At 68.9% G+C, this 57671-nt stretch carries 50 protein-coding genes and 1 pseudogene (2 of these 51 running past the window's edge); 30 read left to right on the plus strand and 21 right to left on the minus strand.

Annotated features, from left to right (window positions below):
- The 7 genes from DKM19_RS04290 to DKM19_RS04320 form a co-directional block, all read right to left on the minus strand.
- Positions 1-128: the beginning of a xanthine dehydrogenase family protein subunit M gene (locus DKM19_RS04290; protein WP_110694571.1), read on the minus strand. 757 nt of this gene lie to the left of the window's left edge; only the first 128 of its 885 coding nucleotides appear in the window; the start codon lies at positions 126-128; the stop codon falls past the left edge of the window.
- The gene (locus DKM19_RS04295) at positions 125-2710 is read right to left on the minus strand and encodes a xanthine dehydrogenase family protein molybdopterin-binding subunit (protein WP_239514073.1); all 2586 of its coding nucleotides are present in this window, start codon (positions 2708-2710) and stop codon (positions 125-127) included. The genes DKM19_RS04290 and DKM19_RS04295 overlap by 4 nt, the downstream gene beginning before the upstream one ends.
- Positions 2707-3216 (minus strand): (2Fe-2S)-binding protein, encoded by a 510-nt coding sequence (locus DKM19_RS04300; RefSeq protein WP_110694572.1) that lies wholly within the window; start codon positions 3214-3216, stop codon positions 2707-2709. The genes DKM19_RS04295 and DKM19_RS04300 overlap by 4 nt, the downstream gene beginning before the upstream one ends.
- Before the next feature lie 85 nt (positions 3217-3301).
- Positions 3302-4225: a pyridoxamine 5'-phosphate oxidase family protein gene (locus tag DKM19_RS04305; protein ID WP_110694573.1), complete on the minus strand. Its 924-nt coding sequence runs from the start codon at positions 4223-4225 to the stop codon at positions 3302-3304.
- A 6-nt stretch (positions 4226-4231) separates the two neighbouring features.
- Positions 4232-4675 (minus strand): VOC family protein, encoded by a 444-nt coding sequence (locus tag DKM19_RS04310; RefSeq protein WP_110694574.1) that lies wholly within the window; start codon positions 4673-4675, stop codon positions 4232-4234.
- Positions 4676-4944: 269 nt separating this feature from the next.
- Positions 4945-5520, minus strand: coding sequence for an ABATE domain-containing protein (locus DKM19_RS04315; RefSeq protein ID WP_110694575.1), 576 nt, complete (start codon positions 5518-5520; stop codon positions 4945-4947).
- An 82-nt stretch (positions 5521-5602) separates the two neighbouring features.
- A complete protein-coding gene (locus DKM19_RS04320; RefSeq protein WP_110694576.1) occupies positions 5603-6151 on the minus strand; it encodes a PadR family transcriptional regulator in 549 nt (182 codons plus the stop codon).
- Between the two features lie 90 nt (positions 6152-6241).
- Between DKM19_RS04320 and DKM19_RS04325 the strand changes: the two genes are divergently transcribed.
- Positions 6242-6799, plus strand: coding sequence for a hypothetical protein (locus DKM19_RS04325; protein ID WP_110694577.1), 558 nt, complete (start codon positions 6242-6244; stop codon positions 6797-6799).
- 202 nt (positions 6800-7001) lie between these two features.
- Positions 7002-8309, plus strand: a complete 1308-nt coding sequence (locus DKM19_RS04330) for a carotenoid oxygenase family protein (RefSeq protein WP_110694578.1) — start codon at positions 7002-7004, stop codon at positions 8307-8309.
- Positions 8310-8432: 123 nt separating this feature from the next.
- On the opposite strand, the gene DKM19_RS04335 is transcribed toward DKM19_RS04330, so the two are convergent.
- Together DKM19_RS04335 and DKM19_RS04340 are read right to left on the minus strand one after the other, a co-directional pair.
- Entirely contained in the window at positions 8433-8639 is a 207-nt protein-coding gene (locus DKM19_RS04335) for a hypothetical protein (RefSeq protein ID WP_110694579.1), read from the minus strand.
- Positions 8629-10212: a PspC domain-containing protein gene (locus DKM19_RS04340; protein ID WP_110694580.1), complete on the minus strand. Its 1584-nt coding sequence runs from the start codon at positions 10210-10212 to the stop codon at positions 8629-8631. The genes DKM19_RS04335 and DKM19_RS04340 overlap by 11 nt, the downstream gene beginning before the upstream one ends.
- A 141-nt stretch (positions 10213-10353) precedes the next feature.
- Here DKM19_RS04340 and DKM19_RS04345 point away from each other — a divergent pair, with 141 nt between their 5' ends.
- The 6 genes from DKM19_RS04345 (at position 10354) to DKM19_RS04370 (ending at position 16084) form a co-directional block, all read left to right on the plus strand.
- Positions 10354-11571, plus strand: coding sequence for a PspC domain-containing protein (locus DKM19_RS04345; protein WP_110694581.1), 1218 nt, complete (start codon positions 10354-10356; stop codon positions 11569-11571).
- A 139-nt stretch (positions 11572-11710) separates the two neighbouring features.
- A complete protein-coding gene (locus DKM19_RS04350) occupies positions 11711-12349 on the plus strand; it encodes a response regulator transcription factor (protein WP_110694582.1) in 639 nt (212 codons plus the stop codon).
- 94 nt (positions 12350-12443) lie between these two features.
- Positions 12444-13892: a glutamate-cysteine ligase family protein gene (locus DKM19_RS04355; RefSeq protein ID WP_239514578.1), complete on the plus strand. Its 1449-nt coding sequence runs from the start codon at positions 12444-12446 to the stop codon at positions 13890-13892.
- A gap of 210 nt (positions 13893-14102) precedes the next feature.
- A complete protein-coding gene (locus tag DKM19_RS04360) occupies positions 14103-14789 on the plus strand; it encodes a neutral zinc metallopeptidase (RefSeq protein WP_110694584.1) in 687 nt (228 codons plus the stop codon).
- 101 nt (positions 14790-14890) lie between these two features.
- Positions 14891-15154: a WhiB family transcriptional regulator gene (locus DKM19_RS04365; protein ID WP_204358651.1), complete on the plus strand. Its 264-nt coding sequence runs from the start codon at positions 14891-14893 to the stop codon at positions 15152-15154.
- 180 nt (positions 15155-15334) lie between these two features.
- Entirely contained in the window at positions 15335-16084 is a 750-nt protein-coding gene (locus DKM19_RS04370) for a CPBP family intramembrane glutamic endopeptidase (protein WP_110694585.1), read from the plus strand.
- Here DKM19_RS04370 and DKM19_RS04375 read toward each other — a convergent pair.
- Both DKM19_RS04375 and DKM19_RS04380 read right to left on the minus strand, forming a co-directional pair.
- On the minus strand, positions 16071-16808 hold the full coding sequence (locus DKM19_RS04375) for an ABC transporter permease (protein ID WP_110694586.1): 738 nt from the start codon (positions 16806-16808) through the stop codon (positions 16071-16073). The genes DKM19_RS04370 and DKM19_RS04375 overlap by 14 nt on opposite strands.
- A gap of 40 nt (positions 16809-16848) precedes the next feature.
- Complete coding sequence (locus DKM19_RS04380; protein WP_110694587.1) at positions 16849-17568, minus strand: PIG-L deacetylase family protein; 720 nt, start codon at positions 17566-17568, stop codon at positions 16849-16851.
- A 151-nt stretch (positions 17569-17719) separates the two neighbouring features.
- On the opposite strand from DKM19_RS04380, the gene pcrA reads away from it, so the two are divergent.
- Entirely contained in the window at positions 17720-19972 is a 2253-nt protein-coding gene (gene pcrA, locus DKM19_RS04385; protein ID WP_369990883.1) for a DNA helicase PcrA, read from the plus strand.
- A 224-nt stretch (positions 19973-20196) separates the two neighbouring features.
- Here the strand turns inward: pcrA and DKM19_RS04390 are convergent, their stop codons facing one another.
- On the minus strand, positions 20197-21096 hold the full coding sequence (locus tag DKM19_RS04390; RefSeq protein ID WP_110694589.1) for a hypothetical protein: 900 nt from the start codon (positions 21094-21096) through the stop codon (positions 20197-20199).
- Positions 21097-21268: 172 nt separating this feature from the next.
- On the minus strand, positions 21269-22144 hold the full coding sequence (locus tag DKM19_RS04395; RefSeq protein WP_162641292.1) for a hypothetical protein: 876 nt from the start codon (positions 22142-22144) through the stop codon (positions 21269-21271).
- A 549-nt stretch (positions 22145-22693) separates the two neighbouring features.
- Here DKM19_RS04395 and DKM19_RS04400 point away from each other — a divergent pair.
- From DKM19_RS04400 to DKM19_RS04415, 4 genes are all read left to right on the plus strand, one after another.
- Positions 22694-23101 (plus strand): cobalamin B12-binding domain-containing protein, encoded by a 408-nt coding sequence (locus DKM19_RS04400; protein ID WP_089209372.1) that lies wholly within the window; start codon positions 22694-22696, stop codon positions 23099-23101.
- A gap of 201 nt (positions 23102-23302) precedes the next feature.
- On the plus strand, positions 23303-24484 hold the full coding sequence (gene sucC, locus DKM19_RS04405) for an ADP-forming succinate--CoA ligase subunit beta (protein ID WP_089209373.1): 1182 nt from the start codon (positions 23303-23305) through the stop codon (positions 24482-24484).
- The gene (gene sucD, locus DKM19_RS04410) at positions 24484-25359 is read left to right on the plus strand and encodes a succinate--CoA ligase subunit alpha (protein ID WP_110694591.1); all 876 of its coding nucleotides are present in this window, start codon (positions 24484-24486) and stop codon (positions 25357-25359) included. Before sucC ends, sucD begins: the two co-directional genes overlap by 1 nt.
- A gap of 224 nt (positions 25360-25583) precedes the next feature.
- A complete protein-coding gene (locus DKM19_RS04415) occupies positions 25584-27248 on the plus strand; it encodes a DUF6350 family protein (RefSeq protein WP_110694592.1) in 1665 nt (554 codons plus the stop codon).
- A gap of 156 nt (positions 27249-27404) precedes the next feature.
- On the opposite strand, the gene dnaE is transcribed toward DKM19_RS04415, so the two are convergent.
- Positions 27405-30926 carry a DNA polymerase III subunit alpha gene (gene dnaE / locus DKM19_RS04420; RefSeq protein ID WP_110694593.1) on the minus strand — a complete coding sequence of 1174 codons (3522 nt, stop codon included), beginning with the start codon at positions 30924-30926 and terminating at the stop codon, positions 27405-27407.
- Positions 30927-31180: 254 nt separating this feature from the next.
- Positions 31181-31591 (minus strand): hypothetical protein, encoded by a 411-nt coding sequence (locus DKM19_RS04425; RefSeq protein ID WP_110694594.1) that lies wholly within the window; start codon positions 31589-31591, stop codon positions 31181-31183.
- A 79-nt stretch (positions 31592-31670) separates the two neighbouring features.
- Between DKM19_RS04425 and purN the strand changes: the two genes are divergently transcribed.
- The 4 genes from purN (at position 31671) to DKM19_RS04440 (ending at position 35150) form a co-directional block, all read left to right on the plus strand.
- Complete coding sequence (gene purN, locus DKM19_RS04430) at positions 31671-32288, plus strand: phosphoribosylglycinamide formyltransferase (protein WP_110694595.1); 618 nt, start codon at positions 31671-31673, stop codon at positions 32286-32288.
- 109 nt (positions 32289-32397) lie between these two features.
- Positions 32398-33942 carry a bifunctional phosphoribosylaminoimidazolecarboxamide formyltransferase/IMP cyclohydrolase gene (purH, locus tag DKM19_RS04435; protein WP_204358652.1) on the plus strand — a complete coding sequence of 515 codons (1545 nt, stop codon included), beginning with the start codon at positions 32398-32400 and terminating at the stop codon, positions 33940-33942.
- A gap of 152 nt (positions 33943-34094) precedes the next feature.
- A complete protein-coding gene (locus DKM19_RS50490) occupies positions 34095-34268 on the plus strand; it encodes a hypothetical protein (RefSeq protein WP_179282366.1) in 174 nt (57 codons plus the stop codon).
- A gap of 21 nt (positions 34269-34289) precedes the next feature.
- On the plus strand, positions 34290-35150 hold the full coding sequence (locus tag DKM19_RS04440; RefSeq protein ID WP_110694596.1) for a bifunctional methylenetetrahydrofolate dehydrogenase/methenyltetrahydrofolate cyclohydrolase: 861 nt from the start codon (positions 34290-34292) through the stop codon (positions 35148-35150).
- On the opposite strand, the gene DKM19_RS04445 is transcribed toward DKM19_RS04440, so the two are convergent.
- A complete protein-coding gene (locus DKM19_RS04445; RefSeq protein WP_110694597.1) occupies positions 35147-35815 on the minus strand; it encodes an FHA domain-containing protein in 669 nt (222 codons plus the stop codon). The two genes, DKM19_RS04440 and DKM19_RS04445, sit on opposite strands and share 4 nt — an antisense overlap.
- A 181-nt stretch (positions 35816-35996) precedes the next feature.
- On the opposite strand from DKM19_RS04445, the gene DKM19_RS04450 reads away from it, so the two are divergent.
- The 3 genes from DKM19_RS04450 (at position 35997) to DKM19_RS04460 (ending at position 38763) form a co-directional block, all read left to right on the plus strand.
- Positions 35997-37118 carry a citrate/2-methylcitrate synthase gene (locus tag DKM19_RS04450; protein WP_110694598.1) on the plus strand — a complete coding sequence of 374 codons (1122 nt, stop codon included), beginning with the start codon at positions 35997-35999 and terminating at the stop codon, positions 37116-37118.
- A 28-nt stretch (positions 37119-37146) separates the two neighbouring features.
- Positions 37147-37443 (plus strand): DUF3017 domain-containing protein, encoded by a 297-nt coding sequence (locus DKM19_RS04455; RefSeq protein WP_162641294.1) that lies wholly within the window; start codon positions 37147-37149, stop codon positions 37441-37443.
- Positions 37444-37548: 105 nt separating this feature from the next.
- On the plus strand, positions 37549-38763 hold the full coding sequence (locus DKM19_RS04460; RefSeq protein ID WP_110694600.1) for an NADP-dependent isocitrate dehydrogenase: 1215 nt from the start codon (positions 37549-37551) through the stop codon (positions 38761-38763).
- A gap of 278 nt (positions 38764-39041) precedes the next feature.
- Here DKM19_RS04460 and DKM19_RS04465 read toward each other — a convergent pair whose 3' ends face one another.
- On the minus strand, positions 39042-40616 hold the full coding sequence (locus DKM19_RS04465) for a hypothetical protein (RefSeq protein ID WP_110694601.1): 1575 nt from the start codon (positions 40614-40616) through the stop codon (positions 39042-39044).
- Between the two features lie 250 nt (positions 40617-40866).
- Between DKM19_RS04465 and DKM19_RS04470 the strand changes: the two genes are divergently transcribed.
- Positions 40867-43206, plus strand: coding sequence for a bifunctional serine/threonine-protein kinase/glutamate ABC transporter substrate-binding protein (locus DKM19_RS04470; protein ID WP_162641295.1), 2340 nt, complete (start codon positions 40867-40869; stop codon positions 43204-43206).
- A gap of 174 nt (positions 43207-43380) precedes the next feature.
- Here DKM19_RS04470 and DKM19_RS04475 read toward each other — a convergent pair whose 3' ends face one another.
- Positions 43381-43947 carry a PadR family transcriptional regulator gene (locus DKM19_RS04475; protein WP_110694603.1) on the minus strand — a complete coding sequence of 189 codons (567 nt, stop codon included), beginning with the start codon at positions 43945-43947 and terminating at the stop codon, positions 43381-43383.
- A gap of 82 nt (positions 43948-44029) precedes the next feature.
- Here DKM19_RS04475 and DKM19_RS04480 point away from each other — a divergent pair, with 82 nt between their 5' ends.
- From DKM19_RS04480 to DKM19_RS51505, 3 genes and pseudogenes are all read left to right on the plus strand, one after another.
- On the plus strand, positions 44030-45469 hold the full coding sequence (locus DKM19_RS04480) for an MDR family MFS transporter (protein WP_239514075.1): 1440 nt from the start codon (positions 44030-44032) through the stop codon (positions 45467-45469).
- Between the two features lie 41 nt (positions 45470-45510).
- Positions 45511-46488, plus strand: coding sequence for a malate dehydrogenase (locus DKM19_RS04485; RefSeq protein WP_089211501.1), 978 nt, complete (start codon positions 45511-45513; stop codon positions 46486-46488).
- 337 nt (positions 46489-46825) lie between these two features.
- A pseudogene (locus DKM19_RS51505) lies at positions 46826-47266 on the plus strand (hypothetical protein); the annotation flags it as partial.
- A 578-nt stretch (positions 47267-47844) separates the two neighbouring features.
- Here the strand turns inward: DKM19_RS51505 and galE are convergent.
- The gene (gene galE, locus DKM19_RS04490) at positions 47845-48804 is read right to left on the minus strand and encodes a UDP-glucose 4-epimerase GalE (RefSeq protein ID WP_110694605.1); all 960 of its coding nucleotides are present in this window, start codon (positions 48802-48804) and stop codon (positions 47845-47847) included.
- Positions 48805-48928: 124 nt separating this feature from the next.
- On the opposite strand from galE, the gene DKM19_RS04495 reads away from it, so the two are divergent.
- The 3 genes from DKM19_RS04495 to DKM19_RS04505 all read left to right on the plus strand — a co-directional run bounded on the left by DKM19_RS04495 (position 48929) and on the right by DKM19_RS04505 (position 52437).
- On the plus strand, positions 48929-50254 hold the full coding sequence (locus tag DKM19_RS04495) for a hemolysin family protein (RefSeq protein ID WP_110694606.1): 1326 nt from the start codon (positions 48929-48931) through the stop codon (positions 50252-50254).
- Positions 50255-50364: 110 nt separating this feature from the next.
- Positions 50365-51375 carry a tryptophan--tRNA ligase gene (gene trpS, locus DKM19_RS04500; RefSeq protein ID WP_110694607.1) on the plus strand — a complete coding sequence of 337 codons (1011 nt, stop codon included), beginning with the start codon at positions 50365-50367 and terminating at the stop codon, positions 51373-51375.
- A gap of 129 nt (positions 51376-51504) precedes the next feature.
- Positions 51505-52437: a YihY/virulence factor BrkB family protein gene (locus DKM19_RS04505; protein ID WP_110694608.1), complete on the plus strand. Its 933-nt coding sequence runs from the start codon at positions 51505-51507 to the stop codon at positions 52435-52437.
- Positions 52438-52532: 95 nt separating this feature from the next.
- Here the strand turns inward: DKM19_RS04505 and DKM19_RS04510 are convergent, their stop codons facing one another.
- Complete coding sequence (locus DKM19_RS04510; protein ID WP_239514076.1) at positions 52533-53657, minus strand: D-alanyl-D-alanine carboxypeptidase family protein; 1125 nt, start codon at positions 53655-53657, stop codon at positions 52533-52535.
- A gap of 93 nt (positions 53658-53750) precedes the next feature.
- On the opposite strand from DKM19_RS04510, the gene DKM19_RS04515 reads away from it, so the two are divergent.
- Entirely contained in the window at positions 53751-53969 is a 219-nt protein-coding gene (locus DKM19_RS04515; protein ID WP_089211508.1) for an SCO4848 family membrane protein, read from the plus strand.
- Here DKM19_RS04515 and DKM19_RS04520 read toward each other — a convergent pair.
- Complete coding sequence (locus tag DKM19_RS04520; RefSeq protein ID WP_239514077.1) at positions 53928-55304, minus strand: peptide ligase PGM1-related protein; 1377 nt, start codon at positions 55302-55304, stop codon at positions 53928-53930. The two genes, DKM19_RS04515 and DKM19_RS04520, sit on opposite strands and share 42 nt — an antisense overlap.
- 542 nt (positions 55305-55846) lie before the next feature.
- On the opposite strand from DKM19_RS04520, the gene DKM19_RS04525 reads away from it, so the two are divergent.
- Both DKM19_RS04525 and DKM19_RS04530 read left to right on the plus strand, forming a co-directional pair.
- The gene (locus DKM19_RS04525; RefSeq protein WP_110694611.1) at positions 55847-57091 is read left to right on the plus strand and encodes a M20 family metallopeptidase; all 1245 of its coding nucleotides are present in this window, start codon (positions 55847-55849) and stop codon (positions 57089-57091) included.
- A 266-nt stretch (positions 57092-57357) separates the two neighbouring features.
- Positions 57358-57671, plus strand: partial view of a BMP family protein gene (locus tag DKM19_RS04530; RefSeq protein WP_162641296.1) — the beginning only. The gene runs 775 nt beyond the window's last position; only the first 314 of its 1089 coding nucleotides appear in the window; the start codon lies at positions 57358-57360; the stop codon falls past the right edge of the window.

Genomic DNA, 57671 nt, shown 5'->3' on the forward strand with positions numbered 1-57671 from the left:
AGCGGCAGCAGGGACTGACCGCCGGCCAGCACCTTGACGTCGTCGCCGGAGGACGCGGCCTCACCCAGCACCTGGCAGGCCTCGTCCAGGGACGCGGGCCGGACGTAGTCGAACGGTGCGGGAATCATCGGTCTCCTCCCTCGGCTTCGGTTCCCCCGGCAGCCGTCGGCCCCACCCGGTCGGTGCGCTTCTCGGCTGTCCCCGGTTCTCCGCGATCGACGTCTCCGGCAAGTCCCGGTCCCACCCAGGCGGTGTTGCCCTCGGTGTTTCCGCCGGTGTCGCCGGCCAACCCCGGTCCCGCCCAGGCCGTCTCGCCCGCCGCGACGACGGTTCGCCAGACCCGCTCCGGCGTGCAGGGCATTCGCACGTCGTGCACGCCGTATGGGCGCAGCGCGTCGACGATCGCGTTGACGACGGCCGGAGTCGAGGCGATCGTCCCCGCCTCGCCGACACCCTTGACGCCCAGCGGGTTGCTGGTCGCCGGGGTCTCGGTCCGGTCGGTGGTGAAGTCGGGCAGGTCGGACGCCGACGGGATCAGGTAGTCGGCCATCGTCGTGGTGAGCATGTTGCCCTCGGAGTCGTAGACCGCCTCCTCGAACAGTGCCTGGGCGATGCCCTGCGCGATGCCGCCGTGCACCTGGCCCTCGACGATCAGCGGGTTCACCACGGAACCCACGTCGTCCACGGCCACGTAGGAGCGGATCTTCGTCGCGCCCGTCTCGGTGTCGACCTCGATCGCGCACAGGTGGGTGCCGTGCGGGAAGGAGAAGTTGTCCGGGTCGAAGGTCGCGTCGGCGTCCAGGCCCGGTTCGAAGCGGTCGGGAAGATCGTGCGCGGCGAAGGTGGCCAGCGCGAGCTCCTGGATGGTCTTGCCCGAGTCGGTGCCGCGGACCTTGAACGTGCCGGCGGCGAACTCGATGTCGTCGGCCGAGGCCTCAAGCATGTGCGCGGCGAGCTCCCGGGCCTTGTCCTTCACCTTCTCGCAGGCCTGGAGTACGGCGATGCCGCCCACGACCAGCGATCGGGATCCGTAGGTGTCCATGCCCTTGTGCGAGATGGACGTGTCGCCGTGCAGCACGGAGACGTCGTCGAACGGAACGCCCAGGGCGTCGGCCACGATCTGGCTCCAGGCCGTCTCGTGTCCCTGGCCGTGCGGGCTCGTCCCGGTGACCACCTCGACCTTGCCCGTGGGGAGCATCCGGACCGAGGAGTGCTCCCAGCCGCCCGCGCCGTAGCTCAGGCTGCCGAGCACGCGCGAAGGGGCCAGACCGCACATCTCGGTGAACGTCGAGACGCCGATGCCGAGCTGTACGGGATCACGCCGATCGCGCCGGTCGGCCTGCTCGGCCCGGAGCTTGTCGTAGCCGAACAGCGCCAGCGCCCTGTCCGTGGCGGCCTCGTAGTTGCCGGAGTCGTAGGTCAGCCCGCAGATCGTGGTGTACGGGAACTCCTCGTGGGTGATCCAGTTGCGGCGCCGTAGCTCGATCGGGTCGATGCCCAGCTCGTGCGCGAGCTCGTCCACCGCCCGCTCGATCGCGAACGTGGCCTCGGGGCGCCCGGCGCCCCGGTAGGCGTCGGTCGGCATTTTGGTGGTGAAGACGCCGGTGCAGGTGAAGTCGTAGGCGTCCATCTTGTAGATGCCGTTGTACATGAACGCGCCGAGGATCGGGATGCCCGGCGTGACCAGCATCAGGTACGCGCCCATGTCGGCGAGGAGGTCCACCCGGACGCCCCTGATGAGCCCGTCCCGCCCGGCCGCGATGGAGATCCGCTGGAGCTGGTCGCGGCCGTGGTGCACGGTCAGGTTGCCCTCGGTCCGGGACTCGGTCCACTTGACCGGCTTGCCCAGCCTCCGCGTGATGAGCAGGCCGAGCACCTCCTCCGCGGTGACTTGGAGTTTGGAGCCGAAACCGCCGCCCACGTCGGGGGCGATCACGCGCAGCTTGTGCTCGGGGATGCCGGTGGTCAGCGCGAGCATGACGCGCAGCACGTGCGGGATCTGGGTCGAGGAGTAGAGGGTGAAGGTCTCGCCGTCGGTGGTGGCCACGACCGCGCGGGGCTCCATCGCGGTCGGGATGAGCCGTTGCTGAACGTAGGTGCGGTCGATCACCACGGGGGCGTCGCGGAACGCCGCGTCGATGTCGCCTCCGGCGAACTTCCAGGTGAACGCCTTGTTACCGGTCTCATGGACCTTCGGGCTGCCCTCGGCGAGCGCCTCGGTCATGTCGATCACCGCGTCCAGCGGCTCGTAGTCGACCTCGATCGCCTCCAGCGCGTCGGCGGCCTTGTAGCGGTCGGTGGCGACCACGCAGGCCACCGCCTCGCCGACGTAGCGGACCTCCTCGACGGCCATGGGCGGGTGGTCCGGGATGACGATGTCCTCGGTGACCGGCCAGGCGCAGGGGAGGCTGCCCTGCTCGTCGGCGAAGTCCTGTCCGCTGTAGACGGCGACCACGCCGGGCCGGGTGCGTGCGGCGGAGGTGTCGACCCGGGTGATCCGGGCGTGGGCCATCGGGCTGCGCAGGAAGGCCACGTACAGCATGCCCGGGAGCTGGATGTTGTCGGTCCAGGTGGTCCGGCCGGTGACCAGCCGGGCGTCCTCCTTGCGACGGCGGGCCTTGCCGACCTCGTGCGCGCCGGTGGGCCGGCTGAGCTGGTCGCTCTCGGCGATCTGCTCGGCGATCAGACCGGCGTCGAGTTGCTCGCTCATGGCGTCCGCACCTCCTGCTCGGTCTGCTCGGGCATGCTCCGCTGAGACATCTCCCGGGCGCCGCGCCGTACCGCCCGGACGATGTTGCAGTAGCCCGTGCAGCGGCACAGGTTGCCCTCAAGCCCTTCGCGGACGGTCTCCTCCGACGGGTCGGGGTCGTCCCTGAGCAGGTCGATCGCGGCCATGATCATGCCGGGGGTGCAGTAGCCGCACTGCAGGGCGTGTTCCTCGTGGAAGGCCTTCTGCATGGGATGCCACTCGTTCCCGTGCGCCAGGCCCTCGATCGTGACGACGTCGTTCCCGTCGGCCTGTACGGCGAGCACGGAGCAGCTCTTCACGCTCATGCCGTCGAGCATCACGGTGCAGGCGCCGCAGTTGCCGGTGTCGCAGCCGATGGGTGTGCCGGTCTTGCCGAGCCGATCTCGCAACAGGTGAACGAGGAGAAGACGCGGCTCAACGTCCTCCTGGTATGTGATTCCGTCGACAGTGACGGTGATTCGGGGCATACATCCTCCAGGTGCACCCAGAAGAGATGGAGATGTGAAAGCCGACAATTGTGAACCTACGCCCCTTTAATTCATGGTCAACCCCCTACTTCGTACCCCCCGTCACTCTTTGTTCACCGTTGGGTGCGGGCGGATTGAAGCGGGAGTAGTCCTCGAACCTCCAGCGGAGCGGGCTGGATCCCCGGACATGGACGGCCAGATCCATCTCGAACTCGACCATCCGCTGCGCGCCGGGGACCTCGCCCGGATCCCAGTCGACGCGTGCGCGCCCGGTCAGGTGCAGCGCGTCGCCGCTGTCCCAGTCGAGGAAGAGCAGACCGCAGCTCTCGTCCAGCTCCAGATTCCCCAGCGTCATGTACATCGAGTTGCCCACGTAGTCCGGCCAGACCAGCCGGCGCTCGCCGACGACCCGGACGAACCCCGGGTTGCCGCCCCGATGCGACAGGTCGGCGCCGAGGCCGGGGGCCCGGGTGGCGACGAAAAACGTGTCGGCGCTCTCGATCCACGCCCGGTGCTCGCCGGTGAACGTCCTCGCCGAGGAGGAGCCTCCGGCGACGGGCTGTCCCGCCGACTCCTCGGTGATGTCCCGTGCCTGGATGTATTTGGGGCAGTTCGCATACGTCTGCTCCGTGTGGACGACCAGCAGGCCGTCCTTCCGCACGGCCTGGCCGTTGACCCGCATCCTGCGCCTGGTCCGCGGTTCGATCGCGAGCATCCCGATCTCGGCCTCGGCTCCCTCGGCCAGCCCCGCCAGCGGATCATGCTCGCCCGGCAGTGCGTCGATCACGATCGTCCGCTCGTCCACGGCCCTGGTGAATCCCTCGGCCCCCGTCAACGCGGTCGCCCAGAGCCGCTCGTCCCGCCCCGACGCCCCGATCACGAGCATCCGCTGCCGCTCGAGAAACTCGGCCGCCGCCGGGGGGATCTCCGGGTGCGTCCTGGCCGAGCCCCACTCCCCGGCTCGGACCCCCGCCCGTCGCTGTACCGCCAGCTCTCCCACGTGTTTCATGGTCGTTTAGAAGAAGCCGCAGGTGGGGGCGTCGGCGGTCGGCGCGGGAGAGGCGTCCGCACCGGTCGGCGAGGAGATCTCCAGGCGGATCCCGTCCGGGTCCTCGAAGAAGATGCCGCCCGAGGAGGAGCCCTCGCGGTGCGCGACCACGCCGTCGTGGTGAAGCGTGGCTCCGAGCTCCCGGATCACGGTCTCCGCCCTGCGGACCGCCTCGATGTCCGCCACCTGGAAGGACAGGTGATGAAGTCCGGGGGTTCCGGTGGCGAAGCGGCCCTCGCTCTGCTGCCAGAGGGTCAGCAGGAGCTTGCCGTCGAGGCCGAGGAAGGCGTAGCGCCGGTCCGCCTCGCCGGACTCGCCGAAGACCTCGAAGCCGAAGACCTTCAGGTAGAAGTCCTTGGACGCGTCGAGGTCGGAGACGTTGAGGCCGATGTGGCCCGTCTGGAAGGTCATCGGGCTTCCTCTCATCGCGACTTCTAACGGTCTGTTCCGTTAGAATGAATGAGGCAAATATAACGGAATAATCTTATTTTTACCGTTATAGATATGTGAGATGGGTCACCATCGCCGCGATGTCTCGATGATCCCGCCGGGACGATCCCCGGCCTCGGCGGCGGGTCCCGGCGAACGGGGCGGGGAGCCCGCGGGGCGGTGGAGAACCCTGGGGAGAGGTCGGTCGTCCCGATCCGCAGGGGGAAAACCCAGGGGGGCCGGCGTGAAGGTCAGTCGTCCCGGTGCTGGCGATAGTGACGGGCGGCGCGGGCCCGGTTGCCGCAGGCCACCGAGCACCACTCCTGGCGGGCGTGCTCCTTGACGAAATAGAGCACGCAGCGCGGAGCCGGACAGGCGCGCAGGTGCTCGCGGTGCGCCCCGGCCAGCAGCTCGACGGCCGACGCCGCGAGGACGGCGCGGAGGCGTGGAGACTCCGCCGTCCGGCCCGCGAGGACGTTTGTCGCCGTCGGATCCTCCCCGTCGGGCCATTCCAGTCGCGGGGCCATCGGCACGGCCAGCGTCGTGGCGTTGACCAGGGCGATCGACTCGGCGAAGCCCGGCAGCCGGTCGGCGTCGACGCTGCTCGCCGGGCCCGGCGCGACGGCCCTGGCGAACAGGGACCGTACGGCCTGCCGCAGCTCGACCACCTCGCACCGCAACTTCTCCGAGGCGATGAACGACTGGTCGAGCCCCAGCTCGGCGGCGTGTCCCCGGCCCCACTCGGTCATGCCCGCGACGTCCGAGAGCGTGTCCGTCAACCCCGCCCGTGTCGCGCGGAGCGTACTGACGAACTCCAGAGCCAACATCCCTGCAGTCTAACGCCTGATGCGCCATTTAGCCGTGAGATTTCCTGGCGTGACGGCCACACCCCGGCGCGCCCCTCATCGCTTACCGCGCCGTCGGTGGTGCGTCCGTGCCGGAGCTTCGCTCGATCTCACCTTCGGCCCATTCGGCCCATTCGCGTTGCATGGCGCTGAAGCGCAGGCCCCACTCCAGGGAGAGCAGGCCGAAGACCGACAGGTCGTCCTCGCCCTCGGCGACGAATTCGGTCAGCGCCTCCCATTTCTCGTGCTCCTCCGCCGAGATCTCGGCCTGCCGCCTCAGGTAGGCGCGTGCCTGCTCGGAGTCGACCTGGCCGAGGAAGAAGACGCGCAGCAGCATGTCGCTGCGCACGATCTTGCGGGGCTCGACCGCCGTCAGCCAGTGGTGGAGCTCGGCGAGCCCCGCGTCGGAGATGGCGTACTCCTTGCGGCCCCGCGGTCCCTCCGCGGCGACCGTCACCAGCTCCGCGTCCGCGAGGCGGCCCAGCTCCGCGTAGAGCTGGCTCTGTGTGGCGGGCCACACGTTGGCCAGGGAGATTTCGAAGATCTTGAGGAGGTCGTAGCCGCTGGCGGGATTCCTGGCGAGCAGACCAAGCAGCGCGTGTCGGAGGCTCATGGGAGCGATCTTACATTCCTGTGTTGACATGTCACCTCAGGAGCTTCTACGTTCGACCTGTCACAATAGGAACGTCGAAAAGAGCCTCCCATGCTTCGCAGCCTGCTCGGTTTCCTTCCGTGGATCGTCTACGCCGTCATCGCCACCAGCGACAACTGGCGCTACGGCGCGGTGGCCGGGCTCGTGATCGCCCTCGCGGTCATCGTCGTCGACCGCCGGGCGGGCAAGGACTGGGACCAGATGGTGATCGAGTCCAGCGCGGCGGTGTTCTTCACCGTGATCACCCTGATCTCCTTCGTCTCCCCGGACTCCCCCCTCATGCCGTACGGCCCGGCCCTGGTCAACGTCTGGCTCGGCATCACGAGCTGGGGCTCCCTGGCCATTCGCAAGCCGTTCACCCTGGGCATCGCCCGGAGCATGACCCCGCCGGAGGTGTGGCGGACGCCGCAGTTCTACCGCGTCAACGCGATCATCACCTCGGTGTGGGGCGTCTCCTTCATCGTCGCCGCCGTCTCACTGGCCGCCCTGCTCTACGTCGCGCCGCACGCGACCGCCGCCGTCCTCGTGATCAAGATCGTCACCTTCGTGGCGCCCGCCGTCTTCACCGCCCGCTACCCGAAAATCGTCGAGGCCCGCTACGCCGCCTGACCCCCGCCCCCGGCCTCCCCGGAGGCCCGTGACGTGGCCTGGGTCTCCGTCTCGCCGGTTTCCCCGAAGGCCCACCGTCTGGTCCCCGTACCCCGGCTTCCCCGGAGGCCCGTGACGCCGGCCTGGATCCCCGTCCCGCCGGCCTCTCCGAAGGTCCCGGCGCACCGCTTTCCCCGTCCCCCCGGCTTACCTGGAGCTCACCATGGATGTGTTCACCCCCTCCTACCTGGCAGACAACCTCGCCCCCGTCCCCGACGAGATCGGCGTCGCCGATCTGCCGGTCATCGGCGTCCTCCCCGAGGAGCTCACCGGCCGCTACTTCCGCAACGGGCCCAACCCGCTGCCCGGACAGGACCCGGGTCACTGGTTCACCGGGCACGGCATGATCCACGGCCTGCGGCTCCGGGACGGCCACGCCGAGTGGTACCGCAACCGGTGGGTCCGCACCCGCGAGTTCACCGAGGACGCCCCCTTCCTCGGCCCGGACGGCATCGACCTGACCGCCGTCCCCGCCAACACCAGCGTCGTCCGGCACGCCGGCAGGATTCTCGCGCTCGTCGAGAGCGGCCTGCCGTACGAGATGACGCCGGAACTGGACACGGTCGGGCCGTGGGACTTCGGCGGGCGGCTGACCACCTCCATGACCGCGCACCCGAAGCAGGACCCGGTCACCGGTGAGCTTCACTTCTTCGGGTACGGCTTCTTCGCCCCCTACCTGACCTACCACCGGCTGTCCGCCACGGGCGAGCTGGTGGAGAGCCGGGTCGTGGACGTTCCCGGGCCGACGATGATCCACGACTTCGCGATCACGGAGAACTACGTCGTGTGGCTGGACCTGCCCGTCGTCTTCGACATGGACCTGCTCGGGCGGGGCATGCCGTACCGGTGGGACGACTCCTACGGCGCGCGGCTCGGCGTGATGGACCGTGGCGGCCGGGTGACCTGGTTCGAGGTGGACCCGTGTTACGTGTTCCACGTGGGCAACGCCCGCGAGGACGCCTCGGGGCGGGTGGTGCTCGACGCGGTCCGCTACTCCCCGGCCGCCTTCGTGAAGACCTGGAGCCGGATCGGCGGCAGCGCCAATCCCGTCGCCGACGCGGACGGCGCGATGCTGCACCGATGGGTGCTCGACCCGGCGAGCGGCGCGGTCGGGGAGGAACAGCTCGACGACCGCGTCGTCGAGTTCCCCACCTTCAACGAGGACCGGCTCGGCCGGACCAGCCGGTTCCTTTACACGGTGTCGCGGGACGCGGTGGTGAAGTACGACACCGTGACCGGCGTCGGCCGTGCCAGGGATCTCGGCGCGCGGCCGGGTGAAGCGGTCTTCGTACCCGCCTCCGGCGCCCGGTCCGAGGACGACGGCTGGCTGCTGTCGATCGTCACCGATCACGCGGGAGAGGGTTCGGAGCTGCTCGTGCTGGACGCCGCCGACCTGGACCACGTCGCGTCGGTACGGCTCCCGCGCCGCGTCCCGGAGGGCTTCCACGGCTCCTGGATCGCCGATCACTGAGCCACGCCGACCCCGGTTCGAGGTCGGCGCCCTCACCGGGCCGGCGGCACCCGTCCCGGAACGACCCGGCCGAGCGGTACGCGTCTCCCCGACGGCCCCGCCGAGGTTCGAAAGACGTCCCGCCTAGCGCCGGATCACGCGGGCGAGGATGGCGACCAGACCGGCGAAGCCCAGGCCGCACAGGATGATCGGGAGCATGATCAGCGAGTCGACGGTCGGCTGGTTGATGAAGATGATCCCGGCCGCGATGAACAGCATGCCGCTGAGCAGGGCCATCCAGTCCGTGCGGTGCAGGCGGCCACGGCCGGGCCGGTCGATGTCAGGCCGCACGGCGCACCTCCACGTCTCCGATGCCCGCCTTGACGTTCAGGATGATGGTCGCCACGTCGCCCTTCGGGGTCACCTCGGGTTCGAGGATCTTGTTGTGCTGGATGTCGGCCCCTCCCTCCACCGCATGGTCGATTTTGACATCGCCCAGTTTGGTGTATCCGTTGACCTCGACCCTGGCCGTCGGCGGAACGATCACACTGATCTCGCCGACCGACACCGAGGCGTCGAAGACGGTCCGCGAACCCGGTGGGAGGACCAGTTCGCTCAGATCCAGGGTGCCGTCGCCGACGCCCACCGAGTAGCTTCTGACGACCTCGGAGAGCGTGGTCGGTTCCCAGTTGTAGCTGCCGAACTTCTTCGGCATCTCGGTGAACGTGGATCCCGCGACCAGGGCGATCGAGATGATGGTGCCGACGGCGACCAGGCCGGCACCCCGGCCGAACCAGGTGGCTACCAGAAGGCCGCCACCGACGACGATGAGCATCGCGCCACCGGCGACCGTCATGTTGATCGATCCTGAGGCGGACTGGATCGCCACGATGATCCCTCCAACGATCATGGCCAGAAATATGGTGAGGCTCCCGATGAACGACCTGGGCCGTCTCGGCTGGGGCGCCGTCCGCACCGGCGCGCCGCGCCCGGACAGGTCGTAGGGGGAGTACTGCTGATGCCGCCTGCTGGGATCCAGAGGCTGGTAGGGGCCGTAGGGCGAGAACGGCTCGCCCGAGGAGTCGAACGACGGCCTGGGACGATACGGGCTCGACGGCGCGTCTCCGTACGATCCTGCGGGCCCGGGCGATGGGGCGGAGGCGCCGAGCCCCGGCTCCTCCCGCTGCTGAGCGGGGACGGAGTCCGTCTCCGCAGTCGCGTCGGCGTGAGCGGGGGCCGAACGCGTCTCCGCCGTCATCGGGGCGTCGGCGTACGCGGACGCCCGAGCATCCATGTGTGCGGACGCCCGGGGGTCGGGGTGGGCGGCCGGGTACGGCTCCGCGACGGGCGAGCCGCCGGGATCGGAATGAAGATCCTGACCGGGCCCGGACGCGAAGGCGGCGTACGGCGTCGCGGACGGGTGGGAGGCACGACGGTTGCGTAGCCGCTCGGGCAGGGACCGGGCCACCGCCAGCAGATCGACGCCGCGCGCGTGGGCGGTGAGCAGGACGATGGCGAAGATCGTGCCGACCACGACCGTGCCGGTGCCGATGCCGCCCGAGGACACGTTGATGATCAGACCGAGGGCGAACACGGCGGTCAGCAGGGCGAGCACGGTCTCGCTGTCGAAGTCGCGCCGGGTCCACTGCTCCATGTAGCCGGGGGCGCCGCTGGTCTCGCGCATCAGCAGGAACGCCGCGATGTAGAGCATGATGCCGATCCCGGAGCCGAGGACCAGCACCGCGAAACCGACGCGGAACAGTACGGGGTCGATCCCGGCGTAGCGCCCGAGCCCGGCGCAGACGCCGGTGAGCATGCGCCCCTCGTCACTGCGCCGAAGATCACGAACGTCGCTGACGGCGGAGGTGGACGGCGAGTCGGACAAGGTGCTCGCCGGGTCCTGTGCGCTCCCGGTGTCGGTCATGTCCTTATCGTGGCCTTCCCGGGTGCTGATCGCATCCGGGACACCCCTGAGTCGTCCCGGAGGGGGCAGACCTCTCTCAGGGTCGTTTCAGGGGAACGCCTGATGCACAGAGAGGCCATTACGTGTGACGATGCTGACGATATGGCTGACCGACAGACAATTCGCGACGCGGCTCCCGTGACTCCCGAGAACCCGGCCGCCTTCCCCCGCCTGATGAGGCTGGTGCAGGGCAGGCTGGTCGCCGGGGTGGCACAGGGCGCCGCCGCCCAGCTACGGCTCGACCCGGTCGTGCTGCGGCTGGCTTTCGTGCTGCTCACCGTCCTGGACGGGATCGGAGCCGTGGCTTACGCGGCCCTGTGGATGTTCACCCCGCGCGAACCGTACGAGGGCAAGGAGCCTTCCAGGGACTGGAGCCAGCTCGCCGCCTACGTCGCGATCGGGCTGGCTCTGATGTCCCTGGGCTGGCTCACCGGCGCCTCGTCGGGCGGGATCGGCGCGTGGCCGATCGCCGTCGGCGGGATCGGCTCGCTGATCCTGTGGCAGCAGGCCGACCCTGACCGGCGCCGGCGCTGGATGGACACGACGGTCGGGCAGGTGCGTCAGAACCGGGTCCGCACCTTCGCGGGGCTGGTCCTCGTCGTGGTCGGCGCGATCGGCTTCCTGGCGGCCAACGACGAGCTGGACTCGGCCCGTCCCGGCATCGTGTTCACCCTGGTGGTCGTGGGCGGCGTCGCGCTGATCGCGACCCCCTGGCTGGCCGGCCTGTGGAAGGAACTGCAGCGGGAGCGCCGCGAGCGCATCCGGCAGGAGGAGCGTGCCGAGGTGGCCGCGCACGTGCATGATTCCGTGCTGCACACGCTGACGCTCATCCAGCGCAACGCCCAGGACTCGCGTGAGGTGATGCGGCTCGCCCGCTCCCAGGAGCGTGAGCTCCGGAACTGGCTCTACCAGCCCCAGCAGGACGCGGACGCGTCGGTGGCGGCGGCCGTACGCCGGGTCGCCGCCGAGGAGGAGGACGCGCACGGGGTGCCGATCGAGGTCGTCTGCGTGGGCGACGGGCCGCTGACGCCGGAATTATCCGCAATGATGCAAGCCGCAAGGCAAGCTATGGTCAACGCCGCGAAATACTCTGGGGCGGAGGTCATCTCCGTCTATGCCGAGGCCGAACCGGATGAGGTCACCATCTTCGTCCGGGACCGAGGCGTCGGGTTCGACATGGGAGAGGTGGCCGATGATCGGATGGGCATCCGCCAGTCGATCATCGGCAGGATGGAACGACACGGCGGCAGCGCCCGTGTGCGGACCGAGCCGGGCGAGGGCACGGAAGTGATGTTGACCATGAAGCTGGAGAAGGCGTGAGCGAGCGAGCCAGGAAGCAGCCAGTCAGGGAACGGCCCGCGGGAGGACATCCGGCGGGAGAGGGGCCAGGAGGCGATCGGTCGGCGGGACACCCGGGAGCCGGCCGACACGGCGATTCGCGACCGGCGAAGGATGACTCATGAGCACCGTCAAGGTCCTGATCGTCGACGATCACCGGCTGTTCCGTTCCGGCGTACGGGCCGAACTGGGCGATTCCATCGAGGTGCTCGGGGAGGCCGAGGACGTCGACTCCGCGGTCAAGGCGATCACCGAGCTCCAGCCCGACGTGGTCCTGCTCGACGTGCACATGCCCGGCGGCGGCGGCCAGGAGGTGCTCCGCCGGGTCCTCGGCTCGGGCTCCACGGTCCGTTTCCTCGCCCTGTCGGTCTCCGACGCGGCCGAGGACGTCATCGGGGTGATCCGCGGCGGCGCCCGGGGCTACGTCACCAAGACCATCAGCGGCAGGGAGCTCACCGACGCGATCCGCCGGGTGGCCGACGGAGACGCGGTCTTCTCCCCGAGACTCGCCGGTTTCGTGCTGGACGCCTTCGCCTCCAGCGAGGCCCCGCCGATCGACCCCGAGCTCGACTCGCTGACCCAGCGCGAACGCGAGGTCCTGCGACTGATCGCCCGCGGCTACGCCTACAAGGAGATCGCCAAGGAGCTGTTCATCTCGGTGAAGACCGTGGAGACCCACGTCTCGTCCGTCCTGCGCAAGCTCCAGCTCTCCAACCGCCACGAGCTCTCCCGCTGGGCCACGGCGCGGCGTCTGGTCTGATCCCCTATCTGTCTGGTCTGATCTGCCTGATCTGATCTGTACTATCTGTGACTTGTGTGCGACTCTGCGAAGTATGGGTCGCGACGTGCCAGCCATGGTTTTCAGCCGCGAGGACCGGAGACGCCACCGGGACAAGCTTCGCCGATCTCTTGACGTCCTGGCGCAGATGTTGCGTGAGTCCAGGTTCGAGGACGACCAGCCGAAGGCAGGGCTGGAGATCGAGCTCAACCTGGTGGACGAGCGGGGCGAGCCCGCGATGAAGAACACCGAGGTGCTGGCGGCGATCGCGGAGCCCGACTGGGCGACCGAGCTCGGCCAGTTCAACGTGGAGATCAACGTCGCGCCGGAGTCCCTGGAGGGGGACGGCGCGACGCGGCTGGAGAAGCTGGTCCGGGACCGGCTCAACCACGCGGAGGAGCGGGCCCACACGGTCGGCGGGCACATGCTGATGATCGGCATCCTGCCCACGCTGCGGGAGAGCGACGTGCATGAGGGCACGCTGTCCGCCAACTCCCGCTACAAGCTGCTCAACGAGCAGATCTTCGCGGCGAGGGGCGAGGACCTGCATCTGTCGATCGAGGGCGACGAGGTCCTTGAGACCTTCGCCGACAGCATCACCCCCGAGGCGGCCTGCACGAGCGTCCAGCTCCACCTCCAGGTCAGCCCGGAGGCGTTCTCCGCCCACTGGAACGCGGCCCAGGTCCTCGCGGGGCCCCAGGTGGCGGTGGCGGCCAACTCGCCGTTCCTGTTCGGCAGGAAGCTCTGGCAGGAGACCAGGATTCCGCTGTTCGAGCAGGCCACGGACACCCGGCCCGTGGAGCTGAAGACCCAGGGCGTACGGCCCAGGGTGTGGTTCGGTGAGCGGTGGATCACCTCGGTCTTCGACCTGTTCGAGGAGAACTCCCGTTACTTTCCCGCGCTGCTGCCCCTGTGCGACGACGTCGACCCCCAGGAGCAGCTGGCTCGCGGCGTGACCCCCGAGCTCGGCGAGCTGACCCTGCACAACGGCACCGTCTACCGGTGGAACCGGCCGGTCTACGCGGTGGTGAACGGGATTCCGCACCTGAGGGTGGAGAACCGGGTGCTGCCCGCCGGACCCTCGGTGGTGGACGTCATCGCCAACGTCGCGTTCTACTACGGCCTCATGCGCGTGCTTCCCCATGCCGAACGCCCGGTGTGGACGCGCATGTCGTTCGTCGCGGCCGAGGAGAACCTGCACTCGGCCGCCCGGCACGGGCTGGACGCCCGGCTCTACTGGCCGGGGCTCGGCGTGGTGCCCGCCTCCGAGCTGATCCTGCGCCGCCTGCTGCCGCTCGCCCACGAGGGGCTCGACCTGTGGGGGATGGACCCCGGGGTGAGGGACCGGCTGCTGGGAATCATCGAGCGGCGGTGCGTGACGGGCACGACCGGGGCGAGCTGGCAGACCGACGCCGTGAACGCGATGGACGACCTCGACAGGCATGAGGCGTTGCGCCGGATGACCCTGCGCTACATCGAGCACATGCACACCAACCAGCCCGTCCACACCTGGCCGTCGTTCTGACCCTCCCGCCGGCGGGAGGCGACGTGCCCGGAAGCCGCGGTACGCGGGAGGCGACGCAACCGGGAGCCGTGGCGCGAGGGGGTCCTGTGCCAGGGGTGACGCGACCCGGGGGCTCTGCGCCAGGGGTGACGGGACCGGGAGCCGAGGTGTGGGGAGACCGGGTACGGGACCGCACTCGCGCGAGAGCCTCCGACTTGTCACGATGGGGGCATGAGAGCCATTTCGCTTTTCCTCGCGCTGCTCATGGTCACGGTCGTGGCCTGCGGGAGTGAGCAGACGAACACGGACTCCGGCGTGGGCCCGGGCGCGGACTCGAGCACGGGAGCCGCCACACCCAGCGCGCGCGGGCAGACGTTTGAATCGGATGTCGAACTGGCCAGGGAGACCACCGAGGCGTACTGGAAGCAGACCTTCGCCGCCAGCGGGCTGACCTACCGCCCGGTCGAGGCCTTCATCGCCTACCAGGGACAGAACGGCCCGGCCTGCGGCGGCCAGCCGTCGGTCCCGAACAACGCCTTCTACTGCCCGGCCGGGCATTTCATCGCCTACGACGAGAGCTGGATGCGCAAACTCAACGAGCAGATGGGCGACGGCTCGATATACGTGATCATCCCGCACGAGTTCGGGCACGCCGTACAGGCGCAGCTGAACACCACCTCCCAGCTCAACGTGGAGCTGGAGCTCCAGGCCGACTGCTACGCGGGCGGAACCCTCGGGGCGCTCGTCAAGAACGGGACGCTGGACGCGGAGGACGGCGACGAGGACGAGCTGCTGATCAACCTCGCCGCGGCGGGAGATCCCACCGACGACTGGCTGCGCCCCGACGCCCACGGTACGGCGGAGCAGCGCCAGTCGGTGTTCGTCAAGGGCTACAACGAGGGCACGGCTGTCTGCTGAGATACACCCTGGCGACTACTCGGCAATCCGCCGGAAGGTTGATGTCACGCAGGTGCGATCCACCTAGGCTGAGGGCCGGTGACCCACCAGGGGGTGATGTCATGCGGATGATGATCCGCGAAATCGGCTGGGCCACGCGGGGTGCGTGCCGCGAGAGTGATCCCGAACTGTTCTTCCCGCTGACGCCGTCGGACGAGCACGAGACCCGGGCGAAGGCGGTCTGCGAGGGATGTCCGGTGCTCAAGGAGTGCAGGGCCTACGCGATCCGGGAGGGGGAGCCCGAGGGAATCTGGGGCGGCCTCACCGTGAAAGAACGGCGCAGCCTGCGGTTCCCGTCCGGATGGCGGCAGTCCGCCGCGGGGTGAACGCTTTCCGTCCGGATGGCGGTGGCCCGCTGAGGGACGAACGGCTCCCGTCCGGATGGCGGTAGCCCGGCCGCGGGGTGAACGGTCCCCGTCTGGGTAATGGCAGCCCGCTGGGCAGTGGCAGTCCGCCGCGGGGTGAACGTCGCTCGCGTAATCTCGAACCGAACCGGAGGGGGCGGGATGCGCGAATTCAGGCCGCGGGGCGCCGCGTCCGCCGGCGTGCTGGCCGGCGCGGTGGCCGTGCTGGCGGCGGCCAACGTGCTCAACAACCGGGTGGCGCCGCGTCTGGCGCCGCTGACCTCGGTCGCGGCCACCGGCGCGCTGCTCGCCCTGGCGCGCGGCTCCGGGCTCTCCTGGTCCGATCTGGGGTTCCACAGACGCGCGCGGGGCCTGCGGATCGGCGGCGTGCTCGCCTCCGCCGTCGCCGTGGTCTACGGTGCCGGGATCGCCGTCCCCGCCACCCGCAGGTTTTTCCGCGACGAGCGCGCGCTGTCCCTGTCCCGCGCCCGTGCGCTTGAGGAGGCCCTGCTCCAGGTGCCGTTCGGCACGGTCCTGCTGGAGGAGGTCGGCTTCCGCGGAGTGCTCCACGGCCTTCTCACCCGCTCCCACGGAGCCGGTACGGCCACCGCCGTCTCCTCGGCCCTGTTCGGCCTCTGGCACGTGCTCCCCGCGATCGACATGATGGCCGCCAACCCCGCGCTGAGCCGCCTGGCCGCGGGGGAGGCCCCCGCGGGGGAGACCTCGCGGGTGGTGATCGGGTCCGTGGTCGCGACGGGGTTCGCCGGGGTTTTCTTCTGCGAGCTGCGCCGGAGGGGAGGCCTGGCCGCGCCTTCGCTCTTCCACCTCTCGACCAACTCGCTGGGCTACCTGTTCGCCCGCCTCGTCCCACCGGAATCCGGTGGCGAGAAAGATCGTCTCACCAGGTCCTGAACCGGCCGCGCGCCGCCAGTTCGATCGTGACGACCACGGCCACGGCCTCCGCCGCCAGCAGCGCGACCAGCACGATGAGCTGCACCACCCCGGCCTGGAGCGGATCGGCGCCGCCGAGCAGCATCCCCACGAACGCCCCCGGCAGCGTGACCAGGCCCACGGCTCCCGTCTGGTCCAGCGCGGGCACCAGCGCCTGGGCCGCCGCCGGCCGGCAGATCTCCAGTGCCGCGTCCCGCTCGGACAACCCCAGCGCGAGCGCCGCCTCGACCTCGCCGCGCCGCTGGGTCAGCTCGTCCAGCGCCCGCCGTCCCGCGAGCGCCGTGACCGTCAGGCACCCACCGAGCAGGATGCCCGCGATCGGGATCACCGTGATGCCCTCCAGCGGGACGGTGCCGGTGCCGAAGAGCAGGGCGAGGACCGGCAGGGTCCCCGCGGCGATGGGCGCCGCGGCCCATCGGACGGCCGCCCCCGTGGTGATCCTGCGTCCCGCGGTCAGGCTCGCCACGCCGTACATGATCAGTACGAAGACCGTCACCGCGAGCGGTCGCTCGACGGCCCACACGATGATCAGCGACACCACGCCGAGCTGGACGACGGCGCGCAGGCATGACGTGAGCACGGCGCGCGCGTGCCCGAGGCGGCCGAAGTAGGCGACGGCGGCACCCGCGAGGGCCAGAAGGAGGACGACGGCGACGGTGACGGCCGACAGGTGGACGGTGTTCACTCAGATCACGGCTTCCCTACCCGGTTCTCCTCCGGAGAACTCAGGCGGTGGAGACTCGCTGGAAGCCCTCGACGTAGCGGCCCTCGCCGAAGCCCGCCTCACGGGCGGTCTGGGAGAACCGGGTCCGTACGAAGTCCTCGAAGCCCTCCACGTGGCCGGTCTGGCTCACATGGGCGCGCAGCGCGGCGAGCTTGCGGTCGAAGGTCTCGGTGATGTCGATGTAGTGGTCGGGGGTCGTGCCGCCGCTGAGCCAGACCTCGCGGACCGTCCACGCCTCCAGTCCCTCTTCGAGAAGGAGCGAGGGGAAGGTGTAGGGGTTGCGCGCGTCGGGGTAGACGGCGTCGAGGGTGGAGCCGCCGACCGCCCGGTGGTCGGGGTGGCTGGGGGCGATGAACCTGTAGTTGCGCTCCGGGGTATGAGTGATCACCAGGTCCGGCCTGACCTGGCGGATGACCCGGCAGATGTCGCGCCGCAGGTCCAGGCTCTGCACCACGGTCCCGTCATGGTGGCCGAGAAAGCGCAGGTCGGTCACTCCGACGGCCTTGGCGGCGTCGGTCTGCTCGGTACGGCGGAGCTGGGCCATGCCGCCGTTGTCCAGCTCGCGGTCGAAGCCGCCGGCGTCACCGTCGGTGGCGACGCAGTAGGTCACCTCGACGCCGCGGTCGGTGAACCGCGCGATCGATCCTGCGGCGGCGAAGTCGACGTCGTCCGGATGGGCGGTCACTACGAGGACCCGGTTGATCTCGTTCTCAGACAGCATGAGAAGCCCTTCTCCTTTTTCTGTTTTCCGCAGATCGTTTCTGTTTTCTGCAGATCGCTCGATCTTCGCAACCGCCGACGACTCTGTCCGCATTCCTTTCCATCCTTGGACTCGGTTGTCGGTGAGCCGCTCTAACCTAGATGACGTGTCGATCCCAGCCGTTTCCCTGACCCACTCGTTGCTCGACGGGCTCAACCCCCAGCAGCGTGAGGCCGTCGTGCACCACGGCAGCCCGCTGCTCATCGTTGCGGGCGCCGGTTCGGGAAAGACCCGGGTGCTGACCCATCGCATCGCCTACCTGCTGGCCGAGCGGGGCGTGCAGCCGCAGGAGATCCTGGCGATCACCTTCACCAACAAGGCCGCGCGGGAGATGAAGGACCGGGTCGACAAGCTCGTCGGCCCGCGCTCCGCGGCGATGTGGGTGATGACCTTCCACAGCGCCTGCGTGCGCATCCTGCGCCGTGAGGCCAAGCGTCTGGGCTTTCCCACGAGTTTCTCCATCTACGACCAGGCCGACTCCCAGCGGCTGATGGCGATGGTCTGCCGCGAGATGGACCTCGACCCCAAGCGCTACCCGCCGCGGTCCTTCTCGGCCCAGGTCAGCAACTTCAAGAACGAGCTGATCGACTACGAGACGGCGTCCGAGCGGGCCTCCACCCACCTGGAGCGCAAGCTCGCCGAGGCCTACCGCAGCTACCAGCAGAAGCTGACCGAGGCCGGGGCGATGGACTTCGACGACCTCATCATGCTGACGGTCACGCTGTTCCAGATCTTCCCCGACGTGGCCGAGCACTACCAGCGCCGCTGGCGCCACATCATGGTGGACGAATACCAGGACACCAACCACGCCCAATACACCTTGATCCGCGAGATCGCCGGCCGTCCCGAGGTCCGCACCGTGGACGGCGATCTGGTCAGGGAGGGCGGGGTCACCCCGGCCGAGCTGTGCGTGGTGGGTGACGCCGACCAGTCGATCTACGCCTTCCGCGGCGCCACGATCCGCAACATCCTGGAGTTCGAGCGCGACTACCCGGAGGCCAGGACGATCCTGCTGGAGCAGAACTACCGCTCCACCCAGACGATCCTGTCCGCGGCCAACGCGGTGATCTCTCGCAACGAGAGCCGCAAGCCCAAGAACCTCTGGTCCGACCAGGGCGCCGGGCCGAAGATCGTCGGGTATGTCGCCGACAACGAGCACGACGAGGCCATGTTCGTCGCGCAGGAGGTCGACAAGCTCACCGACGACGAGGGCATCGTGCCCGGCCACGTGGCCGTGTTCTACCGGACCAACGCCGCCTCCCGGGTGTTCGAGGAGACCTTCATCCGGACCGGCCTGCCGTACAAGGTGGTCGGCGGGGTGCGCTTCTACGAGCGCAAGGAGGTCCGTGACCTGCTGGCGTATCTGCGCATGCTGGCCAACCCGAACGACGTGGTGTCGCTGCGCCGCATCCTCAACGTGCCCAAGCGCGGCATCGGGGATCGGGCGGAGGCGATGGTGGAGGCGTTCGCGACCAGGGAGCGGATCCCGTTCTGGGAGGGGCTCCGCCGGGCCGACGAGGCGCCGGGCATGGCCACCCGGTCGCTCAACGCCATCAAGGAGTTCGTCGCGCTGATGGACGACCTGATGGTCAAGGCGGAGGACATGCCGCCGTCGCAGCTCGCCCAGGAGGTGCTGGCCGGCACCGGTTACCGGCTGGAGCTCACCGCCTCGGACGACCCGCAGGACGAGAGCCGCCTGGAGAACCTGGACGAGATGATCTCGGTGGCCTCGGAGTTCGAGGAGGCCAATCCCGAGGGCACGCTCGTGGAGTTCCTGGAGCAGGTCTCGCTGGTGGCCGACGCCGACCAGATCCCGCCCGCCGACGGAGGACAGGGCGTGGTCACGCTGATGACCCTGCACACGGCCAAGGGCCTGGAGTTTCCGGTCGTGTTCCTCACCGGCCTGGAGGACGGGGTCTTCCCGCACATGCGCTCGTTCGGCGAGCCCAAGGAGCTGGAGGAGGAGCGACGGCTGGCCTACGTCGGCATCACCCGGGCCGAGAAGCGCCTCTACCTCTCCAGGGCCGCCGTCCGCAGCTCGTGGGGATCGCCCGCGTTCAACCCGGCCTCCCGGTTCGTCGCCGAGATCCCGGCCGAGCTGGTCGACTGGCGCAGCGACCCCCAGAAGAGCGCCTGGAGCGCCGCCACCTCCCGCCGCGACTCCCGCCCCGCTCCCGCCAAGAAGTCCGGTGGCAAGCCGATCCCCAACCTGGCCCCGGGCGACCGGGTCACCCACGACTCGTTCGGCCTGGGCACGGTCGTGTCCGTGGACGGCATCGCGGAGAAGACCAAGGTCAAGGTGGACTTCGGCTCCAGCGGGGAGAAGACCCTGCTGCTGAACTACGCGAAGCTGGACAAGCTCTGAGGTTCGCGAGGACGGGCTCTGAAGTCCGTGAAGCCGGACGAGCCCCGAGGTTCGCGAAGCTGGACGGGCTCCGAAGTCCGTGAAGCCGGGCGAGCTCTGAAGTCCGTGAAGCCGGGCGAGCCCCGAGGCCCGTGAGAGCGGGCGAGTCCTGAGGGGCGCGAATTCGGAAGGGCTCTGAGGGCGTGGGCGGCCCTCAGAGCCGGTTCAGCGCTCGAAAAGCCGGATCACTGGGTCAGAAGCTGGGTGATGGGGTCCTCGCTCTGGTCCGCGCCGACGCTGAGCTCGTCGAAGTCGGCCACTGTGTCGGCGGGCGGAGCCTTGATGTCGGACTTCACGCCCCAGCCGGTGTAGCGGGTGTCGTTGACGTAGGTCAGCTCGGTGCTGTTGAGGCCCCGGGTGGACTCCGTGTAGGACGACACGATCCGGCGGACCAGCTGGTCGGAGCCGAGATAGATCTTCCACGTCACCGGGAGCGTGGCGGACCTGCCGGAGGGCTTCTTGCGCAGCATCGTGCGGACCGACGGGGAGATCCTGTAGAGCTCGGCCAGCGTGATCGTGCCCGAGTGGACCGTGGTCCGGGTGCCGTCCCACGTCCCGCCGGGCCGCTTGGCCGCAGTGCGGGTCAGGGTGCTCTTCAGCGTGGCGGGCTCGACGACGTTGATCATCTGCTGGTAGGGGCTGACCAGGGCGACCGCGTCGTTCTTGGTGCGCAGCCACTTCTTGCCCTCGGGCATGGAGTCGTCGAAGATTCCGCCGGAGGTGTAGGAGGAGCCCTTCACCGAGAGCGTCCGCGACGGGACGAACAGGCCCTGGAGGTTGCCGGCGCCCGTCGGCAGGCCGAACGTGGTGGTCAGGTCGGAGGCGACCATGCCGGACCTGCCGAACTCCAGCACACCACTGCGCCGCGTGAAGATCGTTCGATTCTTCCCGCCCTCACCGATGATCTTCGTGTTCTCGGCGAGCTTCACGCCGTGACGGACTCTGAACTGGCCCTTCAAAGCGGACGCCGGATCGGCGGGCGCGGTCTGGACGGTCTGGGTGCTCTGGGCGTTCGCCGGGGTCGCGGTCGCAAGCGCGGGAACGATCAGCGCCGCCGCGGTGGCGCCGGTCAGAGTGGCGATCATTCGCCTCATCTGGGGGGTCCTCCCGTATGGGTCCTCGCCTTCCTCGCGTCATCGCGGAGAAGTGAAGGAGATTCTCGCCTACATCGGCGACTCGGCGGATCAAGAGTTGATGAACGCGACGCGCCCGGCAGGCGATGCCTGCCGGGCGCGGGTCGTTCGGTAGGGCTCGCGATCAGTTGCGAACGGTGTTGAGGATGGTGAAGGGGGGTTCGATCTTCCCGTCGAACTCCAGCTCGCTCAGCTTGGCGACCTGGTCGGCGGGCGGGGTCGCCACCGTGACCTTGGAGCCCCAGCCGGTGTAGCTGGTGTCGACCGTGACCGGGTTCTTCGAGCCCGCGGGGTATGAGACCGTGAGCCGCTTGGCGAGCTTGTCGGCGCCGAGGTACAGCTTCCAGCTCATCGAGATCTTGGCGGTCGTGCGGGCCAGCGGGCCCCCGAGCGACGCCCGGAACCACGGCGAGACCTTGTGGAGCTCACCGAAGGTGATCTTTCCGGCGTAGGTGCCGGCCTGCTTCACCGTGGCGTGGCCGAGGAGCGCCTTGAGGGTCGAGGATTCGGCGACGTTGACAAGCTGGCTCAGGCTGCCCGTGGCGCCGAGCGTGGTGTCGAATCGGAGCCATGTCTTGCCCACGGGCAGAAACTCGCCGAACACGCCGCCGGAGACGTAGGTCGCGTTCTTGACGCGGACGACCCGCTCGGGATTGGTCATGCCGGTGAGCATCTTGGTCAGCTGATCGTCCTCGCTGGTCGTCGTCTCTCCGTTCAGTCCCAGATCGCTCGCCTTGACGCGCAACTGGGTCGTGTGATCCGACGCGCGGATTCCCGAGGCGCCGAACTGGAACACGCCGGTGCGCTTGGCGATAACGGCGTTTCCGGCGATGCCCCGCACTTTGGTCGTGTCGACGGTCTTCACACCGAGACCGGTTTTGAACTGACTCCTGAGCGCGGAGATCGGATCGGAGGCCTGCGCGGTCGCGGTCGATGCCAGTGCCGGAACGCTCAGCACGGTCATTGCGGCGCACGCCAGACCAGCGATGTGTCGCTTCAAAGGAAATTCCTCCTGATGGTTCCCTCCGCCCCGTCGGGGAGGGACCAGAGCATTCTTGCATGACAAGATCAGGGGATAATCCCGTATTCGGTGATTTATCCTGAATTACTTGTGCATATTTGGTGCAGACGCCTTCGTCGTTCGTCTGTTTCGCCGCAGGGCCTACTGGAGATGCCGAATTCTGTCTCCCCTTCATCACGGACCGTCATATTTCATTGGCGGTTCGCCGTATCAGAATGGTGTGACATTTTTCTATCGTTTCTGCGGTCATTCGCCCTCGGAGTGGCGGCGGAGCCATTGCCGGAAAAGGCGGTGAAAGCCTGTCTGCTGATCGGGTTCTCTCCGGGGCACGGGCCCGTGGACCCACGGCGTAGGGCTTCTTCGACGGCCGGCGGGACGGCGGACTCGGGGAAGCCGGCGAGGCGTCCTTCCGGGGGATGATCGCCGTTGAGGCGTGATTTGCGATGGTCGACGAGAACGGGAGAGGCTGGGCCGGTTACGCTGCGGACAGCTCCTACGTTGCGGGGGAGCGCGGACAAGGAGGTCTGCATGGATGTCGAGCCGAGGATTCGCGTCGTCATCGCCAAGCCCGGACTGGACGGGCACGATCGAGGCGTGAAGATCGTGGCACGGGCGCTGCGGGACGCCGGGATGGAGGTCGTCTACACGGGCCTGCACCAGACACCCGAGCAGATCGTGCGCACGGCCATCCAGGAGGACGCCGCGGCGATCGGGCTGTCCATCCTGTCCGGCGCGCACATGACGCTCTTCGCCAAGGTGATCGAGCTGCTGAAGGAGAACGACGCGATCGACATCGTGGTGTTCGGCGGCGGGATCATTCCCGAGGCGGACATGCCCGCTCTCCAGGAGATGGGCGTCGCACGGATCTTCACACCGGGTGCGACCACGCAGGAGATCGTCGAGTGGGCGCGGAGTGCGATTCCCACCCGCGTCTAGGATTCCGACCCGCGTCCGGGCCGTGTCCGCGAGGGGGCGATCTCCCCAAAAATCTCGGGATGCGATCTGGGACCCGGTTGCCTGGCCATGCCGTTTGGCGGGCTAGGCTTCATTGGCGCGAAAATACCGGGCTCCCCCTCAGATCATGGAGCCGGCCCGCCGACATCTATACACCAGCCGGACAAGCAAGGACGGACCCTCGTGGACCTGTTCGAACATCAGGCGAAGGAGCTCTTCGCGGAGTACGGCATCCCGGTGCCGCGCGGCATTGTCGCGCACACCGTGGAGGAGGCACGGGCGGCAGCCGAGCAGCTGACCGGCCGTGTCGTCGTCAAGGCCCAGGTCAAGACCGGTGGACGCGGTAAGGCCGGTGGCGTGAAGGTCGCCGCCGACGCCGCCGACGCCGAGCAGAAGGCCACCCAGATCCTCGGCATGGACATCAAGGGCCACACGGTCCACAAGGTCCTGGTCGAGGAAGCCAGCGCGATCGCGGAGGAGTACTACTTCTCCTTCCTGCTCGACCGCGCCAACCGTACGTTCCTCGCCATCTGCTCCGCCGCGGGCGGCATGGAGATCGAAGAGGTCGCGCACAGCGCCCCCGAAAAGGTCGCGAAGGTTCCGATCTCCCCGCTGGACGGGGTGAACCGCGCCAGGGCGCGCGAGATCGCCCAGGCCGGTGGCCTGCCGGAGGTCGCGCTCGACGGCGCCGCCGAGCTCATCGAGAAGCTCTGGTGCGCCTTCGTCGACGAGGACGCCTCCCTGGTCGAGGTCAACCCGATGATCCTGTCCGCCGACGGCCAGGTCAAGGCCCTCGACGGCAAGGTCACCCTCGACGACAACGCGACCTTCCGCCAGAAGGACCACGCGGCCTTCGAGGACAAGAACGCGGAGGACCCGCTGGAGGCCGCGGCCAAGGCGAAGGACCTCAACTACGTCAAGCTCGACGGCTCCGTCGGCATCATCGGCAACGGCGCGGGTCTGGTCATGTCGACCCTCGACGTCGTCGCCTACGCCGGCGAGGCCTTCGCGGGCCGGCCCAAGCCGGCCAACTTCCTCGACATCGGCGGCGGCGCCTCGGCCGAGGTCATGGCGGCGGGCCTGGAGATCATCATCTCCGACCCGTCCGTGAAGTCGATCTTCGTGAACGTCTTCGGCGGCATCACCGCCTGTGACGCGGTCGCCAACGGAATCGTCTCCGCCTTCGAGCTGCTGGATTCCCGCGGCGAGACCGTGCGTCTCCCGCTGGTCGTCCGGCTGGACGGCAACAACGCCGAACTCGGACGGCAGATTCTCGCCGACGCCAAGCTTTCCGGTGTCGAACTGGTGGACACCATGGACGATGCGGCCAAGCGCGCCGCCGAGCTCGCTGCGGTAGGTGCGTAATGGCTATCTGGTTGACCGAGAAAAGTAAGATCATCGTCCAGGGCATGACCGGCGGTGAGGGCACCAAGCACACCCGTCGCATGCTCGCCTCCGGCGCCCGCGTCGTCGGTGGTGTCAACGCCCGCAAGGCCGGCACCACCCATGAGGGTCTGCCCGTCTTCGGCACCGTCGCCGAGGCCGTCGAGCAGACCGGCGCCGACGTGTCGGTCGTCTTCGTGCCCCCGGCGTTCACCAAGGTTGCGGTCCTCGAGGCGATCGACGCCGAGATCCCGCTCTGCGTGGTCATCACCGAGGGTGTCCCGATCCACGACACCACCGAGTTCTGGGCCCACGCGATCGCCAAGGGCAACAAGACCCGCATCATCGGGCCGAACTGCCCCGGCATCGCCTCTCCCGGCGCCTCCAACGCGGGCATCATCCCGGCCGACATCACCAGCGCCGGCCGGATCGGCCTGGTGTCGAAGTCGGGCACGCTGACCTACCAGCTCATGTACGAGCTGCGCGACATCGGGTTCTCCACCGCGGTCGGCATCGGCGGCGACCCGGTCATCGGCACCACCCACATCGATGCCCTGCAGGCCTTCCAGGACGACCCGGGCACCGACGCGATCGTGATGATCGGGGAGATCGGCGGAGACGCCGAGGAGCGTGCCGCCGCCTACATCGAGCAGCACGTGACCAAGCCGGTCGTCGCCTACGTCGCGGGCTTCACCGCCCCCGAGGGCAAGACCATGGGTCACGCGGGTGCGATCGTGTCCGGCTCGGCCGGCACCGCGCAGGGCAAGAAGGAGGCTCTGGAGAAGGTCGGCGTCCGCGTCGGCAAGACCCCGAGCGAGACCGCCCGCCTCATGCGCGAGGTCATGCAGGCTCGCTAGTCCGGCCGGAGGTCGCGCAGGCCCGCCGGCCCGGTGAGGCCACGCGGGCCCGCCGGCCCTGTCAGCGGGCTTACGGGCGTCGGCTCGGCCGAGGCCCCAGGACCGCTGTTTCGACCGTCAGAAAGGCGTCCGGCACCCCGCCGGACGCCTTTCCTGCCGTATGGCGCGACACGCGGGAGCGAAGGAGTCTCTTCCGCCCCAAGATCCTGAGACCATCGACTATTGTGACGGCCCTTTTCGATCAGCTCCGGACGGCCCCCCGCAACGTCCTCAGCCGACTCCCCCTGCCTGGCGTCACGGGTGACGACGACGATGTCCGTCGGCCGCTTCCCGTCTCCGGGATGCTCGCCGCCGCCTGGACGCTCGGCGTGGGCCTGGCGGTGCTCACCACACTCACCCTGGTCGGCTGGGTGGCCTCTCCCCGGGGCGCTCTCGGTACCGGCCTGCCGGGAGTGTTCCGCACCGCGGCGCAGCTCTGGCTGGCCGCTCACCACGCGGGGTTCGCCATACCCGGCGGATCGGTCGGCCTGCTCCCGCTCGGGCTGATGGTGCTCCCGGCGTTCCTGCTCTACCGCGCGGGCATCTGGATGGCCCGCGACGCGGACCTGCGACTCCGCCTGCCCGCCCGCCTGCCCAAGAACACCCCCAAGGACGTGGCCAACGCCCGTCGCAAGGCCCAGCTGGTGCTGGTCGCCCAGGCCGGCATCTCGCTGGCGGCGCCGTACGCGCTGCTGGCCGGAATGATCGCGCTGGTCACCCGCAACGAGATCACCCAGCCCTTCCTCGCCGAAACGCTGATCAGCCACCTCGTGCTGGCCTTCCTCGCGGGCTCCCTGGCCACCGCCAGGACGATCGGACCGTGGCGCCTGATGCTGCGCCTGCTGCCCGAGCGGCTGCGTTCGGTCGTGGTCGGCTCGTCCGCGGCTCTGGCGATCATGCTCGTGGCGGGCGCCGTCATGGTGCTCGGCGCCCTCGTGGTGAACTTCGGTCAGGTCCGGGAGCTGTCCGGCATCCTGTCGCCCGGTTTTGTCGGCGGCCTGCTGCTCCTGCTGGTCCAGGGTCTCTACCTGCTCAACGCGGTCATCTGGGCGATGGCCTACATCGTCGGCCCCGGCTTCGCCGTCGGCACCGGCACGCTGGTCGCGCCGACGGGGGTGCAGCTCGGCACGGTGCCGAGCCTGCCGATCCTGGGTGCGCTGCCGGAGGCGGGCCCGACCCCGGCCTGGGTGATGGTGGTGATCGCGGTGCCGTTCATCGCCGGGGCCGTGGCGGGCATCCTGGTCGTCCGGATCTCACCCTCGCCCTCGTACGAGGGCGCGCCGCTGTGGGGGTTCGTCTGCGGACTGGTGACGGGCGCGGCGGCCGGGCTGCTGGCCGCGCTGTCCGGGGGTTCGCTCGGCGGCGCGCGGCTCGCCTCGCTGGGCCCGGAGGCCTGGCAGGTCATGCTCTCGGTGACGCTGGAGGTGGGTGTCGCCGCGGGGATCGCCGCGGGGCTGGCCAACTGGTGGCTGATCTTCCGGGGGCACAACGCGGCCGTCACCAAGGCCGCCGCGAAGGTCGGCACGGCCACCGCGCCGGTCCGTAAGGCGAGCGTCAAGCTCGCCAGGGCCGCCGGGTCGGTGGCCAGCAAGGTCGGGTTCGCCGAGTCGGAGGAGGCCCGCAGCACGCTCCCCGGCCACTGGCTGGACGCCACGGAGTGCGACACCCAGCCGATTCCGGTCATCAGGGACGACTGGGAGGACGAGCACGCCTCGGCGGCGGTGGAGAGCCCGCCGAAGGCACACCGTCCGGAGCCCCCGCGCCCGCCCCGGCGTGACATCGTCGACGAGTCCGACGACAAGGGCGGCCACGTCATCTACGTGGACCCCTACGCCTGGGACCGCGACTGAGAACCGCGCGGGTGAGCACGACAGGCACGTCATCCGCGGCGCCAGACGATCAGGATGATCCGCGACGATCCCTGTGACCTGCGGCCATGCGCTCGCGGCCCGCTGAACGGGGCCCTACGCGAGCTCTTGTGCGCGGCCGCTCCGTGTCCGGGCTCCTCAGGCTCCGAGGCAGGCGGGTCCCAGCAGTCGCTTGAGGTCGCCCACCAGAGACGGGGACGGCGACACGCGGAGGCGGTCGTCGAGGCGCATGACGGTGGTCTTGCCGCCGTTGTGGAGCTGCAGGTGCACCTCGGTGGTGCCGGGGTGGGCGGCGAGCACTTCCTTGAGGCGGCCGATGAGCGGGGGAGTGGCGAGGGTCAGGGCGAGGCTGACCGCCAGGGCGCCCCCGGCCTCGCGGCTCAGGTCGGGCGCGGTCACCTCCATGGCGATGATCTTCCCGACGTCTTCGCGCTTGTCCAGGCGGCCCTTGACGAAGACGATGGCGTCCTCGGCGAGCACGGTCGAGCAGAGCTGGTACGCCGAGGGGAAGATCATCACTTCGATGGCGCCCTCCAGGTCCTCCAGCATCGTCAGGACCCAGGTGTCACCCTTCTTGGTGACCTTGCGCTGGACGCCGCTCAGGATGCCGCCGACGGTGACGATCTGGCCGTCGGGACGGTTCTCCTCCTGGAGCGCGGCGACCGAGCAGTCGGCGCCGGAGGCGAGGAGGTGCTCCACGCCGAAGAGCGGGTGGTCGGAGACGTAGAGGCCGAGCATCTCGCGCTCGAACTGGAGCAGGGTGCTCTTGTCCCATTCCCCGACGGGGATCTGCACGTCGAAGGTCTGGTCCTCGGCCCCCTCCACGGCGCCGAACAGGGAGTCCTGGCCCTGGGCCTCGTTCTTCTTGATCCCGATGATGTTGTCGACGGCCTGCTCGTGAACCATCATCAGGCCCTTGCGCACGTGCCCGAACGAGTCGAAGGCCCCCGCCTTGATCAGCGACTCGATGACCCGCTTGTTGCAGACGACCATGGGGACCTTGTTCAGGAAGTCCTTGAAGTCGGTGAAGCGGGTCTTCTCCCTGCGCGCGGAGATGATGCCGTCGACCACGTTGCCGCCGACGTTGCGGATGGCCGACAGGCCGAAACGGACATCGGTGCCGCGCGCGGTGAAGTCGAAGTCGGAGTCGTTGACGTCCGGTGGAAGCACCTTGATGCCCATGCGCCGGCACTCGTTCAGATAGAGCGCCGACTTGTCCTTGTCGTCCTTGACCGAGGTCAGCAGGGCGGCCATGTACTCGGCGGGGTAGTTGGCCTTGAGGTAGGCGGTCCAGTAGCAGATGAGGCCGTAGGCGGCGGTGTGCGCCTTGTTGAAGGCGTAGTCGGAGAAGGGCAGGAGGATGTCCCAGAGGGACTTGACGGCGGCGGCCGAGTAGCCGTTGTCCTTCATGCCCTGCTCGAAGAACTCGTACTGCTTGTCCAGCTCCGACTTCTTCTTCTTGCCCATCGCGCGGCGCAGCAGGTCCGCTTTGCCGAGGGAGAACCCGGCGACCTTCTGCGCGATGGCCATGACCTGCTCCTGATAGACGATCAGGCCGTGGGTCGTGTCGAGGATCTCCTTGAGCGGTTCCTCCAGCTCGGGATGGATCGGGGTGATCTCCTGCTGGCCGTTCTTCCGCATCGCGTAGTTGGTGTGGGAGTTGGCGCCCATCGGACCCGGCCGGTAGAGCGCGAGCGCCGCCGAGATGTCCTCGAAGTTGTCGGGGCGCATCAGGCGCAGCAGCGACCGCATGCCGCCGCCGTCGACCTGGAAGACGCCCAGGGTGTCGCCGCGGGCCAGCAGCTCGTAGGCCGAGGCGTCGTCCAGCGGCAGGTCGAGCAGCTCGATGTCGCGGCCGGTGTTCACCTTGACGGCCTTCAGGCAGTCATCGATGATCGTGAGGTTGCGCAGCCCCAGGAAGTCCATCTTGAGCAGGCCGAGGGTCTCGCAGGTCGGATAGTCGAACTGCGTGATGATCACACCGTCGGAGTCGCGGCGCATGATCGGGACGTAGTCGGTCAGCACCTCCGAGGACATGATGACGCCGGCGGCGTGCACGCCGGTCTGCCGGATCAGGCCCTCCAGGCCCCTGCCGAGGTCCATCGCCGACTTGACGTCGGCATCCTCCTCGTACAGCTTGCGCAGCTCACCGGCCTCGTTGAAGCGCGGGTGGTCTCTGTCGAAGATGCCCGACAGCGGGATGTCCTTGCCCATCACCGCGGGCGGGAACGCCTTGGAGACCCTGTCGCCCAGCGCGTACGGATGGCCGAGGACGCGAGCCGCGTCCTTGATGGCCGCCTTCGCCTTGATGGTGCCGAAGGTCGCGATCATGGCGACCTTCTCCACGCCGTACTTCTCCGTCACGTAACGGATCACGTCACCGCGCCGGCGTTCGTCGAAGTCGATGTCGACGTCGGGCATGGAGACACGGTCGGGGTTGAGGAACCGCTCGAAGATCAGGCCGTGCGGCAGCGGGTCGAGGTCGGTGATGCCCAGCGCGTACGCCACCAGCGAGCCGGCCGCCGAGCCACGGCCGGGGCCGACCCGGATGCCGTTGGTCTTCGCCCACATGATGAAGTCGGCGACCACGAGGAAGTAGGAGGGGAACCCCATCTGCAGGATGACGTTCATCTCGAACTCGGCCTGCGCGCGGTGCTCGGAGTCGACGCCGTCGGGAAAGCGGCGCTCCATGCCCCGCCAGACCTCCTGGCGGAACCAGCTCTCCTCGCTCTCCCCGTCGGGGATGGGGAAGGTCGGCATCAGGTTCTTGAAGCCGAACATGCCGGTCGGATCGACCTTCTCGGCGACCAGCAGCGTGTTGCGGCAGCCCTCGGCCCACAGGTCCGAGGAGTCCACCGCGCGCATCTCGTCGGCGTCCTTGATGTAGTAGCCGCTGCCGTCGAAGCGGAACCGGTCGGGGTCGGCGAGCTGCTTGCCGGTCTGGATGCACAGGAGCGCGTCGTGGGAGGTAGCGTCCGACTCGTAGGTGTAGTGGGAGTCGTTGGTGACCAGTGGCGGGATGTCCAGCTCGCGGGAGATGCGGGTCAGGCCGTCGCGGACCCGGCGTTCGATGTCGAGCCCGTGGTCCATGATCTCGAGGTAGTAGTTGTCCTTGCCGAAGAGATCCTGGAACTTCGCCGCCGCCGCGACCGCCTCGTCGTACTGTCCCAGGCGCAGGCGGGTCTGGACCTCGCCCGACGGGCAGCCGGTCGTGGCCATCAGGCCCTCGGAGTGCTCGGCGAGGATCTCGGCGTCCATCCGGGCCCACTTGCGGACGAAGCCCTCGGTGTAGGCGCGCGAGGAGAGCTTCATCAGGTTGCTCAGACCCCTGGCGTTCTTCGCCCAGATCGTCATGTGGGTGTAATAGCCACCCGCGGAGACGTCGTCGCGCTTCTGGTGCGGCTCACCCCAGAGCACCGGCTTCTTCTGGTTTCTGGAGGACGGGGCGACATAGGCCTCGATACCGATGATCGGCTTGATTCCGGCGCCGGTGGCCTGCCTGTAGAAGTCGTAGGCCCCGTGCATGTTGCCGTGGTCGGTGATCGCGATGGCGGGCATGCCCAGATCGCCGACCTGTTTGAACATCTGCTTCAAACGGGCGGCTCCGTCAAGCATGGAGTACTCGGTATGAACGTGCAGATGCACAAACGAGTCGGACACCCAGACCGTCCTTGGTTGTCACAGGCATACAACGAAGTAGCTTCAGCCTATGGCGAACGCGGCTATGACCGTGCCCTGACCTCATATCCGATATTCGGCGGGGGCGATTCCCAGGGGTGTTCAAAGGGTTCGGCCGGCGCGCCCGGTGCCGTTCCGCGGGCGCCCGGCGTCAAAGCGAAACGGTGTTTCGCGGGCGCTCGCAAAACATTCCGCGGGCGCCCGGTGTCAGGACGAAACCCGGCTCGCGGAGGGACTCAGGGAGGGAAGGGGAACTGGATCTCGCCGGGCTGCAGGAAGCCCAGCCTCTTCTCCATCGCCCGTTCGAGCTGGTCCACGCACTCGTTCTGTGAGGTGACGGTGCCCGCGCCCCTGCGGCACTCGGTGTAGGAGGACAGCTCCTTGCTGAAGTAGAACTGCAGGATCGTCACCGACAGGCAGATCAGCAGTGCGATCGCCGACAGGATGATGCCCGAGACCGCGATGCCCACGGGCTTGGTCACCGAACGCAGCGCCTTGATCGCCCGGATCGAGGCGACGAGGGCGAAGACCGACATGACGAGTCCCGCCAGGGGGAGCACCAGCGTCATCACCACCGCGGCGAACGCGAGCAGCAGCGCCCGACGCCCCGCGCCCTCCGCTGGTCGTGCCTGGACGGGTAGTGTCACGTGAGCTCCTTGCATCGCGGGTTCGGACAGGCGGATACCCTGGCAACGGCGTGAGTCCCCGTCCGAATGGAGTGCTTCGGTGTCATCTCAGGCCGTTCGGCTTGTGGTCCTCGTGTCCGGTTCTGGAACCAACCTACAGGCCTTGCTGGACGCTGTGGCGGACGAAACCTACGGCGCCCGGATCGTGGCGGTAGGCGCCGATCGTGCCGGTATCGAAGGGCTGGCCCGGGCGGAGCGCGCCGGGATACCGATCTTCGTGGAGAAACTCGCCGATCACCCCACCCGGGAAGCCTGGGATCGGGAGCTCGCCGCGCGGATCGCGGAGTACAAACCGGACCTCGTGGTCTGCGCGGGTTTCATGAAAATTCTCGGCGCGCCGACGTTGAGCACCTTCCCGGTGCTCAACACCCACCCCGCGCTGCTGCCCTCCTTCCCCGGCGCGCACGGGGTCCGCGACGCGCTCTCGTACGGCGTGCGGATCACCGGATGCACGGTGATGCTCGCCGACGCCGGGGTCGACACCGGGCCGATCATCGCCCAGGCGTCGGTGCCCGTGCTCGACGGCGACGACGAGGAGACTCTGCACCAGCGCATCAAGGGCGTCGAGCGGAGCCTGCTCGTCGAGACCGTCGGCCGGATGGCCCGCGAGGGCTGGACCGTCACCGGCAGGACCGTCCGCCTCGGACGGTCCGGCTAACCTGGGCAGTCCAGTGAGCAGGGACTCATCGAGCTCGATGAGCAGGGACGATTCAGCGAACGAGCTGGGCTGTCACCGGAAAACCGGAACCAAACAGGAGGACCACGAAGTGACCCGCATCGCCATCCGGCGCGCGTTGATCGCGGTGTATGACAAGAGCGGGCTGGAGCAGCTGGCCCGGGGGCTCGACGCCGCGAACATCGAGATCGTCTCCACCGGGGGCACCGCCGCGAAGATCGCCTCCTTCGGCGTTCCCGTCACCCCGGTCGAGTCGCTGACCGGATTCCCCGAGTGCCTCGACGGCCGCGTCAAGACCCTGCACCCGCGGGTGCACGCCGGTCTGCTGGCCGACAGCGGCAACCCGGCCCACGTCAAGCAGCTCGAAGAGCTGGACATCGAACCGTTCGAGCTGGTCGTGGTCAACCTCTACCCGTTCCAGGAGACCGTCGACTCCGGCGCCTCCGCCGACGAGTGCGTGGAGCAGATCGACATCGGCGGTCCCGCGATGATCCGTGCCGCGGCCAAGAACCACGGCACCGCCTCGATCGTGGTGGACCCGCGCTCCTACGACGACGTGCTCGCCGCCGTGGCCGAGGGCGGTTTCACCCTCGCCGAGCGCCGCCGCCTGGCCGCCGTCGCGTATGCCCACACCGCCGCCTACGACACCGCGGTGGCCTCCTGGTTCGCCGACGTCTACGCCGCCGAGGAGGGCGCGTGGCCGTCCTACATGGGCGCCGCGTGGAAGCTCAAATCACCGCTGCGCTACGGCGAGAACCCGCACCAGGGCGCGGCCCTCTACTCGGGGCAGAAGGACGGCCTGGCCAACGCCGAGCAGCTGCACGGCAAGGAGATGTCCTACAACAACTACCTCGACACCGACGCCGCCTGGCGGGCCGCCTGGGACTTCGCCGAGCCCGCCGTCGCGATCATCAAGCACCAGAACCCCTGCGGCATCGCGGTCGGCGCCGACGTGGCCGACGCGCACCGTAAGGCCCACGCGTGTGACCCGGTCTCCGCGTACGGCGGCGTGATCGCGGTCAACGGAGAGGTGACCGAGGAGCTGGCCAGGCAGATCGCCGAGGTCTTCACCGAGGTCGTGGTGGCCCCCGGCTTCACCGCCGAGGCGCTGGCGGTGCTCACGGGGAAGAAGAACATCCGGCTGCTGGTCTGCCCGAAGGGGCCGGGCAACCTGGCGGAGTCCCGCCGGATCGACGGCGGCCTGCTGGTGCAGACCACCGACCGGGTGAACGCCCCGGGCGACGACCCGTCCGCCTGGGAGCTCAAGGCGGGTTCCGCGGCCTCCGCCGAGGTCCTCGCCGACCTGGCCTTCGCCTGGAAGGCCTGCCGCTCGGTGAAGTCCAACGCGATCCTGCTCGCCGCCGGGGGCGCGAGCGTCGGCGTCGGCATGGGCCAGGTCAACCGGGTCGACTCCGCGCAGCTCGCGGTCTCCCGCGCCGGCGACCGCGCCCAGGGGGCCGCGGCGGCCTCCGACGCGTTCTTCCCGTTCGCGGACGGCCTCAAGATTCTTATCGACGCCGGAGTGAAGGCGGTCGTGGAGCCCGGCGGTTCGATCAGGGACGAGGAAGTGATCGCCGCGGCCGAGGCGGCCGGGGTCACCCTTTACTTCACGGGCACCCGCCACTTCTTCCACTGATCTCCAATTGATGTACGGCCGCCGTGACGTGTGGGGCGGCCGTACATCGGAGACAGGAAAGTGGCGTATTGGACAGAAAATTTTGGGCGAAAAAGGTTTGACCCGCGGTTAGTGTGAAGCATTCCCTTCCTTCACCGCTATGGAGATCCCTCATGCCCTTGCTCGACACCGCCCTGAACGCTTTTGTGATCATGAACGGCTTCTGGGCCAGTCCCTGGCTGTTGATCATTCTCGCGGTGGGCGGGGCCTACCTCGGCAACCGGGCGATGGACTGGATCCCCTTCACGCGCAGGATCATCGAGCGGAGAGAAGCAGACCGCGGATGATCTCATGGAAGGATTGAATCCATGAGCGCGCAGATTCTGGACGGCAAGGCGACCGCAGCGAAGATCAAGGCAGACCTCAAGACCCGAGTGGCCGCGTTGGCGGAGCGGGGCATCGTCCCCGGGCTCGGCACCGTTCTCGTCGGCGACGATCCGGGTAGCCAGATCTACGTGGCGGGAAAGCACCGTGACTGTGCCGAGGTCGGCATCGCCTCCATCCGCAGGGACCTGCCGGCGACGGCCACCCAGGCGGAGGTCGAGGCGGTCATCGACGAGCTCAACGCCTCGGACGAGTGCACCGGTTACATCGTCCAGCTCCCGCTGCCCCGGCACCTCGACACGCTGGCGCTGATCGAGCGGATGGACCCGGCGAAGGACGCCGACGGCCTGCACCCGGTCAACCTGGGACGCCTGGTCCACATGATCGACGCACCGCTGCCCTGCACGCCGCACGGCATCGTCCTGCTCCTGCAGGAGTACGGCGTGCCGATCAAGGGCGCCGAGGTCGTCGTGGTCGGCCGCGGCATCACCGTGGGCCGCTCACTCGGCCTGCTGCTGACCCGCCGTTCCGAGAACGCCACCGTCACCCTGTGCCACACCGGCACCCAGGACCTGGCGGCCCACACCCGGCGCGCGGACATCATCGTCGCGGCGGCGGGTGTTCCTCACCTGATCACCGCTGACATGGTCAAGCCCGGAGCCGCCGTGCTCGACGTCGGCGTCTCCAGGGTCGACGGCAAGATCGCCGGTGATATCGCCCCCGACGTCAGTGACGTCGCGGGTTTCCTCACACCCAATCCCGGCGGTGTGGGCCCGATGACCCGGGCCCTGCTGCTCACCAACGTGGTCGAGGCAGCCGAGAAGCAGGGCCGGAACCAGGACTAGGACGCCCGGCGGTTCGCGGTCGTCGCGGTTGTCGTCGTCGTCGCCTGCCGGGGCTCCGGGGTGCCGGCCGCACGCTGCGGCGGCACCACCGGGGTGGGCCTGACCAGTCCCAGGGCGACGACCTCGTTTGCCAGCCTGGTGCGCCGGTTGGTGCCCTCCGGGATCCGGAACTTCTGGTAGAGGCGCAGGAGGTGCTGCTTGACCGCGGCCTCCGTCACCACCAGATCGTCGGCGATCTCCCGTGCGGTGGCCGGGGCGACAAACGCCTCGTCCGACAGCGCGGGACGGCACAGTGACGTGAGCACATCCACCTCTCGTCGTGTCAGCTCCGGTGCCGCGGCGCGGCGGAGCTCGACTTCGGGGGCGAAGTCCTCACGTGGGACCCCGCCGATCCTGCCTCGCGCGGCACCGAAGGACACGACGTCACCGTCGTCGAGCACCCTCCGGGCGATCGGCCTGCCGTTCACCCGTGTGCCGTTGCGGGACAGGCCCAGATCAACGACGTACAGGTAGGGCCCGCGCCGAACGAATTCCGCGTGCAACCGGGACACACTTGGATCGGTGAGCCGGATGTCCACTCCCCGGCCACGCCCGATCGTCGTGATCTCGGGGCGCAACGGGACCACCTCGCCAGTGTCCTCGATGCGTATGAACGGCCCCTCCACGGCAGTTCCTCCCCAGGTAGCCCGCCGTAACTATTCCTACAGCTCCGGCTTACCCAAACGAGGTGATGGGGAATCGCCTTTGCCAGAAGGAGAATCCTTCGTGAAATTGGTCTGGACCTCTCGGAAAGGTTTCCCCTGCTCACAGGTAGACTTCGGACACAGATAAGCGGAGGAAACACTCATGGCGGACAAACCCAAAAAAGGTCTCGCCGATGTCGTAGCCGCGTCCACAGCGCTCAGTGACATCGACGGCCAGGCCGGTCGCCTCTTCTATCGTGGTTACGACATCCACGATCTGGCCGGACGCACCACCTTCGAAGAGACCGCACACCTGCTGCAGTGCGGCAGTCTCCCCACGGGGGAGCAACTGGCCGCCTATGGGACGGAGCTCGTCCGGGGCCGCAAACTCGGCACGCTCGCCGAGGCCAACATCCCCGAGATCGCGGAGAAGCAGGCGCCCATGGAGGCGCTGCGCACGCTGGTCTCGTTGGCCGCCGGCGACGATCCGGACAAGGATTCCAACAGTCCCGAAGCCAACCTGCGCAAGGCCGCCCGGCTGACCGCGCAGCAGCCGATCCTCGTCGCCCGCTACCACGCGGCCAGGACCGGCACCACGATCGCCGACCCCGACCCCGAACTGAGCATCGCGGCGAACTTCCTCCTCCAGATCACCGGCCGTACCCCCGGTGAGCACGAGGTCGGGATCTTCGACGCCTGCCTGGTTCTCCACGCCGACCACACGATGAACGCCTCCACGTTCGCCGCCCGGGTCTGCGCCGCGACCCTGTCCGACATGCACTCGGCCATCGTGGCGGCCATCGGCACCCTCAAGGGCCCGCTCCACGGCGGCGCGAACGAGCAGGTCATGCGCACCCTGGAGTCGCTCGACCCGAGCGCCGTCGCCCAGTCCGTGCGTGACCGGCTCGCCGCCGGCGAGAAGATCATGGGCTTCGGGCACCGGGTCTACAAGACCGAGGACCCGCGTGCCACGCACCTGCGCAAGATGTCGCAGGAACTCGCCGAGGCCTCCGGAGACGACAAGTATTATCGGATGTCCAAGGAGATGGAGGAGGTCGTCTTCGAGACGAAGGGCCTCTATCCGAACGTGGACTTCTATGCCGCGACGGTCTACCACTATCTCGGCATTCCGACCGACCTGTTCACTCCGGTCTTTTCGGTCAGTCGCATGTCAGGATGGACAGCACACGTGATCGAGCAACACGCCGACAACCGTCTCATCCGTCCGGACAGCGAGTACATCGGCGAGCGGGACCAGAAGTGGAAGCCGATTGCCGAGCGATGAGCCGGGTGCGAGAGCGGAAGATGAGCCGGTGAACGTACAAGCGGCGAGAGCAACCGAAGCCCGCTGGGGGCCGTACCCACTGGTAGTGGTGGGTGCGGTCCTCGCCGTGGTCTTCGCCGTGGTGGCCGACGAGCCTGAGTGGGGCGGATTCTCCCTCGGCGCGGTCATAACGCTGGGAGCGCTGGCACGGCTGACCGGAGGCGGGCGGCTCGCCGTACGCCGCAGGCCGACCGATGTCGCCACGCTCGCGCTCCTCGGGATCGCGCTGATGGTGGGCGCGATCCTCCTTCAATATCCATGGCTTATGCCGCGATCGATCGGATGAAAGGGCGGATTGCGAGGCAATCTTGCCCGTCCGATAACCTCAACGGCCAGTGAGCCTCAAAAAGGACGTCTGGCCGGTTGTTAGTTCAGAAGGGGAATTACACGCATGCCCAAGATCAAGGTAGAGGGCCCCGTCGTCGAGCTTGACGGCGACGAGATGACCCGGATCATCTGGCAGTTCATCAAGGACCAGCTGATCCTTCCCTACCTGGACATCGACCTGAAGTACTACGACCTCGGGATCGAGCACCGCGACGCCACCGACGACCAGGTGACGATCGACGCCGCCAATGCGATCAAGCAGTACGGCGTTGGCGTCAAGTGCGCCACGATCACCCCGGATGAGGCGCGGGTCGAGGAGTTCGGCCTCAAGAAGATGTGGAAGTCCCCGAACGGGACCATCCGCAACATCCTCGGCGGCGTCATCTTCCGTGAGCCGATCATCATGTCGAACGTGCCGAGGCTCGTCCCCGGCTGGACCAAGCCGATCATCATCGGCCGTCACGCCTTCGGCGACCAGTATCGCGCCACCGACCTGGTGGTTCCGGGCGAGGGCACGCTGACCCTCACCTACACCCCCAAGGACGGCTCGGAGCCGGTCCAGCTGGACGTCTACGACTTCCCCGGCCCCGGCATCGCGATGGCGATGTACAACCTGGACGAGTCCATCCGCGACTTCGCCCGCGCCTCCATGCGGTACGGCCTGTCCCGCGGCTACCCGGTCTACCTCTCCACGAAGAACACGATCCTGAAGGCCTACGACGGCCGTTTCAAGGACATCTTCGCCGAGATCTTCGAGACCGAGTTCAAGGCCGACTTCGAGGCCGCCGGCATCACCTACGAGCACCGTCTGATCGACGACATGGTCGCCGCGGCGCTCAAGTGGGAGGGCGGATACGTCTGGGCCGCCAAGAACTACGACGGCGACGTCCAGTCCGACACGGTCGCCCAGGGCTTCGGCTCGCTCGGCCTGATGACCTCGGTCCTGCTCACCCCCGACGGCCAGACCGTCGAGGCCGAGGCCGCCCACGGTACGGTGACCCGCCACTACCGCGAGCACCAGAAGGGCAACCCCACCTCCACGAACCCGATCGCCTCGATCTTCGCGTGGACCCGTGGCCTCCAGCACCGGGGCAAGCTCGACAACACCCCCGCGGTGGTCGACTTCGCCGAGAAGCTGGAGCAGGTCTGCATCGAGACCGTCGAGAGCGGTCAGATGACCAAGGACCTCGCGCTCCTCGTCGGCAGCGACGCCAAGTGGCTGACCACCCAGGACTTCCTGTCGGCCCTGGACGAGAACCTGAAGAAGAAGATGGCCTGACTCACCGCCGGTGAGAAGCCTGTGAAAGGGCCGCCCGATGGGCGGCCCTTTTTCGTTTCCCCGCGTACGGACGGTCCGCCTGGACAACGTGTGGACGGCCGACGTTGTCAAGGGGTTGTGTCAACCGCGGCTCTGGGCTTCCAGACCGCTCCGCCGCCGCGTCATGCCCGGCCGCGCAGTGACGGTGCCGCGGCCGTGTCGCGATCCCGTGATGTGGGTCTGCCGGGCCGGGGCCGTGTCGCGACCCCGCCGCGAGGCCCCGGCCTGCCGCGGTCGGGTCACAGGGCCGTTCCGGCGCCGAGCACGATCGGGTCGTTGTCGGGAAGGCCGGCCACGCGGTGCGTCTGCCCGGTGATCGCGTCCACCCGGAAGAAGCCGAGAAGGTCGCTGCCGGTCTTGTCCAGCATCTTGACGACCACCTCGCGGTTGTTCAGCCAGCTCACGACCTCGGCCCTGGCGGGCTCGCCCGGGGAGGGGAGCGGGAGGCGCTTGATGACCTTTCGCGACGCGGTGTTGATGATGTGGAGGCTCTGGGGCTTTCCGGGTGAGACCTTCTCGGTCCCGACCGCGGCGGAGAACCTGCCGCTGGGCGCGTCCTTCCAGACGGGATACTGCCGGCGGAGCCAGTCTGAGGTCTTCTCCGCCGCCGACACCTGCTGGGCGGGCAACGGAGTCAGGGCTCCTGTCAGGAAGTCGGTCCTCAGCTGCCGCTTGCCGAGCGTGACGGTGAAGTGGCGGCCGTCCGCGGAGACGCTCACCAGCGTGCCGTTCTCCGTGTCGGCGGGGACGAGCACCGGCGACAGGTATCGCTTCATGCCGCTTCGCAGGTCGTAGGCGACATACCGGCGCTCCGCCGCGCTGAGGTAGGCGATGCGGCGGCCGTCGAGGCTGATGGTGGGATCCAGCTGCGGGTCGTCCCCGGCGGCGCCGTTCGCGAGCTGCTGCGCGGCGTCGGGAACGTTCACGGTCGACTCGCAGCGGTCCTGGCCCTCGCACGCCTTCGCGTCGGGTGAGGAGTCGTCCGTGTCTCCGCTGGAGATCAGGTTCAGCGTCCAGCCCGCACAGGTGATCTCCACGGCCGACGCCGTGGCCGAGTCGTCGGCTGCCGGGAGGACCTCGCCGGGGCATCGCCCGGGGACCGCGTAGCGGATCACAGCGGAGGTTTTCGGGGCCCGCCACGGCTGGGGGCCGGCGGCCTCCGTCGGGGCGGGGATCACCTGCATGATCTCCGGGTCCCTCGTCGAGAGCGGGTGGTTCTGCTCGCCCAGAGCCGAGTTCCACCACACCTCCCCCGACTGGAACAGGATGAACCCCGCGATGAGGCTGATCGGGATGAGGGCGGCGGCCGTGGTGAGGAGGGCTCCCCGGTTGCGGCGACGCCTGAGCGTGCGCATGGCCCGGGCGGTGAGGTCGGGGACCGAGGCCTCGCCCGCGGCCGTGGCCAGCCTCGCGACCAGACGGCCCTCGTTGCCCTTGGTGAGCGTGGACACCGCCTCGGTGATCTCCGCTTCCACGGTCGCCAGGGGCAGGCTGAGCAGGGTGGCCATCTCACCGCGGGATCTGCCGTCGTGGAGGCAGGCGACGACGAGGACCCGTTGCCGGGGCGGGAGCCGTACCAGGGCAGTGCTGCCCGCGGAGCTCGGCCGCTGCAGGAAACGGCGGTAGAGCGCGATCTGGGCGTGCGTGGTGGGGTTCTCCCACAGCGGCGGGGGCCAGTTGAGGCCGACGGTGTGGAAGGCACGCAGGGCGAGACGGATGGCCTGCTCGTGGCTGCCGGTGAGGAGGAGGGCGAGGCCGACGAGGGAACGCTGATCGCGCTGGACGAACTCGCGATAACCGATATATCGGCGCATGAGGGTTTTTGCTCCGGCTTGCCTGAGGGGACGGTCAACGGTAGCGATCTAAGCGGCTGGAGCGCCAGATTGGGGTGATTGTCGGAAATTAGGTAGGTGAGCGTGTCTGTGTGCTTCGTAACAGGAGGGCTGGGCGATGGGGCGCGGACTATGGGAAATGTGGGGTCACGTCGGGATAACACGGTGAGTGGGCAAGCTGTGGCACCGTAAAGTTTGGCTTGTCGGACATTACGAGATCCTGGGGACGATGATGCCGGATATCGCACCGCTGGAAGCGGGGGAGCCGCGCCAGGTGGGGCCGTTCCGCGTCGTCGGGCGGATCGGCGAGGGTGGCCAAGGGGTCGTCTACCTGGGGATGAACGCGTCGGGAGAGCGTGCGGCGATCAAATTGCTGCACGTGAAGTTCTCCGGCGACGCGATCGCCAGATCACGGTTCGCCAGGGAGGCGAGGGCGGCGCAGCGGGTCGCATCGTTCTGTACGGCGGGCGTGATGGACGTCGACCTCGAAGGCGACACCCCCTACATCGCCAGCGAATACATCGACGGCAGGTCGCTGCGCCAGGTCGTGGAGGACGATGGCCCGATCAAGGGCAACGCGCTGCAGCGGCTGGCGATCGGCACGGCCACCGCGCTCACCGCGATCCACCACGCCTCGATCGTGCACCGCGACTTCAAGCCGGACAACGTGCTCATCGCCGCCGACGGCCCTCGCGTGGTCGACTTCGGCATCGCCCGCATCATCGACTCCACCGGCACGATCACCAGCCGGGCCATCGGCACCCCGGCCTACATGGCGCCCGAGCAGATCTCCGGTTCCGACGTCGGCCCGTACACCGACGTGTTCGCCTGGGGCGCGACCATCGTGTTCGCCGCGACCGGCGAGACGGCCTTCGCGGGCGCCTCGATCGCGGTGGTGCTGAACCGCATCCTCAACCACGAGGTGGACCTCGGCGTCATGCCGGAGCCACTGCGGAGCGTGGTCCGCTCCGCGCTGTCCAAGTCGCCCGCCGTCCGGCCCTCGGCCGACCAGATCCTGCTCCGGATGCTCGGCCACCCCGAGACCGTGAACGCGTCACCCATGATCCTCAACCAGGGCGCGCAGGTCGCCGGCCCGGACCAGGACGACGCCACCAGCCCGATGCGGATCCCGAGCATCAGATCGGGCATCCCCATCCCGGGGACCAGACCGGGCGGCTCCGTCCCTTCCGTCCCTGGCGATTCGGCACTCCCGGTCACGGGATTCCAGGCGCGGCACCCCGGCTACGAGGCACCCGTCCAGGACGACCGCCGGGAGCCGCCCCACGGCGAGCGTCCGTCCTCTCCCGGGTACGGCGAGCGTCCGTCCTCTCCCGGGTACGGCGAGCGCCCGTCCTCTCCCGGACACGGGGAGCGGCGGCCTCCGTCTCCGGGGTACGACGAGCGTCCGTCACCCACGCTCCACTCGCCTTCCGGATACATCGAGCGTCCGTCGTCCCCCGGGGAGCAGCCGCTCCCGTTTCCGGGGTACGGCGAGCGTCCCTCATCCCCGGGCCGTTCGTCGTCCGCCGGGTACGGCGAGCGTCCGTCGTCGCCGGGCTACGGTGAGCGTCCCTCGGCTCCCGGGTACGGCGAGCGCCCGACGGACGTTCCTCCCCCGAGCTGGCAGTCGCTCGACGCGACCCGGGTCGGGGGTCCGGGCCCGGGCCCGGACCCGTCCAGGCGCTCACGCAAGGGCCGCTGGATCGCCGCGGCCGCGGCGGTGGCCGTCCTGCTGATCGGGGGCGTCGCCGCCGTCGCCGCCATGGCCGGGTGGCCGCCGTTCGGCGCCGAGGCCCAGCCCACGGGGGAGCCCGGCACCGGGGCGTTCACCTCCGTGGTGGACAAGGCGGCCAAGACCGGCAGGCTCACCATCGGCGTGCGTGACTTCCTGCCCGGCATCGCGCTGAAGAACAGCGACGGCTGGAAGGGGTTCGAGGTCGACCTCGCCCTCGAGGTCGCCCAGGCGCTGGGGGTGCCCCGGGACGGCGTGACCTTCCGGGCGACCAGCAGGGAGGAGCGGCCGAAGCTGCTGTCGAGCGGTGACCTCGACCTGGTCCTCGCGACGTATCCGATCAACGACAAGGACGACGTCACCTTCGCCGGACCGTACTATCTCGCCCACGTCGACGTCCTCGTCAAGGACGGCTCGCCGATCGCCACTGTGAAGGACCTGGAGGGCGGCCGCATGTGCCAACCGGCCTTCAGCCCCTCGGTGGCCGTCCTGCAGGGCGCGGTGGACCGTCTCACCCTGGTCCCCGTCCAGACCTACGCCGACTGCATGACCAAGCTGCTGAACGGCGAGGTCGACGCGGTTCCCGGGGACGACCTGCTGCTGGCCGGTTACGCCGACAGGGAGACCGTTCGCTACAAGGTGCTCGGCCTGAAGCTCACCGACGAACGCTACGCGGTGGCCCTCAAGAAGGGCGACGAGCGCACCTGCAAGGCCGTGCAGGGGGCGATCGTCGCCCTCTACAAGGACGGCACGATCGAGAAACTGCTCAACGAGCATTTCTCCAAGGTCGAGTTCGCCACCCGCGAGGACGGCCTCCCCACCATGGCCGCCTGCGCCTAGAGCCGCGTCCCGCCGCCTGCGCCTGGCGTCGCACTCCGTCACCTGGGCCGCCTCGATGCCTCTGGCTCGTCCGGGCCGGAGCCGCGTTCCCTCTCCGCCTTGGCCAAGGTCGCGCCCGCCGTGGCCAAGGTCGCGTTTTTTCCGCGCCCGGAGCCGCGTTCTTTCCCGCCTCGGCTAGGGCCGCGGTCCTTCCTCGTCCAGGTTCTCCGCGTCCGGGCGCGGAGAACCGCCCGAGTTTTCGATCTCCGCCGTCATGTCCGCGGCCCAGTCGCGCACCGTCTTGACCTGCCGGATGCCCAGGTCCAGGGCGTACTTCCCGAAGCCGACATTGCCATCGCCCTTGCGCTTCCAGATCGCCTCCAGGTCGGCCAGCTTGGCCTCGTAGACCTCGACCTCCCTGCGGAGCAGTGCCAGGGCCTCGTGCGGCTCCAGGGTGGGCAGCAGGAAGGCGCGGAGCAGCTCCTCACTGCGGTGCGACCGGGACGGCTCCCTCTCCAGCAGCCACTGCCGCAGCTCCCGGCCGCCCACGTCGGTGATCGAGTAGGTCTTCCTGCCCCGGGGACCCTCCTCCTCGACCGTCACCAGACCTTCCGTCGTCATCTTGTTCAGCTCCGGATAGATCTGGCTGTGCCGGGCCTGCCAGGCGTGGTTGATCGAGCTTTCGAAGAGTTTTGTGAGGTCGTAGCCACTGGCGGGGCCGGAGACGGTCAGCAGGCCGAGGAGCGCGATCCGGAGGGACATGCCTCCATCATACTTAAGGTTTGACATGTCAATACTGACACGTCAGTATCAACATGTGTCTACTGACGTATCGATTCCCCCTGTGAAATCCCGTTCCGGCGGCTCCGGTAACGGGCTCCTCCTGCTCGCCGTCCTCGGCGGAATGTTTCTCTCGATGCTCGACCAGACGATCGTCGGCACGGCCCTGCCCCGGATCACCCAGGAGCTCGGCGGCGCGGACCTCTACGTCTGGGTCGTGACGGCCTACCTGCTGACCTCCACCATCACGGTTCCCCTGTACGGCAGGCTGTCCGACACCTACGGCCGCAAGCCGCTGCTGCTGATCGGCGTCGTGGTGTTCCTGCTCGGCTCGCTCCTGTGCGGCATCGCCCAGGACATGGGCCAGCTGATCGGCTTCCGCGCGCTGCAGGGGCTGGGCGCGGGAGCGCTGCTGCCGCTCTCCCTGGCGATGGTGGCCGACCTGTTCCCGCCGGACAGGAGCGGCCGGGTGCAGGGCGCGCTCGGCGGGGTGATGGCGCTGAGCTACATCGCCGGGCCGTTCCTCGGCGGCGTCTTCACCGACCAGGCCAGCTGGCGCTGGGCCTTCCTGGTCAACCTGCCCATCGGGCTGGTCCTCATCGCGATCATCGTCGCGCGGCTGCCGCACGTGGCCGGGCAGGGGCGCGGCGTCCGCCCCGACTACCTGGGCATGGCCGTGTTCTCCGCGGGCATCGGCGCGCTGCTCGTCGGCCTGACCGAGAAGGGTCTGGACGACCACTCCTGGACCAGCGGGCCGGTGCTCTGGCCCATCGCGGCCTCCGCCGTGCTCCTGGCGGCGTTCGTCCTGGTCGAGCGGAGGGCCGAGCAGCCGATCATCCCGCTGGAGCTGTTCCGCAACCGGACCTACACGCTGGCCAACGTGGCGTCGTTCTTCACCGCGTTCTGCCTCTACGCCGGGGTGGTGTTCCTGCCGCGCTACTTCCAGGAGGCGATGGGGCTCACCGCCACCGAGTCGGGCCTGCGCATCTACCCGCTCATGCTCGGGATGGTGGTCGGCAGCATGATCGCCGGCGCCCTCATCTCCAGGACCCAGCGCTACAAGCCGTGGCTGGTCGCGGGACCGTTCCTCATCGCGGTCGGGGCGCTGCTCTGCGCCGGGCTCACGGCGGAGACCCCGACCCTGGTCCTGGCGGGGTGGATGGCGCTCATCGGCCTCGGCATGGGGCCGATGCTGTCCGGCCTGACCGTGGCGATCCAATACTCGGTCCCGCCCCGGTTCATCGGCACCGCCAGCGCGAACCTGACCTTCTTCCGGCAGGTCGGCGGCTCGGTCGCGCTGGCCATCGCCGGAACGGTCTACGCCTCGGTGATCAGGGAGGAGGCGCCCGTCCACGGGTTGAGCGCCGCCCACGCCGCCGCCACCGCGACCGTCGTCCCCTGGCTCGCCGTCGGCGGGGCGCTCATCGCGCTCGCCGCGCTGACCCTGCTGCCCGGAGGGCGCATCGGGGCACTCGCCGGACGACGGTCCGGCGTGGACGGGTAACATCCGAGCGTCACAATTCATCCTTCGAGTGGGGGAAGGTCATGGCCCAGAGTCCCGTAAAGGTCACCGTCACCGGCGCCGCCGGCCAGATCGGCTACGCGCTGCTGTTCCGTATCGCCTCGGGCCAGTTGCTGGGCGCCGACGTCCCGGTCAAGCTGAGCCTGCTGGAGATCCCGCAGGCGGTCAAGGCTGCCGAGGGCACCGCGATGGAGCTCGACGACTGCGCGTTCCCGCTGCTGAGCGGCATCGAGGTCACCGCCGACCCGAACGTCGCGTTCGACGGCACCAACGTCGCCCTGCTGGTCGGCGCCCGCCCCCGTACGGCGGGCATGGAGCGCGGCGACCTGCTCCAGGCCAACGGCGGCATCTTCGGCCCCCAGGGCAAGGCCATCAACGACCACGCCGCCGATGACATCCGCGTGCTGGTCGTGGGCAACCCGGCGAACACCAACTCGCTCATCGCCCAGCAGCACGCCCCGGACGTCCCGGCCGAGCGCTTCACCGCGATGACCCGCCTGGACCACAACCGCGCGCTGTCCCAGCTCGCCGCCAAGCTCCAGGTCCCGGTCACCGAGATCAAGAAGATGACCATCTGGGGCAACCACTCCGCCACCCAGTACCCCGACCTGTTCCACGCCGAGGTCGGCGGCAAGATCGCCGCCGAGCTGGTGGACGAGGCCTGGCTGCGCGACACCTTCATCCCCACCGTCGCCAAGCGGGGTGCCGCGATCATCGAGGCCCGGGGCGCGTCCTCGGCCGCCTCCGCCGCCAACGCCGCGATCGACCACGTCTTCGACTGGGTCAACGGCACCGAGTGGACCTCCGCCGCGATTCCGTCCGACGGTTCGTACGGCGTGCCCGAGGGCATCATCTCCTCCTTCCCCGTCGCCTCGCGCAACGGCAAGTGGGAGATCATCCAGGGCCTGGAGATCAACGCCTTCTCCCGTGAGCGCATCGACGCCTCGGCGCGTGAGCTCGAGGAGGAGCGCGCCGCCGTCCGCGAGCTCGGCCTCATCTGAGCCGCTGAGAAGGGGCCCCGGCGGACGCGGGTTCCGGGAACCGTCGCGACACCCGATCTGTTCGGGGGTCGCGGGGTTCACGGTCCGCGAGAGCCGGGGCCCTTCCGCGTCCACGGGGCCCCTTCCGTATCCACGGGGGGCTCCTTTCACGTCCACGGGGGCGTTTTCCGCGTCCACGGGGCGGGTGCGAAACGTCGCGGCGCGGCCGTCCGACGGCCCGCCGCCACCGGGGACGCGCGGCCGGCGGAACGAACTGGCGGCGTGTCGATCATCGCGCGGGAGGACGACTCGGCGTTAAATGATCACTGATGGTCGAGGGGGCCGGTGTTCAGGGATCATGGTGCGAGTACGGATCGTCGCCGGTGTGATCAGTCTTGTCCTCGCGGGAGTGCCGGGGGCGGCACCGGCGAGGCCCGGGGAGACGAACAGGAGCGGGGCCGACCTGTCGGTACGGCTGGCGGTCTCGCCGAAGCTCGCACAACCGGGTAAGCCGCTGACCTACCGGGCCGACGTGAGCAACGCGGGGCCCGAAGACGCCGTGCTGCCCGTGCTCGTCGTCCGGTTGCCCGCGGAGGTGCAGATCCTCGGCGTCGACGTCGCCGAGTGCCTGCCCGGCAGCACGGCCGGCGAGGTGGTCTGCGCCTCACGGCAGGACGTCATCGCCGGGGGCACCGGTGGGGTGACGATCAGCGGCATGGTCCGCCCGGCCGCGCGCGGCCCGCTCACGGCGATCGCGACGCTCTCCTCCGAGGTCGTGGACGAGAACGCGGCGAACGACTCCGCCCAGACGCTGACCTCGGTGGACGAGGGCACGGACCTGGCGGTCAAACTGTCGCGCAAGGTGCTTCACGACCGGCTGGTCACGGTGGGCGCCGTGGTCCGCAACCGCGGGCCCCAGATCGTCCGCGACGCCACGGTCTTCTTCGACACGGGGAAGGCACGTTTCCTGACGGCGCACGGGGCACGGTGCAACCCGTACCCCGGCTCCGTCGGCTGCGAGCTGCCCGCGGTCGGCTCGGGCGGGCGGGTGAGCCTCCGGCTCGCCTTCCACGCACGCGGGACCGGCCCGCAGGCCCAGGCGACCGTCTTCTCCACCCGCCTGGGCGACCGCCGCCCCGCCAACAACATGGCCAGCGTCAACCTGGTTCCGGCCGCACAGCCGTGTCCCACGGGAAACGTCCGGCATCGAACCGAGACGGACCCGGCTCCGGCCGCACGGCCGTGTCCCACGCGACAGGGCCGGCGTCAATCCGGGACGGACCCGGCTCCGGCCGCACGGACCAGACGCCCGCCCTCACGCGTGACCCGGCCGGTGAATGACGACGTGGGCGGCGGGCGGCTTGACGCGAGGCGCGGTCAGCGAGGCAGAACGCTCCAGGCGTCGGCGACGACCTCCCGGACGGACGGGTGCTCCGGCTTCCACCCGAGCTCGCTCTGGATCTTCTCGGACGAGGCCACCAGCACCGCCGGGTCTCCGGCGCGACGCTCCCGCACGACCGCCGGAATCTCGTGCCCGGTCACCTCGCGGCAGACCGACAGGACCTCCTGAACCGAGAAGCCGGTGCCGTTTCCCAGGTTGTAGATCTTGTGTTCGCCCGGTGAGCAGGCCTCCATCGCCAGCAGGTGAGCCCTGGCCAGGTCGGCCACGTGGATGTAGTCGCGCACGCACGTGCCGTCGGGGGTGGGGTAGTCGGTGCCGAAGACGCTGAGCGAGTCGCGCCCGCCGAGCGCGACGGCGAGGACGTTGGGGATCAGGTGGGTCTCCACCGCGTGACGCTCGCGGTAGACCTGTCCGTCCTTCGCGGTGTACGCGCCCCCCACGTTGAAGTAGCGCAGGCTCACCGCGGCCAGGCCGTACAGTCCGGCGAACGTGGTCAGCGCGGTGTCGACCGCGAGCTTGGACGCGCCGTAGGGATTGGTCGGCCGGGTCGGGTCGGTCTCCAGGACCGGGGAGCGCTCCGGCTCGCCGTACGTGGCGGCGGTGGAGGAGAAGACGATCCGCCCGACCTCGGCGGTCCGCATGGCGTCGAGCAGGGCCAGGGTGCCGCCGAGGTTGTGCGCCCAGTAGAGGCCGGGTTTCTCCACCGACTCGCCGACCAGGGATTTCGCCGCGAAGTGCAGCACGCCGTCCATTCCGGGCAGTACGCCGAGGGCATCGGTGATCGATCCCTCGACGAAGCGGGCGCCCGGCGGCACCGCGTCGGCATGGCCCGTGGAGAGATCGTCCAGCACGGTGACCTGATGACCGGCCTCGACGAGTTGCGCCGCCACGACGCTGCCTATGTATCCGGCACCTCCGGTGACCAGCAGCTTCACGGAGCCTCCTGTTTGATGTTGTTTGGACTTGTTTACTTTTGTATGGCTACCGCCAGCATATGCTGGCACATCAAATATCGGCCACCGCCGCGAAACGAGCGACGGCCATGACGGAGACGATCTCGTGAACAGCGTCGTGGCGAATATTGCCCTGGTCCTGCTCTTTGTGCTGATCGGGGGATTCTTCGCCGCCGCCGAGATGGCCATGGTCTCTCTCAGGGAGAGCCAGGTACGGCGGCTCAGCACTCGCGGGCGCAGGGGCGCGAGGGCGGCCAAGCTCGCCCGCGACCCCAACCGCTTCCTTGCGGCCGTGCAGATCGGCGTCACCGTGGCGACCATGATGTCGGCCGCCTTCGGCGCCGACACCCTCGCCAGGGACCTGCTCCCGGTCGTGGTCGGCTGGGGGGTGCCCTCGGCCGCCGCGGCCACGATCGCGCTGGTGCTCGTGACGCTGGTCATCTCCTACTTCTCGCTGGTGCTGGGCGAACTCGCGCCCAAGCGGCTCGCCCGGCAGCGGGCCGAGGGGCTCTCCCTGCTGGTCGCGCCGTTCCTGGACCGGCTGGCCGTACTGTCACGGCCGCTCATCTGGGCGCTGTCGAAGTCCAGCGACGGCGTGGTCAGGCTGCTCGGCGGCAACCCCGACACGGATCGGGAGGAGATCTCCACCGAGGAGCTGCGCGACATGGTGGTCGGCCACCAGGAGCTCACCGTGGACGAGCGCCATCTGATCGCGGAGGTCTTCGCGGCGGGCAAGCGGCAGCTCCGCGAGGTGATGCTGCCGCGCACCGAGGTGGAGTTCATGTCCGCCGACACCCGGCTGGCCGAGGCCGCGATCATGGCCGCGGCCATGCCGCACTCCCGTTTCCCCATCTACCGGGATTCCTACGATGACATCGTGGGATTCGTCCACATCCGGGACCTGCTGGACCCGGTGCTGACCGGGTCGATCGAGCCGATCAGCGAGCTGGTGCCGATCCGCCCGGTCAAACTGGTCCCCGCCAGCAAACGGGTGCTGGCCACGCTCTCGGAGATGCGCGACGAGGGCCACCACCTGGCGATCGTGGTCGACGAGTACGGCGGCACCGCGGGCATCGTCACCATGGAGGATCTGGTCGAGGAGCTCATCGGCGACATCCGCGACGAGCACGACGTGGAGGACGAGCAGGTCGTGCTGCCCGCGGGGGAGGTCGAGCTCGACGGGCTGGCCAACCTGGACGAGGTGGCGACCGAGACCGGGATCCGGCTGCCCGACGGCCCCTACGAGACCCTCGGCGGGTTCGTCATGTCGGCGCTCGGCCACCTGCCGGCGATGGGGGAGCGGGTGGAGATCTCGGGGTTCGAGCTGTCGGTCACGGACATGGACGGCCGCAGGGTGTCGCGGGTCCGCATCAAGCGGAGCACTTCCAGGCCGGAGACGCCCCCGGAGACTCCCGCGACTCCTGAGGGCTGATGGTGGAGACTCCTGCGATTCCCGACGGATGACTCCGGAGACTCCTGCGACCCCCGGCAGTTGAGTGCGGAGGCACCAACGACTCCCGGCAGCTGACAGAATTGCATGCTATGGCCAGTCCCCGTGTCTTGTCCGGCATCCAGCCCACCGCCGACTCCTTCCACCTGGGCAACTACCTCGGTGCCGTGCGGCAGTACGTCGCCATGCAGGAGGGCTACGACGCTTTCTACTGCGTCGTCGACCTGCACGCGATCACGGTGGACTACCAGCCGGAGGCGCTGCGCAGGCGCTCCAGGGTCGCCGCGGCCCAGCTCTTCGCCGCGGGCCTCGACCCGGAGCGGTCGACCGTCTTCATCCAGAGCCACGTTCGCGAGCACACCGAGCTGGCCTGGGTGCTGATCTGCCTCACCGGCATGGGCGAGGCGGGCCGGATGACCCAGTTCAAGGACAAGTCGGCCAAGTCGGGGGAGAGCTCGGCCGGCGTCGGGCTGTTCACCTACCCGATCCTGCAGGCCGCCGACATCCTGCTCTACCAGGCCAACAGGGTGCCGGTCGGGGCCGACCAGAAGCAGCACCTGGAGCTCACCCGCGACCTCGCGCAGCGCTTCAACCACCGCTTCGGTGAGACCTTCACGCTGCCCGAGCCGCACATCGTCAAGGGCGTCGAGAAGATCACCGATCTTCAGGAGCCCACGGCGAAGATGTCGAAGTCCTCCTCCTCGGCCGCCGGCATCCTGGACCTGCTGGAGCAGCCGGGGCCGCTCCGGAAGAAGGTCATGCGCGCGGTCACCGACGCCGGCTCCGAGATCCTCGCCGACGACGAGAACAAGCCCGGCGTCACCAACCTGCTGCGCATCCAGTCCGCGCTGAGCGGCACCCCGATTCCCGAGCTGGAGGCCCGCTACGCCGGGCAGGGGTACGGCACCTTCAAGAAGGACGTGGCCGAGCTCGTCGTGGAGACCTTCACGCCGATCCGCGAACGCACCGAGAAGCTGCTGGCGAACGAGGCGGACCTCGACAGGATGCTCGCCGTCGGCGCTGCAAGGGCCCGTACGGTGGCCGCGAGCACGATGGCCCAGGTCCGTGACCGGGTCGGTTTCCTGCCCTCTCTGACGCCCTGAGCGAGTTCGGTGGGTTCTCGCCCGCGTGCCGTCCTCCCGAAAGTCCTTCCGAGCTGTAAAACTCTCGCGTCCCCCTGCTTTTCCCCGCCGTTCGTGATCGGTGTGGTGGTGCTCGGGTAGGGGGCGCGGGTGACAGACGTGTGGGAGCGGATCGAGACGGTCCGCGCGTGGGGCAGGGTCAGACTCGGCACGGCCCGGGTCAGGTGGCCGTGGTTCGATCACCTGATCAGGACGGTGCGGCGCTACCAGCTCCAGTTCGGCGACCGGCTCGCCGGGGCGGTGACCTACTTCGCGTTCCTGTCGTTCTTTCCGATCATCGCGCTGGCCTTCGCGGTCTTCGGCTACTTCCTGGCCATCCGGCCGAACGCCGTCATGACGTTGCAGCGGGCCATCAACGAGTATCTGCCGGGTCTCGCCGCCAAGCTCCCGATCAATGAGATCGCAAGCTCACGGACCAGCGCCGGGGTCATCGGCCTGATCGGCCTGCTCTACACCGGGCTCGGCGCGATGGACGCCCTGCGCGGCGCGCTCCGCGAGATCTCCATGACCACGGAGGCGCCGCCCAACTTCTTCCTGGGCAAGCTCCGTGATCTGGCCGCCTTCATCCTGCTCGGCGTCACGATGGTCCTGTCGGTGGCGGCCGGTGGATTCGCCACCCAGGCGAGCGGGGTCGTGGCCGGATGGCTGGGCCTGTCGGGGTCGGCGGTCGTCGCCGACGTGATCTGGTTCATCGGCCTGGCGGCCGGAGTGCTGGCCGACGTCGTCGTCTTCCTGATCCTCCTGAGCTGGGTGGGTCGTTCGACGCAGCCGTTCCGCGTGGTGCTGCGCGGCGCCCTGCTGGGCGCGATCGGCTTCGCGCTGCTCAAGCAGCTCGCCGCGCTGATCCTGGCGGGTACCCTGCACAACCCCGTCTACGGGGCGTTCGCCGTGATGGTCGGCCTGCTGATCTGGATCAACCTCTCGGCCCGCATGATCCTCTACGTCGCCGCCTGGACCGCGACCGCCGCCTTCGGTCCTCCGCCCGACCCGACCCCGGTCCCCGCCACCGCCCTGCCCGCTTGACGCCCGCCTGACGCGCCGTCTCGGGCGGAGACCGTCTCCACCGGGAACCGCCGCGCCGTACGCCGGGGCGGCGGATTCCCGTCGGAGGCGACGGCCTAGCGGAAGCGCCGGCGCAGGCCGTACGCCAGCCAGATCGCGCCGCCGATCAGGCCCGCGCCGAGCACGTAGAGGCCCGGGGGAACGGACTCTTCGCCGCGCTTGGTTCCCGCCGGGTCGGAGACCGCGATCGGGACCGGCGTGGGCGTGGCGGGCGAGGCGGTCGGCATGGGAGGCGGGTCGGGGATCGGGTCGACCAGGTGCCCGACCGGGATCGCCTTGCCGCGGGTGGCGAAGCCCCAGTCGAGCAGGCTGGCGACGTCGGCCCAGAAGGAGCCGTCGTGCCGCATGATCGACACGATGACCGTGTGACCGTTCCGCTTGGCCGCGCCGACGAAGCTGCCCAGGGCCTTGGACGTCCAGCCGTTCTTGACGCCGATCATGCCCTTGTAGCTCCAGAGCAGCCTGTTGTGGTTGCCGATCTCGTAGTAGCCCTTGGGCGCTGGGAACTTGTCAGTCTTTGTGCTGATATATCGCCGAAAATCGGCATTCGCCAGGCCGGCTCGGGCGATCAGCGTCAGGTCGTAGGCCGAGCTGCTCTGGCCGGGCTTGTCCAGCCCGCTCGGCGTCTTGGCCACCGTGTCGTACGCCTGCAGGCGCTTGGCCTCGGCGTTCATGTCCGCCAGGGTCGTGGCCAGGCCGCCGTTGGCCTCGGCCAGGGCCATCGCGCAGTCGTTGCCCGACACCAGCATCAGTGCCTTGAACAGGTCCTCGACCGTGTAGAGGGGCTTGGGGACCAGGCCGACCGCGCTGCCCTCCTCGTTCACCGCGCGCCTGCTCGGTGTGATCTTCCGATCCTTGTCGAGCTTCGGGATGAGGGTGAGGGCGGTCAGCGCCTTGAGGGTGCTCGCCGGAAGGTAGCGCCCGTGGGCGTTCTTGGCGGCCAGCACCTCGCCGGTCTCGGCGTCCGCGACCACGTAGGACTGCGCGGTCGTCTTGGGAGGCGCCTTCACGCCCGTGGGGGCGATGACGCCCCGACCACCCAGCCTGGCGCCGCCGACCGGCTCGTTCTTGGCACCCCCGGGCTTGGCGCCCGAGGGCGCGACCAGGGAGCCGGCGTGCGCGGGGGCGCCCAGAAAGGTGGTCGCCGCGAGCAGCACCCCGACGGGCGCGACGTGTTTCATCCCCATAATGACCTCAGGGTAGCTTCGTACCGATTCGCATGCGGCGACTCATGCCCTGACCGGGGGTCGGCCACGCAACGGAATACTGACACCATGCAAATATCGCGAAAGATCGCCGGATTTCTGATCGGCCTTGCCGCTTTCATGATCTTTGAATGGATCACCCTTGGCTTCAACCTCGCAGACGGCCATCCGACGGCCTTCTACGTGGTGCACGGCATCCTGATCGCCGTCAACCTCGTGCTCGCGGTCGTGCTGGGCGTGATCGGTCTACGCGGACTGGCAAAGCGTCCGAAGGGTCCTGTGGTGTAGCTCGGCGGCCTCTTCGGCGGAGTTGCCGATGCTGGTGAAACCGAGCTTCCCGAAACCGGGGATCGCCCCGAGCAGGTGCAGCACGTTCCCGGTGCGGGTGCCGTCGTCGAAGCCGAGGCCCTCGTCCTGGATCAGTTTGACGACCTCTCCGGGGGTGCGACCCCGCAGGCAGGGGGCCGTGCAGTTGTCCGTCGCCATGTAGTACTTGGACTGCTTCCCGCACATGAGCGTGCCGGAGTCCGGATCGTAGGTCGCGCCGGTGGCGAGCAGCGCGGCGCCGAACGGGTGGGTGGTTCCGCCGATGCGCAGGTTGATCTCGCACAGCAGGGCCCGGTAGCCGGCGTCGGTCTTGATGGCGAAGAAGTCCACCCCGAACAGGCCCACCACGCCCCGGCTCGCGAGGACCCGGGCGATCCGCTCGGCGCACTCGCCCAGCTCGGCGCGGTACTCCGGCCGGGCGGGGAAGGTGCAGCCCTGGTAGACGTCCCCGTTGGGGCCGCCGAGGACCTGCTCGTGCGTGGCGACCACGTCGTAGGAGCCGCCGGGGGTGATCCTGGCCAGTGCGCTCGGGGAGTACAGGGGCCGGTCGTCGAGGAACTCCTCGATCACCGCCCCGCGCTCGGCGATCTTCTCGGCGAACGTCGTCCAGTCCTCGTCCGACGCGGAGAAGCTCGTGTGACAGGCGGTGAGCGGCCGATCGTCCTTGATCACGATGGCGTTGCCCAGCCCCGAATAGCTGTTGTTGAGCTTGACCATCAGCTTGTTCGACGGGGCCATGGCGCGGGCCGCGTGCTCCACCTCGGTCAGCGACCGCAGGCCGGAGAAGCCCCTCACCACCGGCACCCCGGCCTCCTCGCCGATCATGCGTCCACCGCTCTTGGAGCCCAGATGGGCCAGCGAGGTGGCCGGACCGTAGATCGGCAGGGCGAGGAGGTCGGCGATCCGCTCCTCGTACTCGCTGACCACGAACGGCACCATCCAGGCGTCCTTCGCGCCGTCGAGTGCCGTGCGGATCCGCGCGATGACGTCCGGACGGCGCAGCAGCGACTCGCTGAGCGGTTGCGTGTGCGGGTCATCCAAACTGATCATTTGCAGACGCGCGCGACCCTCGTCGGGATCGTCGAGGAAGTTCAGGTAGTAGTCCACGATCGCGCCGTCCACCGGCGTCGATGACAGGTAGACGACTTCCATGTCCGGCTGTTTCAGGGTGAGCAGGAGAAACAGCAACCGCTCCTCGTAGGAGCGGACGGCGGTGATTCTGCGCAGCTCATCCTGTGGAAGCGACAGCGAGGGGATGACCACCAAGGTCCCCTCGTCCGGTTCGAAGATGCTCAATCGCGACTGCCTCTCCCCGAATGGGATATTAGTGATCATATGCGGAGTGAAACATGCATTCTTCCTGTTTACATCACTCCGCCAGGTTGTATGACTGGCACCTGAAGTCACGCAAATTGCCAGGTCGGCCAGGTTTGGATGAGGCGCCGAGCTGTCGCGGGCGCGGTGACATGGCCCTGCACGGCCGCCGGTGGCCATCATCGCCTAGTCAATCCGGGTCATCTTCTCTGGTCCGAGAGGGTCAGAAGACAGAGAAGTGGGGCATGGGGCGACAAAACATTTGGCATAGATGTCGGCGAGCTGCCTGGCAGGAGGGATAAAGTCGATGTCATCGTCAGCGTGACGGCGGCCCCAAGACCATTGGCCTGCCCCCATCCACGTCGGCGGTTTTTCAGTCCGCACCGGCGTGGCTCGTGACACCCACTCCGGCCCATCGGTGCGGCGGTCGCTTTTTTCGAGGCTGCCTCATGGATCGCGTGATCCTGGGCAGTGGCACGGTGCGTCGACGATTCAGACCGCTGGCGCGGATGGGAAGGTAAGTAATGCGCGGGCGTAATTTGCTGGGAGAACTCGACACGTTCCTCGCCGGTCGCGAGCAAGAACTGATCGACTTCCGACGCGACCTGCACATGCATCCCGAGCTCGCCTTCGCCGAATATCGCACGACACAGCGCATCGCCGAGCGTCTGACCGCGGCCGGTCTCGTGCCCTCGGTGCTGCCGCGCGGCACCGGCGTGATCTGCGAGGTCGGCAGCGGCGACGGGCCGACCGTGGCGCTTCGCGCCGACATCGACGCGTTGCCCGTGCCCGACGAGAAGGACGTGTCCTACAGCTCGACGGTCCCCGGCGTGTGCCACGCCTGCGGCCACGACGTGCACACCACGATCCTGCTCGGCACCTCGCTCTTCCTCGCCCAGCAGGCGGAGGCCGGGCTGCTGCCCGGCCGGGTCCGGCTGATCTTCCAGCCCGCCGAGGAGCTTCCCGGCGGGGCCCTCGAGGTCATGGCCTCGGGCGGCATCAGCGGGGTCGACCGGATCTTCGGCCTGCACTGCGACCCCCGGCTGGACGTCGGCAAGGTCGGTCTCAAGGCCGGGCCGATCACCTCCGCCTGCGACAAGGTCTCGATCCGGGTGAGCGGTCCCGGCGGGCACACCGCCCGGCCGCACCTCACCGCCGACCTGGTCTTCGCGCTCGCCAAGATCCTCACCGAGCTGCCGGCCGCGCTGTCGCGCCGGGTGGACCCGCGCTCGTCGCTGAGCCTGGTCTGGGGCCGGGTCGAGGCGGGTTCGGTCGCCAACGCGATCCCGGACGACGGCATCGCCGAGGGCACCGTGCGCTGCCTGGACGAGACCGCCTGGCACGCCGCCCCCGACATGATCAAGACGCTGCTGGAGTCGGTCGCGAGCGCCTACGGGGTCGAGGCCGAGATGGACTACGTGCGCGGCGTGCCGCCGGTGGTCAACGACGAGGTCAGCGTGCAGATGCTGGCCGAGGCCGCGGAGGGTGTGCTCGGAGAGGATTCCGCGGTGCCGACGGAGCAGAGCCTGGGCGGTGAGGACTTCGGCTGGTATCTGGAGTCCATCCCCGGGGCGTTCGCCAGGCTCGGCACCCGCACTCCGGGGTCGACGCTTCTGGCCGACATCCACCAGGGCACCTTCGACGTGGATGAGAGCGCGATCGGCGCCGGCGTGCGCTTCATGGCGGCGACCGCGCTGACCGCGCTCTGGGAGGGGCGGCGACCCAGTGCCGCCGCCGAACCGCTCATGGCCCTGAACCTGGACAACTGACGTAGCACGGCCAGACTTTCCCGTCCGTAACACCTGCCACAGCGGTGACGGGAAACGCGTCCCCCGAAGAAAGGATCACCCTGCGCCAGGAGGTGGTCCCGGGTGGGTCCGGACGCCTCCGCAGGTCACAAGGTGGCGTGAGCTGCATAACGGACCTGTTGCGGACTCGTGCGCTGGTTTGGTCAACCCTCCCTGACCAACTATCTTCCGTGCAGGGTTGCCGTGCGTCTCTTCGCGCGTGCACAGAAACGCGAAGGGAGTCCATCTTGCTTCAGAACCGATTCGGCAAGCTGGCCGCAGCCGCACTGGCGGGCAGCATGCTCATGGGAGCTGCCGCGTGCGGTGGAAGCGAGGAGCCGGCCACGTCGGCCACCGCGGCCGCGCCGAGTGACGGAGCGAGCAGCGCGGCCCCGGCCGCGGCCGGCGCGAAGGTCGGTCTCGCCTATGACATCGGCGGGCGTGGTGACCAGTCGTTCAACGACGCGGCCGCCGCCGGCCTGGACAAGGCCAAGAGTGAGCTCGGCCTCGCCGAGACCAAGGAGCTCGAAGCCGGCAACGGCGAGACCGAGGCTGCCAAGGA

The sequence above is a fragment of the Streptosporangium sp. 'caverna' genome, from assembly GCF_003203775.1.
GTDB lineage: Bacteria > Actinomycetota > Actinomycetes > Streptosporangiales > Streptosporangiaceae > Streptosporangium > Streptosporangium subroseum.

Excerpts from the sequence above, each read along its gene's own strand:
- DKM19_RS04360 (WP_110694584.1), top strand. The coding sequence starts at position 14,103 with ATGAGAGCCATTTCGCTTTTCCTCGCGCTGCTCATGGTCACGGTCGTG.
- DKM19_RS04320 (WP_110694576.1), bottom strand. The coding sequence starts at position 6,151 with ATGAGCCTCCGACACGCGCTGCTTGGTCTGCTCGCCAGGAATCCCGCC.
- trpS (WP_110694607.1), top strand. The coding sequence starts at position 50,365 with ATGGCCAGTCCCCGTGTCTTGTCCGGCATCCAGCCCACCGCCGACTCC.
- DKM19_RS04450 (WP_110694598.1), top strand. The coding sequence starts at position 35,997 with ATGGCGGACAAACCCAAAAAAGGTCTCGCCGATGTCGTAGCCGCGTCC.
- DKM19_RS04295 (WP_239514073.1), bottom strand. The coding sequence starts at position 2,710 with ATGAGCGAGCAACTCGACGCCGGTCTGATCGCCGAGCAGATCGCCGAG.
- DKM19_RS04485 (WP_089211501.1), top strand. The coding sequence starts at position 45,511 with ATGGCCCAGAGTCCCGTAAAGGTCACCGTCACCGGCGCCGCCGGCCAG.
- sucD (WP_110694591.1), top strand. The coding sequence starts at position 24,484 with ATGGCTATCTGGTTGACCGAGAAAAGTAAGATCATCGTCCAGGGCATG.
- DKM19_RS04365 (WP_204358651.1), top strand. The coding sequence starts at position 14,891 with ATGCGGATGATGATCCGCGAAATCGGCTGGGCCACGCGGGGTGCGTGC.
- DKM19_RS04470 (WP_162641295.1), top strand. The coding sequence starts at position 40,867 with ATGCCGGATATCGCACCGCTGGAAGCGGGGGAGCCGCGCCAGGTGGGG.
- DKM19_RS04440 (WP_110694596.1), top strand. The coding sequence starts at position 34,290 with ATGAGCGCGCAGATTCTGGACGGCAAGGCGACCGCAGCGAAGATCAAG.
- DKM19_RS04525 (WP_110694611.1), top strand. The coding sequence starts at position 55,847 with ATGCGCGGGCGTAATTTGCTGGGAGAACTCGACACGTTCCTCGCCGGT.
- DKM19_RS04315 (WP_110694575.1), bottom strand. The coding sequence starts at position 5,520 with ATGTTGGCTCTGGAGTTCGTCAGTACGCTCCGCGCGACACGGGCGGGG.
- DKM19_RS04465 (WP_110694601.1), bottom strand. The coding sequence starts at position 40,616 with ATGCGCCGATATATCGGTTATCGCGAGTTCGTCCAGCGCGATCAGCGT.
- DKM19_RS50490 (WP_179282366.1), top strand. The coding sequence starts at position 34,095 with ATGCCCTTGCTCGACACCGCCCTGAACGCTTTTGTGATCATGAACGGC.
- DKM19_RS04400 (WP_089209372.1), top strand. The coding sequence starts at position 22,694 with ATGGATGTCGAGCCGAGGATTCGCGTCGTCATCGCCAAGCCCGGACTG.
- DKM19_RS04510 (WP_239514076.1), bottom strand. The coding sequence starts at position 53,657 with ATGAAACACGTCGCGCCCGTCGGGGTGCTGCTCGCGGCGACCACCTTT.
- DKM19_RS04355 (WP_239514578.1), top strand. The coding sequence starts at position 12,444 with ATGGTTTTCAGCCGCGAGGACCGGAGACGCCACCGGGACAAGCTTCGC.
- DKM19_RS04380 (WP_110694587.1), bottom strand. The coding sequence starts at position 17,568 with ATGCTGTCTGAGAACGAGATCAACCGGGTCCTCGTAGTGACCGCCCAT.
- DKM19_RS04350 (WP_110694582.1), top strand. The coding sequence starts at position 11,711 with ATGAGCACCGTCAAGGTCCTGATCGTCGACGATCACCGGCTGTTCCGT.
- DKM19_RS04460 (WP_110694600.1), top strand. The coding sequence starts at position 37,549 with ATGCCCAAGATCAAGGTAGAGGGCCCCGTCGTCGAGCTTGACGGCGAC.
- DKM19_RS04305 (WP_110694573.1), bottom strand. The coding sequence starts at position 4,225 with ATGAAACACGTGGGAGAGCTGGCGGTACAGCGACGGGCGGGGGTCCGA.
- DKM19_RS04515 (WP_089211508.1), top strand. The coding sequence starts at position 53,751 with ATGCAAATATCGCGAAAGATCGCCGGATTTCTGATCGGCCTTGCCGCT.
- DKM19_RS04475 (WP_110694603.1), bottom strand. The coding sequence starts at position 43,947 with ATGTCCCTCCGGATCGCGCTCCTCGGCCTGCTGACCGTCTCCGGCCCC.
- DKM19_RS04345 (WP_110694581.1), top strand. The coding sequence starts at position 10,354 with ATGGCTGACCGACAGACAATTCGCGACGCGGCTCCCGTGACTCCCGAG.
- DKM19_RS04325 (WP_110694577.1), top strand. The coding sequence starts at position 6,242 with ATGCTTCGCAGCCTGCTCGGTTTCCTTCCGTGGATCGTCTACGCCGTC.
- DKM19_RS04310 (WP_110694574.1), bottom strand. The coding sequence starts at position 4,675 with ATGACCTTCCAGACGGGCCACATCGGCCTCAACGTCTCCGACCTCGAC.
- DKM19_RS04340 (WP_110694580.1), bottom strand. The coding sequence starts at position 10,212 with ATGACCGACACCGGGAGCGCACAGGACCCGGCGAGCACCTTGTCCGAC.
- DKM19_RS04390 (WP_110694589.1), bottom strand. The coding sequence starts at position 21,096 with ATGATCGCCACTCTGACCGGCGCCACCGCGGCGGCGCTGATCGTTCCC.
- DKM19_RS04330 (WP_110694578.1), top strand. The coding sequence starts at position 7,002 with ATGGATGTGTTCACCCCCTCCTACCTGGCAGACAACCTCGCCCCCGTC.
- DKM19_RS04370 (WP_110694585.1), top strand. The coding sequence starts at position 15,335 with ATGCGCGAATTCAGGCCGCGGGGCGCCGCGTCCGCCGGCGTGCTGGCC.
- DKM19_RS04300 (WP_110694572.1), bottom strand. The coding sequence starts at position 3,216 with ATGCCCCGAATCACCGTCACTGTCGACGGAATCACATACCAGGAGGAC.